Source organism: Bacillus sp. FSL K6-1218 (assembly GCF_038006445.1).
GTDB lineage: Bacteria > Bacillota > Bacilli > Bacillales > Bacillaceae_G > Bacillus_A > Bacillus_A thuringiensis_S.
The window spans coordinates 3,842,688-3,900,358 of sequence record NZ_JBBOVE010000001.1 but is presented as its reverse complement, the minus strand read 5'-3'; the positions used below and the strand labels follow the sequence as shown (position 1 = coordinate 3,900,358).

The window sequence follows — 57,671 nt, the reverse complement described above, 5'->3', positions numbered from 1 at the left end:
CTCGTCTTATTATAACGGCTTCTGGTGGAAGTTTCCGTGATAAAACGAGGGATGAATTGCATCATGTGACCGTAGAAGATGCGCTTCGACATCCAAACTGGTCAATGGGTTCGAAAATTACAATTGATTCTGCTACAATGATGAATAAGGGACTAGAAGTAATTGAAGCACATTGGCTTTTTGGTATCCCTTACGAGCAAATCGATGTTGTTTTACATAAAGAAAGTATTATCCATTCTATGGTTGAATTTGAAGATCGTAGTGTAATGGCGCAGCTTGGTTCACCTGATATGCGAGTACCAATTCAATACGCACTTACATATCCTGATAGATTGCCTCTTTCAGACACAAAACAGTTAAACTTATGGGAAATAGGGACGTTGCATTTTGAGAAAATGGACCAAGAAAGATTCCGTTGTCTACGTTTTGCGTATGAAGCTGGAAAAGCAGGTGGAAGTATGCCAGCTGTAATGAACGCAGCGAATGAAGTAGCTGTTGAAGCCTTTTTACAAAAGAGAATTGGTTTCTTAACAGTAGAAGACCTCATTGAAAAAGCAATGAACCATCACAATGTCATTGCACGTCCGAGCTTAGAGGAAATTCTGGAAATTGATGCAGCCACAAGACGGTTTGTGATGGAACAAATTTAGCAAAGGTGGTTATGGAATTGAATACAGCGATTGCCTTTATATTAATTTTCGGTGCACTCGTATTTTTCCATGAGCTAGGGCATCTATATTTCGCAAAAAGAGCAGGTATTTTATGCCGCGAGTTTGCGATTGGTTTTGGTCCGAAAATATTCTCATTTGAAAAGAATGAAACGGTGTATACGATTCGATTACTGCCCCTTGGTGGCTATGTAAGAATGGCTGGCGAGGATGCGGACACAGTTGAGTTAAAGCCTGGGAAAAAGGTTGGCCTTGTATTAAATGAAAAAGACGAAGTTGTGAAATTAGTTTTTGATGGATATGAAAAGTATCCAAATGTTCGTGTCATTGAAGTCGAACAAGCTGATTTGGAGCACAATCTAACAATTTCGGGCTATGAGGAGTACGAGGAAGAGCTTCAAACGTTCCGAGTGAATGAAAAAGCTCGTATTATTACTGCGGGGGAAGAAATTCAAATTGCTCCGTATAATAGACAATTTGGTTCAAAAAAACTAGGGCAACGCGCTTTAACAATCTTTGCGGGTCCTGCAATGAACTTCATTTTAGCATTTGTTATTTTTGTGATTCTTGGATTTGTACAAGGGGTTCCTATTGACAAACCAATGGTCGGAAAAGTGATGGATAATAGTGCAGCACAGCAAGCTGGATTGAAAGAGAATGATACAATTCAAGCGATTGATGGGAAAAACACAAGTACATGGAAAGATGTTGTTGACATTGTACGTGAAAATCCGAATAAAGAAATTACGTTACAAGTAAAGCGTGATAATGAACAGTTTAATGTGAAAGTAACGCCAACACTCGATAAAGAAGGAAAAGACGAAGTTGGTAGGATTGGTGTTTATTCCCCTGTAGAGAAAACAGTAATGGGTTCTATTAAATCAGGATTTGAACAAACATACCAATGGACGAAACTAATTTTTGAATCTCTTGTGAAATTAGTAACTGGTCAATTTTCTATTAATGAGTTGTCAGGTCCAGTAGGAATTTATAATCTAACAGATCAAGTTGTAGATTATGGATTTACGCGTGTACTAAGTTTAGCGGCAGTTTTAAGTATTAACCTTGGTTTATTCAATTTATTACCAGTTCCTGCTTTAGACGGTGGCCGTTTATTCTTCTTCTTAATTGAAGCGTTACGAGGAAAACCAATTGACCGTCAAAAAGAAGGAATGGTTCACTTTATTGGTTTTGCATTATTAATGTTATTAATGTTAGTTGTAACATGGAATGACATTCGTAAGTTTTTCTTGTAAAATAGAATGAAACTTATAATGAAATAGAGTCCGTAGAATAAAATCCCTCACCTAATTCGAGGTGAGGGGTTTTACTGCGTGTAAGAGTAAAATGAAGAGGTGCAAATAAATGAAACAAAGTATGGTATTCAGTCCTACATTACGTGAAGTTCCAGCTGATGCTGAAATTAAGAGTCATCAATTATTACTTCGCGCAGGTTTTATGCGTCAAAATGCTTCTGGTATTTATAGTTTTCTACCATTTGGGTTAAAAGTATTACACAAAGTAGAACGTATCGTTCGAGAAGAAATGGAGCGCGCAGGAGCTGTGGAATTATTGATGCCAGCTATGCAAGCTGCAGAATTATGGCAAGAATCAGGTCGTTGGTATTCTTACGGATCTGAATTAATGCGTATGAAAGATCGTAACGCTCGTGAGTTTGCTTTAGGAGCGACGCATGAAGAAGTAATTACTGATCTTGTACGTGATGAAATAAAATCATATAAAAAATTACCGTTAACATTATATCAAATTCAAACGAAATTCCGCGATGAACAAAGACCTCGTTTCGGTTTATTACGTGGAAGAGAGTTTCTAATGAAAGATGCATACTCTTTCCATGCTACACAAGAGAGCTTAGATGAAGTATACGATCGCTTATACAAAGCATATTCTAACATTTTTGCTCGTTGTGGTTTGAACTTCCGTGCAGTTATTGCTGATTCTGGAGCAATGGGCGGAAAAGATACACATGAATTCATGGTATTATCTGATGTTGGTGAAGATACAATTGCATACTCTGATACATCTGATTATGCAGCGAACATTGAAATGGCTCCTGTTGTAGCTACGTATACGAAGAGTGACGAAGCGGAAATGGCACTTGAAAAGGTTGCAACGCCAGATCAAAAAGCGATTGAAGAAGTATCTGCATTCTTAAACATTGAAGCTGACAAGTGTATTAAGTCTATGGTATTTAAAGTAGATGAGAAATTAGTAGTTGTACTTGTTCGTGGTGATCACGAAGTAAACGATGTAAAAGTGAAAAATGTATACGGCGCTTCAGTTGTTGAGCTTGCTTCTCATGAGGAAGTAAAAGAATTATTAAATTGTGAAGTTGGTTCATTAGGACCGATTGGTGTAACAGGTGATATCGAAATTATCGCTGACCATGCTGTAGCATCAATTGTTAACGGATGTTCAGGAGCGAACGAAGAAGGATTCCATTATGTAAATGTAAATCCAGAACGTGACTTTAAAGTAAGTCAGTATACAGATTTACGCTTTATTCAAGAAGGAGACCAATCTCCAGACGGAAACGGAACAATTCTTTTTGCACGCGGAATTGAAGTTGGTCATGTATTCAAATTAGGAACTCGTTATAGTGAAGCAATGAACGCAACATTCCTAGATGAAAATGGGAAAACACAACCACTTATTATGGGTTGTTACGGTATCGGTGTATCTCGTACAGTGGCAGCAATTGCAGAGCAGTTTAATGATGAGAACGGCTTAGTTTGGCCGAAAGCTGTAGCACCGTTCCATGTGCATGTAATTCCAGTAAATATGAAATCTGATGCACAACGTGAAATGGGTGAAAATATCTACAACTCATTACAAGAAAAAGGCTATGAAGTGTTATTAGACGATCGTGCAGAACGTGCAGGTGTTAAATTTGCAGATGCAGATTTATTCGGCCTTCCAGTTCGCGTTACAGTTGGTAAAAAAGCAGACGAAGGTATTGTAGAAGTGAAAGTACGTGCTACAGGTGAGTCTGAAGAAGTAAAAGTAGAAGAACTTCAAACATATATTGCAAATATTTTAAAATAAGAAGAGGTACCTCGTAATGGGGTACCTTCTCTTTCTTTGTAAACGTATTTTGTAAAAGAAGAAGTGAGAAATCTTTCTTTGTAGTACGTTTCAATTTATAATAGCAAATGGAAGGAGAGTGCTTATGTCTTTAACAAATGAACAACAAGAGCGATTTCAAATTTTGCTCCAGCAGTTGCAAATACCAGACGACCTTATAAATCAATATTTACAAGGCGGTGGTATTGAAAGGCTCGTTATTGATAAAGCGAATAAAAGTTGGCATTTTGATTTACAAGTGCCACGTATTTTGCCTACAGAATTATATGAATTGCTAGAAACAAAGCTTAAGCAATCATTTTCTCATATTGCAAGAACAACATTTGCATTAGAAACAGAGAATAAACAATTTACAGAAGAAGAAGTGAGGGCGTATTGGCCGCTTTGTACGGAACGAATTACATTTTCACCTATGTTTGCTTACTTAAAGAAACAGCTTCCGCAGGTGAATGGAGTGAAGTTGCTAATAAATGTGAATAATGAGCTGGAGTCTACTGCTTTAAAGAAAAACGTTGCGAAACCAGTAGGGGATCAATACGAAGCTTTTGGATTCCCGCGTTTCCAGTTAGACACACATATACAGCAAAATGCAGAAGAAATGCAAAAGTTTCGTGAGCAAACGCAGCAAGAAGACCGCGAGCGTGTTATACAAGCTATGGAAGAAATGGCGAAGAAGCAAGCTGAAGAAAGTAGCGTTGTGTATGAAGGACCGATTACACTCGGGTATCTTATTAAGCCAGATGAAGAGATTACACCGATGCGAGAAATTCAAGATGAAGAAAGAAGAAAAACGGTTCAAGGATATGTCTTCCATGTAGAGACAAAAGAGCTTCGTAGTGGACGTACGTTATTAACTTTAAAAATAACGGATTATACGGATTCTATTATGATCAAAATGTTCTCGCGTGACAAAGAAGATATTCCAATGCTGCAATCCTTGAAAAAAGGAATGTGGGTGAAAGCCCGTGGTTCAGTCCAAAACGATACATTTGTTCGAGATTTAGTAATGATTGCGAATGATATTAATGAAATAACAGGTCCGTCTCGTAAAGATAAAGCGCCAGAAGGCGAAAAGCGTGTAGAACTTCATCTTCACACTCCCATGAGCCAAATGGATGCTGTTACTCCTGTTTCTAGGCTTGTTGCCCAAGCTGGTAAATGGGGACATGAAGCTATTGCGGTTACAGACCATGCTGTGGCTCAGTCGTTCCCGGAGGCATATTCTGCGGGGAAAAAGGCTGGAGTTAAAGTTATATACGGTGTAGAAGCGAATTTAGTTAATGATGGTGTACCGATAGCGTATAACGAAGCGCATCGTTTACTTGCAGAGGAAACGTATGTTGTTTTCGACGTTGAGACGACAGGTTTATCAGCTGTATACGATACAGTCATTGAGTTGGCTGCCGTAAAAGTAAAGGGTGGCGAAATCATTGATCGCTTTGAATCTTTCGCAAACCCACATCAACCATTATCAGCGACGATTATTGAATTAACAGGTATTACAGATGATATGTTAACTGATGCACCAGAAGTGGACGAAGTGTTTAAAAAGTTTGAGGAATGGATGGGTGACCATACACTTGTTGCCCATAACGCAAGCTTCGATATGGGATTTATTAACGTAGGTTTTAAAAAGGCTGGGTTAGAAAAAACGAATAACCCCGTTATTGATACGTTAGAACTTGCACGATTCTTATTCCCAGAAATGAAAAATCATCGATTAAATACGATGTGTAAAAAACTTGATATTGAATTAACGCAACATCACCGTGCGATTTATGATACAGAAGCGACGGGATATTTACTTGTGAAAATGTTGAAAGACGTAATTGAAAAGGGATTTGAATATCACGATCAATTAAATGATAGCATGGGGCAAGGGGATGCGTATAAGCGTGGCCGTCCAAGCCATCTGACGTTACTTGCCACATCAGATGTTGGATTGAAAAATTTATATAAACTTGTTTCATATTCTCACCTTAATTACTTTTACCGTGTACCACGAGTACCGAGGTCACTATTAAAAAAATATCGTGAAGGAATTTTAGTAGGAACGGCTTGTGATAAAGGTGAAGTGTTTGAGGCAATGATGCAAAAAGCTCCTGAAGAGGTAGAAGAAATTGCACAGTTCTATGATTACATTGAAGTAATGCCTCCAGAGGTGTTGCGTCATTTAGTAGAGCGTGAACTCGTTCGAGATGAGGGACAATTAAAAACAATTATCTCTAACTTAGTAAAACTAGGCGAGACGTTAGATAAACCAGTTGTTGCTACAGGGAACGTGCATTACTTAGATCCAGAAGATGCAATGTATCGTAAAATTTTAGTCAGTTCGCAGGGCGGAGCCAATCCGTTAAATCGACATTCATTACCGCCAGTACATTTCCGTACAACTGATGAAATGCTAGAGTGTTTTTCATTTTTAGGTGAAGACAAAGCGAAAGAAGTTGTTGTGACGAATACACAAAAGGTTGCGTCATTAATTGGTGATGTTCGTCCAGTAAAAGATGATCTATATACACCGAAAATTGAGGGTGCCGATGATGAAACACGTGATATGAGTTATAAAATGGCACGCAGTATATATGGTGAAGAACTACCAGAAATTGTAGAGGCTCGCTTAGAAAAAGAATTGAAAAGTATTATTGGACATGGATTTGCCGTTATCTATTTAATCTCACATAAGCTTGTGAAAAAATCGTTAGTCGACGGATATCTAGTAGGTTCGCGTGGTTCAGTAGGTTCATCGTTCGTTGCAACGATGATGGAAATTACAGAAGTAAACCCATTACCACCACACTATGTCTGTCCAAAGTGCAAGCAATCTGAATTCTTTAATGATGGTTCCGTAGGCTCTGGTTTCGACTTACCAGATAAAGATTGTCCGACATGTAATGTGGCATATGTGAAAGATGGACATGATATTCCATTCGAAACGTTCCTTGGATTTAAAGGAGATAAGGTACCCGATATCGATTTGAACTTCTCCGGGGAATACCAACCACGTGCCCATAACTATACGAAAGTACTGTTCGGTGAAGACTATGTATACCGTGCTGGAACGATTGGTACAGTTGCGGAAAAAACAGCTTATGGATATGTAAAAGGTTATGCAAATGATCACAATTTAACAATTCGAAATGCAGAGATTGATCGCTTAGTAGCGGGATGTACAGGGGTAAAACGTACAACTGGACAGCATCCAGGTGGTATTATCGTTGTGCCAGATTACATGGATATCTTTGATTTTTCACCAATACAGTTTCCTGCTGATTCAATTGGTGCTGAGTGGAGAACAACGCATTTTGACTTCCACTCGATTCATGATAATTTATTGAAACTTGATATACTAGGACACGATGATCCGACCGTTATTCGTATGTTACAAGATCTAAGTGGTATTGATCCGAAAACAATCCCAACGGATGATCCAGAAGTAATGAAAATTTTCTCTGGTCCAGAAACGTTAGGGGTAACGGAAGAACAAATTAACTGTAAAACAGGTACACTTGGTATCCCAGAATTCGGTACGAAGTTCGTAAGACAGATGTTAGAAGAGACAAAACCAACGACATTCTCAGAATTGGTCCAAATTTCTGGGCTGTCACATGGTACTGACGTATGGCTTGGTAATGCAAATGAGTTAATTTATAACGGTACATGTACGCTGAGTGAAGTTATCGGTTGTCGTGATGACATCATGGTATATTTAATCTATCAAGGTTTAGATCCATCATTAGCCTTCAAAATCATGGAGTCGGTTCGTAAAGGTAAAGGTGTACCGGAAGAATGGGAAGATGACATGAAAGGTAATAATGTGCCAGGTTGGTATATTGATTCATGTAAGAAGATTAAATACATGTTCCCTAAAGCCCATGCGGCTGCTTACGTACTTATGGCTGTGCGTATCGCATACTTTAAAGTACATTTTGCACTTTTATTCTATGCGGCATATTTTACAGTCCGTGCAGATGATTTTGATGTAGAGGCGATGGCGAAAGGTTCAGCATCCATACGTGTAAAAATTGATGAAATTGCTCAAAAAGGATTGGATGCAGCGCCGAAAGAGAAGAGTTTATTAACAGTACTAGAAATGACACTGGAAATGTGTGAGCGTGGATATTCATTCCAAAAGGTCGATTTATACCGCTCGCATGCTACTGAGTTTATTATTGATGGGGATACTTTAATTCCTCCATTTAATGCAGTGCCTGGTCTTGGTACGAACGCAGCCTTAAGTATTGTGGAAGCGCGCAAAAATGGAGACTTCTTATCAAAAGAAGACTTACAGCAGCGAAGTAAGGTTTCGAAAACAATTATTGAGTATTTAGATAGCCAAGGTTGTTTAGGAGATTTGCCGGATCAAAACCAATTATCACTGTTCTAATAGGTAGGAAAAGTCTTTGCAAATCAATATTTGCTATGGTATACTATAAACCGAGATAACCATGTCATGTATATTTTGTGAAAAAGAGAGTGGGGAAACCCACTCTTTCGTGTTACTATCTACATTTTATTCATGTAGATAGTAAAGACATTTCTGTCGTATATACATATTTTGTTACAAGTTTTACTTCTTAAATTTGGTAATACTAAGACAGATATTCCCTGCTTAACGGCAGGGGCTTTTGTTAGCTAACGAGAAAGAATAAGATAGACCGTCTTTGTGAACGGGATCTTTTCTTGTAAATGGTACATGGCGGCAGGAAGGAGGCTGTTTATGGATAAGAAAGTCACAGAAGTTGTAGAAGCATTTGCGCAGCCAATCGTTGAAGAGTTAAATCTTGAACTTGTAGATGTAGAGTATGTGAAAGAAGGACAAGACTGGTTCTTACGCGTATTCATCGATTCTGAAAAGGGAGTCGACATTGAAGAATGCGGTGCGGTAAGTGAACGTTTAAGCGAAGCTTTAGATAAAGAGGATCCAATTCCTCACCTTTATTTTTTGGATGTATCATCTCCTGGAGCAGAACGCCCATTAAAGAAAGAGAAAGACTTCCAGCAAGCGGTAGGAAAACAAGTGGCAATTAAAACATATGAGCCGATTGATGGCGAAAAGATGTTTGAAGGAAAGTTACTTTCCTACGACGGTACTACAATTACACTACTATTAACAATTAAAACACGTAAAAAAGAAATCCAAATTCCAATGGATAAAGTTGCAAATGCGCGACTTGCTGTTACGTTTTAGTAAGAAGGGGGATCTTCATGAGCACTGAGTTGTTAGATGCTTTGCTCGTATTAGAGTCAGAAAAAGGTATTAGTAAAGATATTATTATTGATGCGATTGAAGCAGCGTTAATCTCTGCTTATAAACGCAATTTTAACCAAGCACAAAACGTTCGTGTGAGCTTTAACCCAGAAGTGGGAACAATTCAAGTTTTAGCACGTAAGGACGTTGTTGATAATGTGTTTGATCCACGTCTTGAAATCTCTGTAGAAGAGGCAAGACAAATTAATCCAAACTACCAAGATGGCGACGTACTAGAAATTGAAGTAACGCCAAAAGATTTTGGTCGTATTGCAGCGCAAACTGCAAAACAAGTTGTAACACAACGAGTTCGTGAAGCAGAACGTGGTGTTATTTACTCAGAATTTAGTGATCGTGAAGAAGACATTATGGTTGGTATTGTACAACGTCAAGATGCTCGTTTCATCTACGTAAGCTTAGGCAAAGTAGAAGCTTTATTACCCGTAAGTGAGCAAATGCCAAATGAGCAATATAAGCCACATGATCGTATTCGCGTATTTATTACAAAAGTAGAAAAGACAACAAAAGGACCACAAATTTACGTATCACGTACACATCCTGGTCTTTTAAAACGTTTATTCGAAATGGAAGTTCCAGAAATTTATGATGGAACTGTAGAAATTCGCTCTGTAGCGCGCGAAGCAGGAGATCGTTCTAAAATCTCTGTGCATGCAGAAAACATTGATGTTGATCCAGTTGGTTCTTGCGTAGGACCGAAAGGACAACGTGTACAACGTGTTGTTGATGAACTAAAAGGTGAAAAGATTGACATCGTTCGCTGGTCAAATGACCCAGTTGAATATGTTGCAAATGCTTTAAGCCCATCACAAGTTGTTAAAGTACTTGTAGATGAAGATGAAAAAGCAACAACTGTTGTTGTTCCAGACCACCAGCTATCGTTAGCTATCGGTAAGCGTGGACAAAATGCACGTCTTGCAGCTAAATTAACAGGCTGGAAAATTGATATTAAAAGTGAGTCTGATGCGAAACAACTTGGAATTGTGACAGAAGAAGATAGCGTAATCGCATTCGGATTCGATTCAGTTGAAGACGAAATCGAATAGAGGTGATGAGTATGAGCAATCGAAAAGTTCCGTTACGAAAATGTATTGCGACGCAAGAGATGAAATCAAAACGAGAGCTCGTTCGCATTGTTCGTTCCAAAGAGGGCGAAGTGTCTATTGATTTATCTGGAAAAAAATCAGGACGAGGTGCATATTTGTCAAAAGATAAAGAATGCATTATACAAGCCCAAAAGAAAAACATTTTGGAACATCATCTAAAAGCGAAAATCGACAGTTCTCTGTACGAAGAGCTTCTTGAGCTTGTTGAGAAGGAGTCGAAATAAGTGTCCGATTGGAAATCGTTTTTAGGACTAGCAAATCGCGCTCGAAAAATCATTTCGGGTGAAGAACTCGTTTTAAAAGAAGTACGAAGTGGTAAAGCAAAGCTCGTATTGCTTTCTGAAGATGCGTCAGCGAACACTACTAAACGTATCACTGATAAAACGACGTACTACAACGTACCAATGAAAAAAGTCGAAAATCGACAACAATTAGGGCATGCGATTGGGAGAGACGAGCGAGTCGTTGTAGCTGTGTTAGATGAAGGCTTTGCGAAAAAGCTACGTAGCATGCTCGATACAAATTACCGGGGGTGAAGGTATGAGTAAAATTCGAGTACATGAATATGCAAAAAAAAATAATATCTCAAGTAAAGATCTTATGACAAAACTTAAAGAGATGAATATCGAGGTTTCGAATCATATGACAATGTTAGAAGACGAAGTAGTAAATAAATTAGATAATGAATATAACACTGGAGCGGAAAAACCTTCTGTTGCAGATGAGTTTGAAGTAGAAGAGAAAGTTGTTCGCAGTAAAAAGAACAGCAATAAGAAAAAGAAAAAAGGCAAAGGAAATGAAGACAAACGTCAAGATAACTTTGCTGGAAGACAACAAACACAAATAGTAGAAACACCAGATAAAATTACTTTCTCTGGAAGCCTTACAGTAGGTGAACTTGCTAAAAAGTTAAGCAAAGAGCCATCTGAAATTATTAAAAAGCTCTTCATGCTAGGAATTATGGCGACAATTAACCAAGATTTAGATAAAGATACAATTGAGTTAATCGCTACTGATTACGGTATTGAAGTAGAAGAAGAAATAGTGGTAAGTGAAACTGAGTTTGAAACATTCATGGATGAGCAAGATGATGAAGAAAACTTAAAAGAGCGTCCAGCTGTTGTTACGATTATGGGACACGTTGACCATGGTAAAACAACATTACTTGACTCTATTCGTAATTCAAAAGTAACTGCTGGCGAAGCTGGTGGAATTACTCAGCATATTGGTGCATACCAAGTTGAAGTAAATGATAAGAAAATTACATTCTTAGATACGCCTGGTCACGCGGCATTTACAACGATGCGTGCTCGTGGTGCGCAAGTAACTGATATTACAATCCTTGTTGTTGCAGCTGATGACGGTGTTATGCCACAAACAGTTGAAGCGATTAGCCATGCAAAAGCAGCTGGAGTACCAATTATTGTTGCTGTGAATAAAATGGATAAACCAGCGGCGAATCCTGATCGTGTAATGCAAGAATTAACAGAATATGAATTAGTTCCAGAAGCTTGGGGCGGAGACACAATTTTCGTACCAATTTCTGCAATTCAAGGCGAAGGCATTGACAACTTGCTAGAGATGATCCTTCTTGTAAGTGAAGTAGAAGAATATAAAGCAAACCCAAATCGTTATGCAACGGGTACTGTAATTGAAGCACAACTTGATAAAGGTAAAGGAACTATCGCGACATTATTAGTTCAAAACGGTACGCTTCGAGTTGGAGATCCAATTGTTGTTGGAACTTCATTCGGACGTGTTCGTGCAATGGTAAGTGATATTGGTCGTCGTGTAAAAGTTGCTGGTCCATCAACTCCTGTTGAAATTACAGGTTTAAATGAAGTACCACAGGCTGGAGATCGTTTCATGGCATTCGCTGATGAGAAGAAAGCTCGTCAAATCGGTGAATCACGTGCACAAGAAGCGTTAGTTGCACAACGTGGTGAGAAATCTAAATTAAGCCTTGAAGATTTATTCCAACAAATCCAAGAGAGCGATGTAAAAGAAATCAACTTAATCGTAAAAGCAGACGTACAAGGTTCTGTTGAAGCGATGGCAGCATCACTTCGTAAAATTGATGTTGAAGGCGTAAAAGTTAAAATCATTCACACTGGTGTAGGTGCGATTACAGAATCTGATATTATTTTAGCTTCTGCATCTAATGCAATTGTAATTGGATTTAACGTACGTCCGGATGTGAACGCGAAGCGTACAGCTGAATTAGAGAACGTTGATGTTCGCTTACACCGCATTATCTACAAAGTAATCGAAGAAATTGAATTAGCAATGCAAGGTATGCTTGATCCAGAATTCGAAGAAAAAGTAATCGGTCAAGCGGAAGTTCGTCAAACATTCAAGGTAACAAAAGTTGGAACAATTGCAGGTTGTTACGTAATTGACGGTAAAATTACACGCGATAGTGGCGTTCGTATTATCCGCGATGGTATAGTAATTTTTGAAGGACAACTTGATACGTTAAAACGTTTCAAAGACGACGTAAAAGAAGTTGCACAAAACTATGAGTGTGGTATTACAATTGAGAGATATAATGACCTTAAAGAAGGGGACATCATTGAAGCATATGTTATGGAAGAAGTGAAGCGATGATTGTCGCTTCACTCTCATTCGAGTGTATGATTTACGATGTACATTCTTTAAAAGAGAAACGGGCAATTTTGCAACGAGTGCTAACTCGTGTGAAACAGCGCTATAATGTAGCTGTTTCTGAAGTTGGGCATCAAGATGTATGGCAACGTACAGAAATTGCGATTGTTTCCGTATCCTCAAATCGTGTTATCTGTGAAAAAGAAATGAATCGTGTACTGGAGTACATTGATTCATTTCCTGAAATTGAACGTACGATAACACAATTGGAATGGTATTGAATGAGGTGAAGAGTTATGAAATTACGTGCAAACCGTGTAGGCGAGCAAATGAAAAAAGAATTAGGCGACATCATTAGTCGTAAAATTAAAGACCCACGTATTGGATTTGTTACAGTAACAGATGTACAAGTGAGTGGTGATTTACAAATTGCCAAAGTATATATTTCTGTTTTAGGTGACGAAGAACAGAAAGAAAATACGTTAAAAGGTTTAGCGAAGGCAAAAGGCTTTATTCGTTCAGAAATTGGCCAACGTATTCGTCTTCGTAAAACACCGGAAATTACCTTTGAGTTTGATGAGTCTATCGGATATGGTCATCGAATTGATACACTTTTACATGAAATTAATAAAGACGGTAAACGTGAAGAATAATGGATAGACATTTGTCTATCCATTTTTTCAATGCAAAATAAGTTTTGGATATTTACTACGAAAGAATTATGATGAGGTGAACATATATGGAAGGTGTAGTATTATTACATAAGCCAAAAGGCATGACATCACATGATTGTGTATTTAAATTAAGAAAGGTATTGCGAGAAAAGAGAATTGGCCATACGGGAACATTAGACCCAGATGTAACAGGAGTATTACCAATTTGCGTCGGAAGAGCAACAAAAATTGCACAATTTTTAACAAGTGAAACGAAAACATATGAAGGTGAAGTAACATTAGGATTTTCAACGACAACTGAAGATGCTTCTGGTGAGGTTGTTGAAACGAAAAATGTAGATCGTGCTATTACTCGTAAGGAAGTAGAAAAAGTTCTTGCTGAATTAACAGGCACGATTGAACAAATGCCACCAATGTTCTCGGCTGTAAAAGTAAACGGGAAAAAATTATACGAATATGCAAGAGCAGGACAAGAGGTGGAACGTCCAGTTCGTACAATTACGATTCATGAGTTCGTATTACTTGATGATCGTGAAGTTTTTGAAGGAGAAAATATTTCATTCCGTTTCCGTGTAACGTGTAGTAAAGGAACATATGTAAGAACGTTAGCGGTAATGATCGGGGAGAAACTTGGTTTCCCATCACATATGTCTCATCTTATAAGAACGGCATCTGGTGAATTTTTATTAGAAGATTGCATATCATTTGAAGAAATTGAAGAAAACGTGCAAAATGGAACAGTAGAGTCTATCTTCATTTCAATTGATGAAGCATTAAGTAAGTTTCCAAAAATGGTTGTAGATGAAAAGCAAGCAGAGAAAATTAAAAATGGTATGTTCTTAAAGAATGAATTAGAAATAACAGCACCATTTATTACAGTGTTTGATAAAAATGATCGTTGCTTAGCAATTTATGAACATCATCCGAAACATCCTGGCATGTTAAAGCCGATGAAAGTACTTGTGAATAATCAAGAACTAAAGCTATAATGAATTATTGGAAGGATTATTACAGAAAAAGGTGAATTCAAGCGTGAAACTTATTCATTTAACTCATCCACATGAACAAAATAAATTAGAATTACCACCTACTGTAATGGCATTAGGATTTTTTGATGGCATTCATTTAGGGCATCAATGTGTAATTCGAACTGCGAAAAAAATAGCGGACGACCGAGGATATAAAAGTGCAGTTATGACATTTCATCCTCATCCATCTGTTGTTTTAGGGAAAAAGGATGCGCATGTGGAGTATATTACACCAATGCGCGATAAAGAAAAAATAGTCGAAAGCTTGGGAATCGATATATTATATGTGATTAAATTTGATGAATCATTTGCAGGGTTATTACCGCAACAATTTGTAGATGATTATATTATTGGTTTAAATGTAAAGCATGTAGTAGCAGGGTTTGATTATTCATATGGACGTTTAGGAAAAGGAAAGATGGAGACTTTACCATTTCATGCAAGAGGGGAGTTTACACAGACTGTGATTGAAAAAGTTGAATTTCAAGAAGAGAAAGTAAGTTCTACAGCATTACGAAAGTTAATTCGAAATGGCGAAATGGAGCAAATTCCATCTATTTTAGGTAGAGCCTATACTGTAGCGGGAACAGTTATACACGGCGACAAACGTGGGCGTCAAATTGGTTTTCCAACAGCTAATGTAGGTTTAAGTGATGAGTATTTATTGCCACCTGTAGGTGTTTATGCAGTGAGATTAAAAGTTCACGATGAATGGTACGATGGTGTATGTAATATTGGATATAAACCGACTTTTAAAGAAGATGAGCCTCAATTATCAATTGAAGTGCACTTATTTGAATTTAACAAAGATATATACGATCAAAATGTTACAGTAGAGTGGCATATGCGTATAAGAGAAGAGAAAAAATTTAATGGCATTGATGAGTTAGTTGAACAAATCGCAAAAGATAAGAAAACAGCACAAGAATATTTTGCGAGCGAAAAGAATATACTTGCTTTTTCAAATGAAAAGTAGTATTCTATGTTATGTACTTTATGACAACCATTGCTTGGCATTGCGACTCACCGACGCTTGCTAGGTAATTGGGGGTTTAATTAATAGGAGGTGAAATAGGATGGCTTTAACACAAGAGCGTAAAAATGAAATCATTGCACAATTTAGAACTCATGAGACTGATACTGGTTCTCCAGAGGTTCAAATTGCTGTCCTAACGGAGCAAATTAACACTCTAAACGAGCACTTACGTACTCACAAGAAAGATCATCATTCACGTCGTGGTCTATTAAAGATGGTTGGTAAACGTCGTAACTTACTAACTTACCTTCGTAATAGCGATATCACACGTTACCGTGAATTAATCACAAAGCTTGGCTTACGTCGATAGTCAAAGAAGCGGGAATATTCCCGCTTTTTTGTTAGGTAAAAATATATCTTCTACGCTTTATAGCTTACTTAATTTTAGGCAATACTAGAGGTAGAATATTGTGATATACTATCCATTTACATAGAAGAATTGAATACTTTAAATTGAGAGGGGTACTTAAATGAGTCAAGAAAAGCAAGTCTTCTCGATAGATTTAGCTGGTCGCCAGCTAACAGTTGAAACTGGTCAGCTTGCAAAACAAGCGAACGGAGCAGTATTAGTAAGATATGGCGATACAGCGGTTCTATCTACAGCAACTGCATCAAAAGAAGCTAAAAATGTAGATTTTTTCCCACTTACAGTAAACTATGAAGAGCGTTTATATGCAGTCGGAAAAATTCCTGGCGGTTTTATTAAGCGTGAAGGTCGTCCAAGTGAAAAAGCAATTTTGGCAAGTCGTTTAATCGACCGTCCAATTCGTCCGCTATTCGCAGATGGTTTCCGTAACGAAGTACAAGTTGTCAGCATTGTAATGAGTGTTGATCAAGATTGTTCTTCTGAAATGGCAGCTATGCTTGGTTCTTCATTAGCGTTATCGATTTCAGATATTCCATTTGAAGGTCCAATCGCTGGTGCGACAGTTGGTCGTATTAATGGCGAATTCGTTATTAATCCAACAGTAGAACAGCAAGAACAAAGTGATATCCACTTAGTTGTAGCTGGTACGAAAGATGCGATTAACATGGTTGAAGCAGGAGCAGATCAAGTGCCTGAAGAAACAATGTTAGAAGCAATTATGTTTGGTCATGACGAAATTAAACGTTTAATTGCATTCCAAGAAGAGATTGTACAAGCTGTAGGTAAAGAGAAATCAGAAGTGAAACTTTATGAAGTTAACGCTGATCTTAATCAAGCTGTACGTGAAATGGCTGAAGAAGATATGCATTCAGCAATTCAAGTACATGAGAAACATGCACGTGAAGATGCAATTAACGAAGTGAAAAAGCGTGTTATTGAGCATTACGAAGCTGAGGAAGCTGATGCTGACACATTAGGACAAGTAAATGAGATTTTATATAAAATTGTAAAAGAAGAAGTACGTCGTCTTATTACAGTTGAAAAAATTCGACCAGATGGCCGTAAAGGTGACGAAATCCGTCCTTTAGCATCAGAGGTTGGTATTTTATCTCGTACACACGGTTCTGGTTTATTCACACGTGGACAAACACAAGCATTAAGCATTTGTACATTAGGTGCATTAGGCGATGTGCAAATTTTAGATGGTCTTGGTGTAGAAGAATCAAAACGCTTTATGCACCATTACAATTTCCCATCATTTAGTGTTGGTGAAACAAGACCGATGCGTGGACCAGGTCGTCGTGAAATTGGTCACGGTGCACTAGGAGAACGTGCTCTTGAGCCTGTAATTCCATCTGAAAAAGATTTCCCATACACAGTACGTCTTGTATCTGAAGTGTTAGAATCAAATGGTTCTACTTCACAAGCAAGTATTTGTGGTAGTACTTTAGCAATGATGGATGCGGGTGTTCCACTTAAAGCTCCAGTTGCAGGTATTGCAATGGGTCTGGTTAAATCTGGTGAGCATTACACAATTTTATCTGATATTCAAGGTATGGAAGATCATTTAGGTGACATGGACTTTAAAGTAGCGGGTACAGCACAAGGTGTAACTGCACTGCAAATGGACATTAAAATCGATGGTTTATCACGTGAGATTTTAGAAGAGGCATTACAACAAGCGAAAATTGGTCGTGTGCACATTTTAAATCATATGCTATCTGTTATTGCAGAGCCACGTACTGAATTATCAGCTTACGCTCCAAAGATTATTACAATGACAATTAACCCAGATAAAATCCGTGACGTTATTGGACCAAGCGGTAAACAAATCAATAAAATTATTGAAGAAACTGGCGTTAAAATTGACATCGAGCAAGATGGTACAGTATTCATTTCATCAATAAATCAAGAAATGAACGACAAAGCTAAGAAGATTATCGAAGATATCGTTCGCGAAGTACAAGTAGGTGAGATCTACGAAGGAAAAGTGAAACGTGTTGAGAAATTCGGTGCTTTCGTTGAATTATTCAGCGGTAAAGATGGATTAGTTCATATTTCTGAACTTGCACTTGAACGTGTAGGTAAAGTAGAAGACGTTGTGAAAATCGGTGATGTAATTACAGTTAAAGTTATCGAGATTGACAAGCAAGGTCGCGTAAATCTATCTAGAAAAGTATTGCTAAAAGAAGAGCAAGAAAAAGAAGCTGCTAAAGAAGAAGACAAACAAGAGCAGCAATAAGTAAAAGCCAGTTAAACTGGCTTTTTTTGTTATGTAAAAAACATGATGTTCATATATTTTTATGTCGGTATAGGTATAGTTTTCATTATAACGCTCAAATTAACAAAGATAAGAAGAAAATGTTTTTATATAGTTAATTTGGGAGGGTTTATATGAAAGTTCGTATATTGGCATACATATGTATATTTTCTTTATATGTCAGTTTAGGCTCTTATTCTGTTTTTGCACAAGATAACTTGCATGAAGAAATTCAAAAGCATGCAAAACAGTATGAGATTGCACCTCAAAATGCGATGATTGATAAAATATGGAAGGCAACACCTGGATATAATGGAAGACAAGTGGATATTGAAGCATCGTATAATAATATGAAGAAGCTAAAGGAATTTGATCAAAAATATCTTGAATTCAAAGAAGTCTCACCGAGTGTTCATTTGGAAGATTTATCACCAGCTCCAATTTATAGAGGGCATCCAAATAAAAAGATGGTAGGATTAACAATAAATGTGGCATGGGGAAATGAGTATTTGCCACGTATATTAGAGATATTGAAAAAGCATGATGTGAAGGCCACTTTCTTTTTAGAAGGACGTTGGGTGAAAGAAAATTTGCGGTTTGCAAAAATGATTGTCGATGCAAAACAAGAAGTTGGAAATCACTCATACACACACCCTAATATGAAAACGTTATCCTCAGATGAAATACGAGATCAGTTACAAAAAACAAATCGAATGATAGAAGTAGCAACGAATCAAAAAGTAAGATGGTTTGCCCCGCCGAGTGGAAGCTTTCGAGATGAAGTCGTAAAGATTGCAGATGATTTTCAAATGGGAACGATTATGTGGACTGTAGATACGATTGATTGGCAGCGACCTGAGCCAGATGTACTATTGCAGAGAGTAATGAGAAAAATACATCCAGGTGCTATCATATTAATGCATCCTACTTCGTCTACAGCAGAGGCTTTAGATATAATGATTACAAAATTGAAGGAACAAGGATATAAAGTGGGGAATATAACTGAATTACTGGATGAAAAACGTGTGGATTAAATACATTTGCATGACATTCATCCTTAAACTTGTTATCATTAAATAATAGCGTTTTATTTAGAGAAACTGGCAGTAGGAGGAAAGTTTTTGATTAAAAAATATACTTGTAAAAATGGTGTAAGAATAGTTATGGAGAATATACCAACTGTAAGATCGGTTGCAATTGGTATTTGGATCCATGCGGGATCAAGAAATGAAAATGAAAAAAATAATGGGATTTCTCACTTTTTAGAGCATATGTTCTTTAAAGGGACAGAGACACGTAGTGCACGAGAGATTGCAGAATCATTTGATAGCATTGGTGGTCAAGTGAATGCATTTACTTCAAAAGAATATACATGTTACTATGCAAAAGTGCTAGATGAGCATGCTAAATATGCTTTAGATGTATTAGCAGATATGTTCTTTAATTCAACATTTGATGAGGAAGAACTGAAAAAAGAGAAGAATGTCGTATGTGAAGAAATTAAAATGTACGAAGATGCTCCAGATGATATTGTGCATGATATGTTAACGAAAGCAACATATGAAACGCATCCGCTTGGATATCCTATTTTAGGAACAGAAGAAACGCTTGATACGTTTACAGGTGATACGCTACGTCAATATATTAAGGATCATTACACACCTGAAAATGTCGTTGTTTCAGTTGCAGGAAATATTGATGAAGCCTTCTTACAAACGGTAGAGCAATATTTCGGTAGTTATGAAGGAACAACAAACCGTGAACAAGTACATAGCCCAATTTTCCATTTTAATAAGGTAGCACGTAAAAAGGAAACAGAACAAGCTCATTTATGTTTAGGATATAAAGGCTTACAAATGGGACACGAAGATATTTATAACTTAATTGTATTAAATAACGTTTTAGGCGGTAGTATGAGTAGCCGTTTATTCCAAGAAGTACGTGAGCAACGAGGGTTAGCTTACTCAGTATTTTCTTACCACTCTTCTTATGAAGATACAGGCATGTTAACACTGTATGGCGGAACTGGTAGCCAACAATTAGATACACTGTATGACACAATGCAAGAAACATTAGAGACATTGAAAAATACAGGTATTACAGAAAAAGAGCTTATGAATAGTAAAGAGCAATTAAAAGGAAACTTAATGTTAAGTTTAGAAAGTACAAATAGCCGTATGAGCCGTAACGGTAAAAATGAATTGCTTCTTCGTAAGCATCGTTCACTTGATGAGATTATTGAAAGTGTAAACACTGTAACAAAAGAAAATGTGGACGGATTAATTCGCAACATGTTTACTGATGAATTCTCTGCGGCACTTATTAGTCCAGACGGAAAACTTCCAAAAGGAATAAAACTATAATCGATTTTTATAATGCATCTGATAATAACCTTCTCTCTTTTTAAATGAGAGAAGGTTATTTTTTTTATACATATAGAATAGGTACTAATTATAGACAATGCAAATGAAAAATTCAGTAGAGGGAGTGGAGTATGTATGCGATTAAGTGAATTAAGTGGTAAAGAGGTTGTAGATATAGAAAAAGCGGAAAAAATGGGAGTCTTAGGTTATATGGATTTAGAGATTAATGAGAAAGACGGACAAATACAAACACTTATAATACCTGTAGGGAAGTGGGGAGGTTTTAAAAAGGAACCACAAGAAGTAAGGGTGGCATGGAGTCAAATAAAGAAAGTCGGACATGATATGCTTCTTTGTGATAGTATAGATCGTTCAAATTCGGAGTGAAGGATGGCCATTTTGGTCATCTTTTTTTGTATCTACATAGAAACCTGATAAATCATATGTGCATTTGGATTTTCAATCACCATAAACTCGTACATTACATATGATGTGGAGGAAAAAGAAAAAGTAGGCACTTTTCTTATAAATGACGGAAAAAGAAGGTGAATTAGGGAATGTTGACTGAGATGCATATTGCTGTCATAGGAGGAGATGCAAGGCAGCTAGAAGTAATTCGTAAGCTAGTTGAATTGGATGCGAAACTTTCTTTGATAGGGTTTGATCAGTTAGATCATGGTTTCACAGGGGCAGCAAAAGAAAGTATACAAAATTTAGATTTCACTTCTGTAGACGCAATTATTTTGCCGGTTGCAGGTACAAATGCCAAAGGAGAAGTAGATACTATTTTTTCAAATGAAAAAGTTTCAATAACGAAAGAACAAATTGAAAATACACCAGAACACTTTACTATATATTCAGGTATTGGTACACCTTACTTGGAAAATCTCGTATCTACTACGAACCGAAAACTTGTTAAATTATTTGATCGTGATGATGTAGCAATATACAATTCTATTCCAACTGTAGAAGGTACTTTAATGATGGTAATTCAACATACCGACTATACAATTCATGGGTCCAATGTAATGGTTCTAGGATTTGGTAGAACAGGAATGAGTGTTGCGAGAGCATTTCAATCATTAGGAGCCCATGTCAAAGTTGGAGCAAGACGATCTGAACATATTGCACGTATTACAGAAATGATGTTTTCTCCTTTTCATATGCAAGACATAGAGAAAGAAGTAGGAAATATCGATATTGTAATCAATACAATTCCGCACCTCGTTGTAACAGCGAATGTTATTGCAAAAATGCCAGCTCATACGTTAGTGATTGATTTAGCTTCTAAACCAGGCGGTACTGACTTTAGATATGCGGAAAAAAGAGGAGTCAAAGCGTTGCTAGCACCTGGATTACCAGGTATTGTTGCTCCAAAAACGGCTGGGCAAATTTTAGCAAATGTTCTTTCTCAGTTATTAGCAGCAGATGCAATTGCAAAGGAGGAGGAAAAGAAATGAGTTTGAAGGGGAAACGAATTGGTTTCGGATTTACGGGTTCACATTGTACGTATGAGGAAGTTATGCCGCACTTAGAAAAATTAATTGCTGAAGGGGCAGAAGTACGTCCCGTTGTTTCATACACTGTTCAATCAACAAATACTAGATTTGGAGAAGGTGCAGAATGGATTAAGAAGATTGAAGAAATAACAGGTTTTAAAGCAATTAATTCAATTGTTGGAGCAGAGCCACTTGGACCTAAAATTCCATTAGACTGCATGGTAATCGCTCCTTTAACAGGAAATTCTATGAGTAAATTTGCAAATGCAATGACAGACTCTCCAGTACTAATGGCAGCAAAAGCGACGTTAAGAAATGGCAAGCCTGTCGTATTGGCGGTTTCGACGAATGATGCTTTAGGATTAAATGGGGTAAATCTAATTACACCAACAAGGTGACGACAAAGCATAAACGCTTATATGTCGCCATCTTGAGGGAGCTTAGGGTAAAGCACAAGTTCGAAATCATCGAGCCTTTGCCACTTTTCCTTTTTATAAACAGCCTTTTCTAAAACCGACTTTAGGAGGCTGTTTTTCTTTTTGGGATCATCTGTTTTAAAGTACAGATCAAGAACATGCTCCACTTGAGGTATTGTATCTTTCTTGACTTTTTCCTTCTTAATTTCGGTTTTAATTTCTTTCTTTACGTTTTCCATAGTGGAAGTAATTTCAGTTATACGGTCAGAAACTACATTCGAACGTTCTAAAAACATATCGACTGTGTAAACGCCACGTTCTAATAAATCATGTAAATTATTTTTTTGTTTTTGGACATCCACTAATTCTTTTTCAAGCTTGCGTAATGCAGCTTCATTCATTTGAATAACTTGTATTTCTTTTAATTTGTCATCTTGCTTATGTTTTTCAAAATCAGCTTTATAATTGATGTACCATTCTTTCAATGCCTCGAGTAAACGTTTCTCAATTAATTCAGTATAACTTGATTTGTTTTCACAGCCACGGTGTTTACAATCCATCGTTTCTTTTCGATTCTTTGGATAACGTTGTACCATACTGTAACCACATTTAGCGCATTTAATAATACCAGCCAATGGATTCTTTATTCCGCTCGTATTGTAGGGAATGTGATATCTTGAGTTTAATTTTTCTTGTACTTGTTCAAACAAGCTTTCGGGTATGATAGGCTCATGTTTTCCATCAGCGATAATCCAATCTGATTTATCTTGTCTTGCACAGCTACGTTTTATAGCATCAGGCCGTTTTACTTCTTTTCGCTTTTGCCATGTTACTTTTCCGATGTAAACATTGTTTTTTAATATATCCAAGATGCTATAAGGATTCCAATCATTACCTAGCTTACTTTTGTATCCAAGATCATTTAACTTGCTTCGGATTGCGTTAGCGCCCATATCCTCATTTGCATACCAATCAAATATCATCCTTACAACAGAAGCTTCTTCTGAATTAATCGTTAAAGTACGTTCTCGCTTATTTAAACGGTGTATATCATAACCGAATGGTGCATGCGTACCAAGGTAATTCCCAGCCTCTACACTAGCGACACGGCCGCGTTGCATGCGGCGTGTAATAATCTTTAACTCCTTACGTGCCATAAAAGCTTCAAATTCGCTGTATTCTTCGTCCCACTCATCATTAAGGTCATAAGTCTTCCTAGGTGTCATAATCTTCGTATTCGAGCGTTTAAACGTCTCTAAAATGATTCCTTGCTCTTTCATACCACCACGACCTAAACGGTCCATATCCATACAAAGAACAACATCATATTTATTATCTTCAATTTCTTCAAGCAATGCTAACATTTCAGGTCGTTTCACTAAACTCTCACCAGAAACGATTTCCTCACGAACAGCTAAAACATTTAAGTTCATTTCCTTGGCAATTTTCAACAGGGTAGAGCGGTGTTTTGCTAAAGTTTCACCTTCGCCGCGTGCTTCGGCTTCAAGATCGGCACGAGATTTTCTTAGGTAGATTGCGGTTCTCATATAGTTACCTCCTTAATTATTATTAATTATACGAAAAGTAGGTATTAGAAATTATATTAGTTTATGTAAAGTTTATTAAAGCTGGGCTTTTAGTGTGTAATGATGCATGTTTGTGAAAAAACATTCTGCAGATGGCTAGTAAGTAGCTGATTTTCATAATGTATAAAACGTCGTTCCGCAGTGTGAAGTGAAACATTAAAAGTTTTTGCAATGAGCTGAATTGCTTCTTTTCTTGTTTCAGGGAAGTCTAGTGTCCTTAACATAAAAGTTGGAATACAAAATTGCAGCATGAAATTGTTCGCTTTTGCTTCTTGATAGTCTAAAAATAATTTCGGCACGTATAGTTGATTTCCTACATGGAATAGCACATGACAAAGTTCATGACCAAAATCTTCCCATTGCTGATAAATTGTGTTTCGATTATCGATTATAATACTGGGTAAATTATCTCTACAAATAGCACGACTTCCGAATGGAGCAAAATGTACCCATATATTTAGTTTTTGAGCAATTGTCATCATGTCAATCTGTTCTGGAACAAAGATAGAAAATGAATGATACAATTTTTTCATATAGTCTTCGATGTGTGTTGTGTAGTAGGGCTGTGTTTTATGCATGTCGGTTCACTCCATAATATAACTTTGGAACATATGTTCTTTTTGGAAGGAAAAGAAAAGCCTAGAAAAGGCTTTTCTAAAGGCTGTGTTAAGAAACGGATAATTCAGATTCAAAGTCCTCTATTAATTGTCCATCACTCTCGATACGATTGCATAGGTCTATAAAATCATTTGAATTTATATCAAGATGTTTAACTCTCGAATCTTTAACTTGCAGATAATTTATCATATCCCATAGCAAGTCATCAGTATGAAAAGGATTTTTATTATCATAAAAAACATACAGACCTGATTCTTTTTTATATGTTTCAAGTAAGGTGTTAATTTTAGCAAACCAATTATTCAAATGGTCTTTATTTGAAGGAGCAGCTTGTAAAAGGTTAATTACACCATTTTTATAAACGAAGTCAATTGTAAATTGCATATCATGTATATCTTTAATAGGTGTTAATTTTGCATTGTATTTAACTTTAGTACCTACCAAGTTTCTATCATCAAAATATTTTTTTATATATTTTTTAGTGTTAACTTGTAGGTAATCGCTGACAGATAGTAAAAACTCTTTTCCAACATATGTTTCAAGTAAGGTTTTAAATAATCTATCAATGTTACTTGTTTTGGAAAATGTAGGTTCACTAAGTTTAAAACCATTGGGTAAATTACTATTAAGCTCTTCCAAAAAGGCGTTTGTAAAAGCATTAGGGTCCAGCAATGTCCCTTCAGTAGGGAGGGTATGTAAGTAGTAGTCAATAACCTCTTTATGAACCCTGTAGGTTTCTAGTTGAACATCATTTGCTAATAAGCATTTGAGTTTTGTGTTGTTAGAGTCTAAAATTTGATACTTTAGCTCTCCGGATTCAGGATTATGGAGCATTAATCCAACATTTAAAACTTCGCCTCTTATTGTATTAGGCATGTATCGAATTATAGAGTACCAGTTCTTTTGCTTATCCATGATAAGTCACCTCCGGTATGGCTATCAAAAGCACCTAACATAGCCATATGATTAATTAATATGCGAATTAATTCCTTTTGTTGCATAAGGAATCTTGTATATAAAGGAATTTGGTTGGCTTTATCAACAAACCACTCCTCAGGGATATCAGTAAGCCATTCATTGATGAGTGGTGGAGAAATTGTTTCAATTTCATGGACTATATTTTGAAAACAATGTTGATTTGGATTGGAAATGTCAATATATTGCTCTAAAGCTCTAAAGATTTTTCCTAGGCCAGAGAATGGTTGATTTCCAGTAGCACCATGAAGTGTTTGTAATATATTTTGGATATAGGCAGGGTTTTGTGATGCTTGCATCATAAATTCTCTTTTTTGTATGGACCAAGACGGTAGTAAGAATGCATGACCATGATCAATGATATACATTTTACGCTCTGTATTTTCACGAGAAATAAGTATATTACCCGTATTGCCGAAACGATCGAAATTCGCTGTAAGTAAATCCAGCGCAATAATTTTTGGAATGTCGTCTTTATTTGTGATTTTTTTGAAAAAATTGTTCCAAGACGTTTTTACATATGGTTTACCTAAATTTAATAATTGTTGATACCCATCTAATAAATTATTTTCAACATTTTCTAGGACCTTACTTCCAAAGTAAACACCCGGACTATATCGGTGTTTAAAATTTAAGGTAGGAGCGTGGTCAATAAATTCTTTATCCACTGTAATGGCAGCACACTCTGGGATAGGAACTTGCAGGTGTTTAGCTATATTATATACTAAAGTTTCTTGTAAAAACATACAATCCCAAATAACCCATTTCTGTGGGCGTGGATCAAATACATTTTGGTTTTTTAGTATATATTGTTCGCCATCATCCGCGATGACCATAACAGGTTTACTCATGCCCGGCTGATCGTCACCTAATTCTTTTAGGAATAATTCTACTTCCAGTTGTTTCAATATTAATACCCCCTTTTCCTTCTATGAAAATACTGTTTTAAAACATTTATGATGTTGTTCGAGGGGCTTCAAAATAAATTCTTAATAATATTGGCAAAAGGATAGTAGAAAAATCAATTTCGATTATAACTTTCTACCTTGTTGTTATAAAAGCCATATGTATTTTAAATTTAGCGCTTTGAACACCTGAACTTCATTGTTGTGATAAATATATAGATAAAAGAATAGTTTTAATAGAATACAATAATCAAAAAGGCAGTAACTGCCTTTTTGATTATTGTATTCTATTATGTTTTTATAAGCGTAAGGTTAACTATTTAAAAAGGATTCTCATTTAATATAAATTAATATATTCGTATAAATAATGATTTTGAAACCAGAATTCCAAATTAAATTGTAATGTATTAACTTATATTCAATGAATAGTGTCAAAAAATATGCATTTCAAAGTGCATATCTTTTGACACTATTTAATTAACGTTGTTTATCCCCAATTTTACGGTTCTTTTCTTTCTCTTTAAGAAAATCCCAAAATAATTTAAGTTCTTCCTGTTTTTCAGGAGAAGCATCTTTAATATCTTTGAACCATATACCTAGCTCAGGATCTAATAGGGGATTATAGGTATCAATGTCTTTTTGAGTAACATTTCTACCTAAAAGATAGTCAGTTGAAACCTCAAAGAAATCTGCAAACTTATTTAAAGTATCATAATCAGGTTTTCTGTTCCCATTTTCATAACCTGATATTGTCGATTCAGCAAGATTTAATTTGTGACCTAACTCTTTCATAGTTAGGTTATTTTTTTTTCTTAATTTGCGCAAATTCTCTCCAATCATAGGAATCCTCCTATTCATCTTCTAAGTTTAATTATACTTTGCAAAGTGCAAAAATTGAAATGAATTGACAAAAACTTTGCAAAATGCGTTGACACTTTGCGTTTCGAGTAGTATATTTTGGGTAACAACACAAAATGCAAAGTTTTAGGCGGTGATAATGAAATGGATGGTCCAAAAGAAATCCGCATGGAATTAGGGATTAGTATTGAAGAAGCTGCAAGGAATTTAGGTATTTCAGGTGGATACCTATCGCAAATTGAAAATGGACAGCGACAAATTAGTACAGAGAGAGCTGATCAAATAGCCAAGCTATATGGGAAAAGAAAGGAAGATATTTTTTTACCTACTCGCTATTCGATTTGCAAAGTTTTGAAGTGATGAAGATTTAAATATTGGTATGTTAATAAAAAATAAGACCTGATTAATGAAAGTAGGTGAGAAAATGCCATCAACTAACATGGCAGTACCAACAGAACCGTCGCATAAACATATAAAAAGCACTTCAAGAGGTGACACCATGAGCCAACAAGAAGAATATGCGGCGACCTATGAATTTGGAAAAACGAAAGTCCATGTTGTGGCTCCTGAGCCAAAATCACAAAAGGATATTGATAAAATCCGTCAAGCATATTACAAGGCTGGTTGGGCCATCATCAAAGAGATACAAGTAAAAGCAAATGTTGAGGAATAGTTCCTCTCTTTTTATACGAAAAGTAGACAAGTTACATATGTACTAAGTTCATTGTAACCATTTGAAAACTAAATATGGAGGCGAACAGATATGGGAACAAGCATATACTGCAATTCAGCAATAGGAGAATTATTACAGAATGCTAGAGAATGTTGTGACAATGTTCAGCTGAAAACAAAGAAAGGGTTATCTAAGTACCTTGGTATTACGCATGAACGATTAACCCGTATTGAATCTGGACTTTCTAAACCAGAATTTGAACTTGCGATGGATTGGTGCCATGCAACAGGAGCAAAGTTGAATCAACAAGCTATTAAACATATTTATGGTGTTGGATTACCGCCTACAGATCCACGTTTAACTCAAGATGTAAATCTACAATTGATGAACTACATTAAACAAGCTGAAGAGGGAATTGCGGCAGCAAAGGAAATCATGAACTTACAAGTTACAACAAGGTCATGGAAGCATGATGAAAAAAAGAAACATGAATACGCAGTTCATGCAAAAGAAATCTTCGATACAATCCAAGCTACTCAATGTGTAGTACAAGCTCTTGAGCAAGTTCATTTTGGCATTATGGAACAAATACAAAGAAGTTGGTTGCAAAAGGCTATGGCGGAGAACGTTATTATTCAATCGGTGGATAGCTTAATGAATTTAACAAAGGTGCTTTAAGGGAGGAAGGAAAATGACAGTAGATTATAAGAAACCGAGTCTAAGAGAATACAAGGAATTAATTCGATATGATGCAAAACTAACTGGTGAAATTAAAATAGCAGAATTACTTAATGAGGATGTAAAAACAGTTGAGTTAAAGCAAGAGAAGAAATTGTTGGGGATTCGAATCAAAATTATTGAAGCATCATTTATTTTGAAACATAAATGGGTAAATAAAAAAGCTACCGCCTAGACAACAGTAGCTCTGAAAAATATCGTAAAGCAATTATAACATTATATAAATCATTTGGACAAGCCGCTGTGCTTGTCGTTATGACCAGAAAGGGGATTATTCCTCCCTTACCTCTACAATGTTCCTTTCTGGTTGTAACGATGCGTACAGCATCAATTTAAATAGAAAGGAGATGTAATTCATGAACGATAAAAACAATCGTCTTCATGATCTAGTTCTTCCTGGAGATTTTTCATTTGCGAATAAACTTCGTAACTGTATGAGTGAATGTATTCATAACATGTTTAATGCAGAATCAACCGAAGAATCAAATCACTGGGAAGAAGAGCTGGAGCGATGTATAAGAGAATTTAAAATGCTTCGTGATACAAAAGAGGAACATGAGGCATCTATGAGTTATCGTGTAGTGATTAAAGATTTAAGAGCAAGAGGAGTTAACGCTTCGTTAGTAACACGTAGAAAATAAAAAGATCTATCACTTGGCAGAGTGATAGACAAACGGTCTTGCAAAAGATCTTAGGATTAATTATATCAAATTAGCATTCATATAACAACGGAGTGTGCTACATGCTATTAAACAAATCGTTACATAGAGTGTTGCTGAACCCTGAAGTGTTTCAACAAGCAACATCAGAGCAACACCTAATTTACTTAGTAAAACAATATCTCAAAATAGGATACAAGAATTATCGCTTATTACGTGTAGAGGACGGATTCGCGATATGTAAACGGGAGGATGAATAATATGGCAGTTTATAGACCAGTACACGTTTCATTTTGGCAGGATTCATTTGTTTTAGATCTTACACCGGAGGAGAAGTATTTCTACTTATATTTGATGACAAACAGTAAGACGTCTCAATCAGGAATTTATGAGCTTCCACTTCGTATCATTGAAACTGATACAGGATATAACCGTGAAACTGTTATGAAGCTATTAGAACGTTTTGCTGAGTATGGAAAAATTAATTACAACAAAAAAACAAAAGAATTGTTCTTAATCAACTGGTTGAAATTCAATCCAATTAAAAATGTAAACATTGAAAAGTGTGTTTTAAAAGAGATTCAATCTGTGAAGGACCAGGATTTTTTAGTTGATTTCTATGAAACTTGCTTGCAATTAGAACGAGAACAAGATTTTAAAATCCCTCGTATTAAGGAGTATTTATCAGTCCGTTTGGAGGGGCTTATAAGGGGCTTCCAAGACCCTAGCAAGGAAGAAGAAAAAGAAAAAGAAGAAGAAAAAGAACAACAACAAGAAGAACGCGCAAGCGCGGAAGAAGTTGTTGAGGTTAATCCAATTTCTTTTTACGAGCAAAACTTCGGATTCGTTACACCTTTTATCGCAGATGGTATTTATGCTTGGATCGATGATTTAAATGCAGAGCTAGTTATTAAGGCTATGGAGATTGCTTTAGAGAAGAATACGAGAAACATGTCTTACGTAAATACGATTTTAAGAGACTGGCATCTTAAAGGTTTTAAAACAGTAACTGATGTTGAGGCAGCTGATAAAGCATTTCGTGCTCAGCGATTAACGAAAGCTCAGCAACAGACACAAACACCTTATCAACAAAAAGGCTTATCGGAATCTACTAAAAGCGTAATACAGCAGCAACAAGCATGGGAGCAGAACATTCCAACAGAAGAAGAACTCGCAGTACTTAACCAACAGAATGCGTGGTTGGCCAAATGAGTAACGATATGATTCGTAATGTAGAAGCTGAACAAAGTGTTTTAGGTAGCATTATCCAAGAAGGCGATTTAATTAAAGATTGTCAGCTAAAGGTAAAACAGTTTTCTTTACCAACGCACCAAGTGATTTTCAAGGCAATGAGAGAATTAGAGGATGCTGAAGTTCCGATAGATCTTGTTGCTCTCATTGGAAAATTCGATGAAAGCTTTATGCATCAAATTGGCGGAATTGAATTCTTTGTAAACTTAACAGAAGTTGTTACGACTACTAAAAATTTCTCGTATCACGAAGGCTTAGTTATCGAAGCTTGGAAAATGCGACATGCTCAGGAGGTTGCTGGTAACTTATATAACCGCCTTCAGCAAGATAGGGACATGAGTGCTATTAGTACATCAATTGATGAATTAAGCGCCATTGAAGAAACGGGTTACTCAGATGATTTTAACTTGAAAGATACGCTGGTTGATTTGTATAAGAACATGCAAATTGATGTAGGAGATTTAACCGGTATACCAACTGGTTATGACGACCTGAACAGAATGACAGCAGGGTTACAAGAAGGCGATTTAATTATTATTGGGGCCCGACCTTCAATGGGGAAAACAGCATTTGTGTTAAACGTTGCTTTTCATGCGGCAAGTGCTCATACAGCAACAGGAATCTTCTCGCTCGAGATGGGGGAGGAGCAGCTACTAAAGAGAATGATCTCAAGTACTGGAAATATAGATGCTACGAAATTAAAAAATCCTAAGAAGCTATGTAATTTAAAGGATTGGGAAAAGATTAGTCAAGCGATGGGATTGATTAATGATTTGCCATTAGAAATTTACGATAAAGCAAATGTAACGATGCAAGAGATTTATGCAAAGGCTAGGAAATTAAAGCGTAAGTACCCTGATAAAAAGGTTTTAATTGCAATTGATTACTTACAGCTTATTGTAGGGGGATCCAAAGCATAGAGGGAACCGCATGCAAGAAATCGGTGAGATTAGTCGTAAGTTAAAACTGATGGCAAGAGAGCTAAATGTATGTGTAGTTGCATTATCACAGTTAAGTCGTGCTGTGGAAAGCAGGCAAGATAAGAGACCGTTGCTATCAGATTTACGTGAGAATGGTCAAATCGAGCAAGATGCGGATTTAATTGCATTCTTATACCGTGAAGATTACTATGACCGCGAGACAGAAAATAAAAACATAACAGAAATTATTTTAGCGAAACAGAGAAATGGTCCAGTTGGTGTTGTTGAACTAGCATTTATTAAAGAATTTAGTAAGTTTGTAAATTTAGAGCGGAAGTTCAATCACCAACAGGAGGCCTAGTCATGTTGTTACGTCAGGAAGTAGAACGTAGAAAACTAGTAATTATTCGCAAACTATTAGGTCTGGGATTATCGGAAATTAATGGACAAACATTAGATCAACTAACGTTAACGCAGCTTGAAGGAATCTTAATTGCAAGCTTGCAGGTATTGGAGGGGAAAAACAATGCCAAAACAATTAACAATTTTTGACGTGGAACCAGTTGTATCATTTGATCCTAAGAAAGCTCATATTCACCGTTTGAGTTCAAAATTAAGGTATACAGATGTAGTTGTGCAAATACCACGTCAAGCCAAGGCGATTGATGAATTAAAACCAACGATAGCACCTGATGAGCGGTATGAGTTGTTTGAAGATTACGTAATAGGGATCTGGCGTTACAAACGAGCGGAGGATAAGCAATTTGTATGGGAAGAAGCAGAAGAAATGTGTAAGCGAGCACGGGATGAGAAAAAGCCGATTCCAATTCGGCTCCATTTGTCACTCGAACAATCATTTGTTCCAGAAAACGTTGTGCGATATTTGTAGACAAATAAAAAAAGCTGAGATCACTCTCAACTTACTTCGACAAAGTAATTATAACATATGGGAGTGATCTTGGTGGGAATTAGAAAAGAAAATCTTATTAAAATGACAGCTGAAATAGATTTGAAAATAAACGGAATATATATCGTTAAAAATGGTCAGGTCCAACTAATAGAACCGCCTCAAAGTGGATTTGGTGAACAATCATTTGTATATCAAAGTGGAAAAGTAATTCGTATGGAAGAACGAAAAACACAGTTATTATAATCAAATTTGAATTTTGTAGAAAAACGAGGTGAAAGTAATATGCCACCAAAGAAAGGGATTATCTGAGATGAGTTTCAGCTAATCCCGAACCAATCATAGAGAGGAGAATGTATATGCAAGCGAAGACAATGCCTAAAATTATTAAACTAATAAAAGCAAATGTTTTGGCTGTACCTTTCGGAGCCAAAATAGCTAAAACAATTGAGATAGGTATCAAAATTAAAACAGGACCGACAAAATACAGATTGAAAAATAAGAATGCAGTTAAAAACATTGAAATGAAACCAAAGTATTCTCTCATTGCGTTATCCCTTCTCGAAAAGTAAATAATACAGATTATACCATATAGAAAATGAATCAAAATGATTTTTCAATAAAAACGCTATTTTGTTAGAAAGCGAGGTGGATTAATTGAGAGTTGATAAAACTTTATCAGAATTGTGGCACCTTAGAGGTAATACAGATAAAGAAGTGAGTCGCCAGGAATATGAAGAAGAGGTTAAAGAAACAGCGTATATGGCTATAAACACCATACAAAAATTGCAGAGAAGAATAAGTGAGCTTGAATTAGAAAACGATCAATTGAAAGGTATAAATAAGCTTTCTTAATAAAAATTTCATTTTGTAGAAAAAAAGAACAGTCAGCTTTTAATAGCTGCTCTGTTCTAAGTCTGTCGGTTGCTGATTGGTTTGACGATTCATTTGTGCACTTAATTTTACAAGTAAATCACGATCTACAAGTAAAACATCATTAGCATCAGCTAATTTACGTGCTGGTGCTGTGAAATAATTATTAGTTACAACCCATGCATGGTTAGCATTATAGTATTTTTTTGCTGCAACGATTTCTTGAACAGCTTGGAGACTAACTTTATTACTATAACGTTTTGCTTGCACAATGATTGTTTCATTATTATCTTTTAGGATTAAATCAGCTCCAAAGTCACCAGATCCTTTTGTAACTTCTGTTTGGTATCCGAAGAATTCGTATAAGTAACTCAAGTATTCTTCAAATTGTCGTCCATTCATACGATCAATCTCATAAATACTTGATTGGCGAAGTTCTTCTATATAAATTTTTTTAAGTTTCTCCTTTTTTATATAATCGAATATTAAATAAAAGATTAAAAATATAAAATAAATAAAAATTATTATGTATAAGAATTTTAACAATTACTACATCTCCTTATAGTTGTTAATTACATTATATAGAATTTCTTTATTTAAAGGGAATTAAATTTGAACAAAATAATCCTTTTCTAATAAAAGGTTACTAAAATATGAGAAAATGATATAATAATCCAAATTAAACATTTAGTCCTACTGGAAGAACCAGCGGACATCGAACTATAAGAGCATTAGTGATATTGCTCTGTAGTTTGGTGTCCGCTATTTTGTTTTTATTAACAAAATATATAAGGGGTGTTTTTATATATGGCGCAATTAACTTTTTTACCTAAAATTGATCGCAAAGCAACGCAGACTCGTTTAGAAGAGATTCTTGAAAATGTTCGTATTTATAGACAACTTGGGATGATTAGACATGAGATGAAGGTTACAGCATCTAGCGAGGTAAGATATCACGGTCCAACAAATATAGTAGGGAAGCCAGCTGAAGATATTGCTTTAGCAAATGTTGCTATGAGTGAAAGAGAAGTGAAATTACAACGTTTATCTTTTCAAATTGATAAAGCATTAAGTCGTTTTAGTAAAAACCAAAGGGATATTATTGTAAAACGATATTTAGAAGATGAAGAAGTCTTTGATTACATGGTTTATAACGAAATTGGTATGAGTGAGCGTACGTATAGACGAAATAAATCTAATGCTTTTTATAAATTAGCTTTTGCTCTTAGATTAGAAGTTTATGAAACTGAAGAAACTGGAGGGAATGAATAATGAATTTTGTTCAGCCAATACGTGATCCAGAGCAAATACAGCAGTTAAAAGAGTACTTTAGGGAAAAGAGCTTACGTAATTACATTCTCTTCATTATGGGTATTAATACAGGTCTCAGAATCTCAGATATTTTGAAATTGAAAGTAGGGGATGTTAAAGGCAGTCACATATCTATGCGGGAAAAGAAAACAGGGAAACAGAAACGAATACAAATTACTGCAGCACTGAAAAGAGAACTTAAATGGTTTATTGTAGAAAGAGAAGACAATGAGTATTTATTGCAAAGCAGACAAGGTAGAAATCGTCCAATCGGTCGTAGCATGGCATATAAGATATTAAGTGGAGCAGCGGCAGAGTTTGGATTAGATGAAATCGGAACGCATACCCTAAGAAAGACGTACGGGTACCATATGTACATGCAAACAAAAAACATAGCATTACTCATGGAGATATTCAATCACTCGTCAGAGAAGGTCACGTTACGTTATATAGGTGTTAACCAAGATGCAATGGATAAAGCAATGACTAGGTTTAAAATCTAATTATTGCTTATTTCTTTTTCATTAAAAGTTAAGCACCCCAAATCCCCTTAAAAAAGTTGTATTCGGAATATTGTAACAAAATAAAAAAAGACTCTACAAGAGAGTCTTTTATCAGCTAATATTAAGCTTTTTGAACATTAGTAGCTTGTAGGCCACGTTGTCCTTGTTCTACTTCAAACGTTACACTTTGTCCTTCGTCTAAAGATTTGTAACCGTCGATTTGGATAGCTGAGAAATGTACGAATACGTCTTCTCCACCTTCACGCTCGATGAATCCAAAACCTTTTTCTGCATTAAACCATTTTACTTTACCTTGTTCCATAATTGTTGCCTCCTAGTGTGGATACCCACACATATGTTACTACCCTTGCTCAAATACCTTAGACGAAAAACAAAATTTATTCTTAATCTCAAGCCAAACAAAAATAGGTCTTTCTTAAATTAACACACTTTCTAAAAAATAGCAAATTTCAAAAATAAGTCCTTATGGTAATTAGCTACTAATAGTTGTTGCTGAAGAAAAAGTCACTATGATAGTCATCACAGCAAGAAATTGCCAAAGGATCTCAACAATATCATTGGTTTGATTTTTTTTAGACATTCAACAACTGATAAAATTAGCTATTTTCGAACTGAATTTTACTTCTGGTAACGATAATTATGTAAATAAGCTGTCCATATGGGCAGCTTATTTTATTTTTTTGCTTAGCGTAGGTTATTTTGCAAAATGCTGGTGGTATCTCTATACAGTTACTCATAATTTTCGTACTGTGTAACTCAAAAGACAAAGTTAAATGAAATCAATGATACTAAGGGATTTCACGATAGGGTCAGTTACACACAATATAAGATATGGGTAACTGAATATAAATGATAGAATGTTAAATAAAGAAAGGAGGGGAGACAATGCGAGAAAGAAATAAAGAAGATGAACGTAATAGAATAAAAGAAAGGTTACAAGAAGAAGTAAGAAAGGGGACACAAGATAAGGCCCAGATTATCAAAAGTATACAAGATATACAACAAAGTGCTATGGAGGTTATAAGAGCAATACAGCAACCTATTATAGACATACAAGATAGTTTTGTAGAAAATATGTACGTTTTTTCAGAGGTAAACCATCATATTACAAGTCTAATGGATATCATTGATTGGGACTCAATTAGTGATGCAGCAGCAGAGAGAATAAAAGAAATTGATATGTTATTGAAAGAACATGAGAAGAATTTTTGGTGCTTAGATTTTGAAATTTTTGATGCAGTTGAAGAGGGTGAGATGACTCAAGAACATATATCAGAATATGTTAGTAAAAATCTTAGTTCATATATAGAAGAGATTGTTAAAGATCCTATGTACGAACTTCATGTAACACTAATACAAGAGACTTATGAAGCATTTAAAGCAGGATATTATAAATTATGTGCTATGCCATTGTTTGCTGCATTTGAACATGTTCTTGCAACCTGGGGTGACGGTAATATAAATGTAGATATGGTATCAGTTAGACAAAAACCAATAATATTTAGGATTACTAAAGCAATTAATCCTGAAAAATATAGCGAGGTAGAAGAAGAACAATTTACTAAAGTTTTTTCACTCTCGGTAATTCGGATGTTACACAAAATATTTGTTGGCGTTCCAAATGAATTATGTCAAGAACTTAATCGTAATTCAATAGCACATGGTTTTCATGATTATGATGCAATTACTAAGACAGATATATTAAAACTGTTTCAATTGCTCAAATCTACATTAGTAATAAGGTACTTTGATACGAGGCTTGTTAGAAATTAAAGTAGTGGCAGAGTCGTGACCGCTTTTTGGCAGGAAATGTGCCGGTTGTTTTGGAAGCAACGTGATATATTTGTATTATGAGAAGTGGCGGAAAACACAACTCATAAAAATTCCTTTATAAACTATATGTTGTCTAAACGGTTTCATAATGACGGCACATAAAATCCGAAACCAGCAGATGGTAATGGTTGAATGATACCGTTATTAAGGAGAGCTTTTGCTCTTCTTCCAGTCACTTAATAATGTTGAGATAGCTGAATGTAGTAGTATTAGGTAATTGGAAGAAGGATAAAATTTCACATATCGTAATTAAAAGACAAATAAATAATTGATAGAAAAGCATCCATTCGGGTGCATTTATTTTGGATTACATATATAGAACTTAACATTTACTTAAGGTAAGTTATCATTATACAAACTATTTAAAAAATGGATTATATTAATAATATAATAAAATAAGAGAAGGAATTCAGATTTTATAATTGTTATTGTCGGTTATCGTCGAATGATTTCGCTAGAAAACTGTCATAATCTGTCTGATAATATAAATAGGGGGTGTCAGCATGGATTTAAAAACTTGTTCTTCATGCGGAAAAGAGTATTATCTTTTTCATAAAAGAAATCCATACAATGATGAAGGGTATGTTTTCCATTGTGATTGTGGACATGAGATTTTTAGCTATGGTAAAGGAACTGATGATTATACACTAATTGCTGTTGATGTGTATAAAGAAAGATTACAAAGAATAAAAGAAGAGGAAGAAAAATATCCAATTTGTGATTGTGGAATAAAAATGGTGCCTCAAACGGGCCCATATGGAAAGTTTTTTGGATGTGCTAAATTTCCAAATGGCTGTAATAAAACTGTTAAAAGATAATTTATATTAAAAGTGCAACTGATGAATGGTTGCTCTTCTGCTTTGTGTCGTAACTTAGCGAACTATAGGTATTGTTGATAGATTAAAGTAATCCGATAATTGAAAGATAGAGGGGGGCTATTTGATAGTGAACGAACAACAAGATATTGACTTGTTAGAAAAGGAATTTAAAGACTTAAAAGGAAGAATAAAAAAAACTAGACAATCAAGAATTGAAGCATCAAAAAGATTAAGAAAAAAGCATAATTATTATGAAAAGGTAACTCATTTTTATTCATTAGTGGTTTTAATACTTTCAGTGTGGTTTCTTAACCAACAAGGGGAATCGGGTACAACAGCAACTAAAATTCTTCTTGTGCTTTCATTATCTTTAACTTATTTCACAATGTTTTTAAGTTTGAGAAATTATAAGGAAAGAGCGGGGGATTTTGAAGCCAATTATCAACAATTGGACGTGCTTACAAATAAAATTGATAGGTGTAAAGCAAGTGGTGAAAAGTTAGATATTGTAATACTAAAGGGTTACCAGAGAGAGTATGAAAAATTAATTATCGGTAAGGAAAACCACCAGAATATTGATTTTTACATATCGACTCAGGATAACCGAACAAAATTCAAATCAGAAATATTGTATTATAATATAAAAGATAAAACAATGAACATACTAATAGCTATATATCCTATTTTATTAGTGTTAGTAATATATTTATTTACTAAAATTATAAAGTGGTTTTAAATCAATTGGTTTTAGCACTCAAGAGTGAGTGCTTTTTATTTTCCAAAAAAAATATATAAGTCGTGTGAAAGTTTAAAAATAGTATATTATCTTTTCCAATGAACATATTAAGTAAAGTGTAAAATATCATACGTAAAAGGTGGAGGAATATGAGTAGAAATAAGAAAAATAAAGAATTGAATAAGGTGAAGAAGTATTATTTTAATGAGGATAATCAGCCAGTAGCTGGTATAGAGTTAACTTTGCCACCTGATATAGGAAGCATGTTAGGCACGAAATCAGATGATGATGAAAGTAATAGTGAATAAGTTTAATCTAAGCATCCATTTGGGTGCTTTTTATTTTGGAGGAAGAAAAAGAACAAACAGCTATTATAGGTAACTTAATAAATAATGCTATTGGTTTGGGGTTAGTAGAGGAACATATTGATCCATAGAAATTAGAAAAGGCTGTAGTTTTGTGCAATGAAATTAGTGATGATATGACACTGAAACAAACAAGAAAATCACTTATTAATGTATTGGATAAAACGATTATTGAATTCTTATTGAGTAAGGAGTGAGGATAGATGCTGTGGTTATTAGGTTATCTAATTGTAGGTATGATATACGTTTCCTCTGGTATGCAATCAGGTTTACGTAAGATGTTGAAAGATGATGAGGGCGATACTAAACAGGAAGCAATTACTATCATAGTAATGTTCTTAGTTATGTGTATCTTCACGCCTGTGTGGCCAGCATTAATCACAATGAAGATTGCTAGTAAGTTTCATAAGAAAGAGATTGAGAAGTAGGTATGAAAGAATATAAAACCAAACAACAGAAGCGTAAGTTTTATGACAGTGTTGAGTGGAAGAGTATACGAAAACAAGTAAAGAAGCGCGACAACTATGAGTGCCAAGAGTGTAAGCGCAATGGTCGAGTTCAAACAGATACCAATGAATATAGTGAGAGCGCAAAGCGCAAGAAGATTCAACTCGTTGTCCATCATATAAAAGAACTTGAACATCATCCAGAACTTGCATTAGAAAAAGATAATCTAGAAACAGTCTGTGTGGATTGCCATAATAAAGAACATGGAAGATCCTTTGAAAAGAAACCGAACAAATGGGAAAACGATGAAAAGTGGTAAAAATGATTCAGTAATACTCCCCCCCCTTAAAATATTTCAGCAAAATTTGCTCTAAGGGGCACCGGAGGAGGGGGTCGTTTTTCCAGATTTTTAAGTTGTCTCGTATAGGACCCCTACCCAGTATGAAAATATGATTGAATCGAGGTGATATTATGGCGGATATTGATGAGCGTGAGGTGCTAGTTAACAAAGAAAAAAATCGTTTGAAAAGATTATTTAAAGACATCCCACCTAGTAAGTTAAAAGTGGTTGAAGGATTAATTATTCAGGCAGCAAGATTACGAGTTTTATTAAATGAGATGTGGATGGATATATCTGAGAATGGTGACTATGAAATGTTCTCACAATCTGATAAAACAGAGCCGTATGAAAGAGAACGACCTGTTGCCCGGTTATATAATACTCGTGATCAATCATATCAAAGGGTCATTAAACAACTAACGGATTTGTTGCCAGAAGGAAATAATAAAAAAGAAATTAAGAAATATTCGGCAAGTGATTTAATATGATTGTTCATAAGTATGTAAGTGAATATATAGAACTATATGAAATAGGAACAGTGGTATTAAATAAAGAACGTATCATGCTTATAAATTATTTAAAGCAAGATATATTAACTCGTAATGATTTACATTTTGATGTGGATTTAATTCATAAATGTGTAACTTTCATAGAAAAGTGGCATTTCAAATTAAATTCCTTTCAGAAATTTTTAATAGCATTTGTGTTTTTGTTTGATGAATATGAGGATGTTTATTTTGATCAACACTTCTGGATGATGGCAAGGGGTGCTGGTAAAAACGGATTGATTAGTGCATTGACACACTTCTTTATTAGCGAATTGCACGGTATTGAGCATTACAACGTATCGGTAGTTGCTAATACAGAAAGACAAGCTAAAACTTCTTTTATAGATGTTTATGAAAAGAATAAAAAACATGAAATATTAGACGAGTTATTTGTATCAACAAAACAATTGATAACAAATAAAGCTACTCGTTCGACTTTTGAATTTCATACGTCTAATGCAGGGAGTAAAGACTCGTTAAGGGACGGGTGTGTTATTTACGATGAGATACATAGATATGAAAATAGCGATGTTGTAGAAGTGTTCTCTAGCGGTTTAGGTAAAGTTCCTAACTCTAGGGAATTTTTTATTACCACAGATGGATTTGTTCGTGAGGGTTATCTTGACAAAATGAAAGAGCGAGCTATGAATATCCTGAAAGGGAAAGAAAAAGAAGATAGATTGTTTCCTTTTATTTGTAAGCTTGATAACGCTGAAGAAGTAGATAATCCTGATATGTGGGAAAAAGCAAATCCAATGTTTAGTAAGCCAATGGGTCAATACGCTAGAGGGTTGTTTAAGAAAGTTATGCGTCAGTATAAAAATCTAGAAAACGATCCGTCTAATAGAGAAAATTTCATGACTAAGAGGATGAATATACCGGAAGTAGATTTAACAAAGTCTGTAGCTTCATGGGAAGAAATCATGCGTACTGGTTTTGAAGAAGATGGAGAAACACTGAGAGAAGTTCCAGATTTAAAGCACAAAGTAGCAGTAGGCGGTCTCGACTTCGCCAGCATCAAAGACTTCGCAGCAGTCGGCTTGCTATTTAAACATGGTGAAGATTATATATGGAAAGGTCATTCATTTGTACGTAAAGGATTCTTGGACAAGGTGAAATTAAAAGCGCCTATTTATGAATGGGCTGAAAATGGCTTACTAACTATTGTGGATGAGCCGGTTATTAATATCTCTCATATTGTGGATTGGTTTGTAAAAATGCGTGAGATATACGGATTTAACACAATAGTAGCTGATACATTCCGTCTTGATCTTGTTAAAACAGCACTTGAAGCTGAAGGTTTCATATTGTTATACATCCGTAACCCAAAAGCTATTCATTCTTTATTAGCGCCAAGGGTAGAAACGTTATTTGCAAACAATCGTATTATTTTTGGTGATAATCCATTAATGCGTTGGTACACCAATAACGTCTACGTCCACATCAAAAAAGACGGCAACAAAGAATATTTGAAGAAAGATGAATTTAAGAGAAAAACAGATGGATTCCAAGCCTTTATCCATGCATTATGGCAAGCGGATAACATTCTTGTGGATGAATTCGACTTTATGTTAGACAGTATTAAATTCTAATAAAGGGGGTGATAATCATTGGATGGTTGGACGCAGTATTTAAAAGAAATAGTGAAGTAGGATTTATGTTTGATGTGGAAATGTTTATCGAAAAGGCAAATAGAGTCCATATGAAGCGATTAGCGATTGATACATGTATTTCTTTTTTAGGAAGAACAATAAGTCAGTCGGAATTCAGAGTGAAAAACGGTGAAGAATTTGAAAAGGATGAGCTTTATTACCGATTAAATGTTAGACCAAATAAGAATATGACAGCAAGTACCTTTTGGGAGAGTTTCATTTACAAACTTATTTATGATAATGAAGCTTTGATTATCCAAGCGGATGATGGTGATCTACTTATTGCTGATGACTTTGAACATAACGAATATGCTGTGTTTGAAGATACTTTTACAAATGTCACTGTAAAAGATTATCAGTTTAAAAGAAGTTTTAAACAAAGTGAAGTCATTCATTTAAGATACAGGAATGATAAGTTATCACCTCTTATCGATGGTTTGTTTACTGATTATGGTGATTTATTCGGTAGAATATTAAGTTCTCAAAAACGTAAGAATCAAATTCGCGGAACAGTTGATATGGACATGCTCGCTGCAAAGAGCAAAGAACACCAATCAAAACTGCAAGAGTTCATTGATAACATGTACAAAGCGATTGGAGAAAAAGATGTCGCTATCATTCCACAACAACCAGGTTTTAAGTATGCTGAAACGTCAGGTGGAGCAAATTCTGGGCAGAGTGTGGAGGAAATTAATAAAGTAACAAATGGCTTCTTAAATCAAGTAGCAATGGCTTTTGGTATTCCAACTGCTTTGATATATGGTGAAATGGCTGATGTAGAGAAGCAAACAAAGAATTACATGCTTTTCACAGCAAAACCTTTGTTAAAAAAGATTTCAGATGAAGCAAACGTTAAATTTTTTGAAAAAGAAGAGTATCTTTCAGGTCAAAAAATTGAAATTAAAGCTGTTTCTTATCAAAGTATATTTGATCTTGCGACAAGCATCGATAAACTCATTTCTTCAAGTGCATTTACAGGAAATGAAATTCGATTAGAAGTAGGATATGAAGTTTCTGATGATCCTAACTTAAATACACATCATATTACGAAAAACTATACGAAACTAACTGATTCTGAAGGAGGTGAGAATACAAATGACGGTGAAAATTGACGTTAAAGGACCAATAATTTCAAATGATGAAGCTTGGATTTATGATTGGTTTGAAATGGATGCTGCAAGCCCAGGTAAAATTTCAAAAGAACTAACTAATGCCAATGGTGATGATTTAATTGTATCGATTAACAGTCCTGGTGGTTATGTACACGAAGGATCAGAAATTTATACAGCATTAAAAAATTATCCTGGTAATGTGGAAGTTCAAATTGTTGGTTTGGCTGCAAGTGCGGCTTCTGTTATTGCGATGGCTGGTGATAAAGTCCGAATTTCACCTACAGCACAAATTATGATTCATAATGCTTCAATGTGGAATGGTGGAGATCATCGTGACATGGAAAAGGCAGCTGAAATGTTGAAAACAACAGATAGAGCAATTGTAAATGCTTATGTCATTAAAAGCGGTAAATCAGAAAAGGAACTACTTAATATGATGGCTGAAGAGACTTGGATGGGTCCGCAACAAGCATTAGAAAATGATTTTGTGGATGAAATTATGTTTATGGATAATCAGGTTAAAATGACAGCTTCAACTGCTATTGCCACCATGCTTCCCCAGAAAGTAATCGATGGCTTTAGAAATGGAACAATGAACAAAGGCCAAGGGATTACAAAAGAAGATTTAAATGCAGCATTATCAGGATTAAAAAATGAAATCCTGAATGATTTACAAAACAATATAGAAGAACCAAAGGAGCCGAATCCTAAACCTGTAAAAAACAGTGGGATTAAAGGGCTCCTTTTAAAATTATAAAAATTGGGGGAAACACATAATGACGATTAAATTTAATAAATCTGAAGCATTTAATAAAGCAAAAGCAAAATTGACGGACACTTTAACTAACGCGGAAAGTACAGAACAAGAACAAACGTCAGCGTTTGAAGGTTTCTTTGATGCACTACAAACAGATGTAGCAAATACTGTTCGTGAACAAGTAAATAACGATATGCTTGATCGTTCAATTTTACAGCAACGTGGTCAAAATGTTTTAACTTCAGCAGAAACAAAATTCTTCAATGCAGTTGTTAAAGAAGGTGGATTTACAGATGGCTCAATCCTTCCTGTAACGACTCAAGAGCGTGTGTTTGAAGATTTAGTTACGGAACATCCCTTATTAGCTGAAATTGGTTTGCAAGATTTAGGAGCAGTTACGAAGTTTATTTATTCTGATGCAACGAAGGCGTATGTATGGGGCGAGTTATTCGGTGAAATCCGTGGGCAAATTGATGCCATCTTCAAACAAGAAAAAATTGGTCAACTTAAATTAACTGCATTTGCAGCAATTCCAAATGATATGAAGGAACTTGGCCCGGAATGGATTGAACGTTATGTTCGAACTGTTTTAGTAGAAACATATTCTGTCGGTCTAGAATTTGGCTTTATTAATGGTGGCGGATCTGTAGCGCATCAACCAGTTGGTTTAATGAAAGATGTAAATCCAGAAACAGGCGCTGTTACTGATAAAAAATCTTCTGGTAAACTAACATTTGCTCCGTCTGATAAAGGGGTAATTGTAGCAGGCGAACTTTATGAAGTAGTAAAAGCTTTATCTGTTGATGCAAAAGGGAAATCCAGAAAAGTATTAAATAAAATTGTAATGGTAGTTAACCCGATTGATGCGATTGGCGTACAAGCACGTAATACAATCCAGACCGCAACAGGTCAATGGGTAATGGCATTGCCTTATAACATTAAACCTGTCGAGTGTGAGGAAGTTCCTGTTGGTAAAGCATTATTCTTTGTAAAAGGACAATATATTGCTGCAATCGCAGGTGGATACAAGCTAAAAGAATTTGATCAAACATTAGCTTTCGAAGATGCTACTCTTTATACAATTAAACAATTTGCTAATGGGAAACCAAAAGATAATAAAGCGGCTCTTGTTTACGATTTAGCAATTTCATTTACACCACCTGCAGAAACAAAATCTAAATAAAGGGTGAAATGAATGAGAAACGCAACGATTTCAGATGAAATATTGCAAGAGTTCAAAGAAAGGATGCACTTAGGAGATGAGGAAGACGATAACCTAAAGCGTATCCTTTCTATGTCCAATAAGGCTTTATTAAGAGTTTGTGGCGATTATGGTTTAAATAATAACGAGGAGTTCAAGGAATTAGTCTTTGAACGCTCTCGTTATGCCTATAACGATGCCTTAGAGTATTTTGACAAGAATTTTTTAAGTCAGATTAATAGTTTAGGTGTTGATAAAGCGTTAGAAGAAATTAAATTGGACGGTGATTAATATGCGTCCTTTTCAGTATAAGAAACCATTGAATACGGGAGATTTTCGCAATCGAATTCGTATCGAACAACCTGTAGTAATAAAAGATGAATTAAACCAAGTAATCGAAACATCTTGGCCAGAATTTAAAAAAGCCTGGGCGATGATAAAAACAGTGAAAGGATCTGAGTACATTGAAGCTTCCGCTTCACAAGCTACACGAGTTTATCGATTCGTAATTCCATACACTTCTGGTATTACGGAAGAAATGCGAATTAATATGAAAGGTCGTATCTTTGATATCATCGAACCGCCAATGAATGATGATGAAATGAATCAAACATTGACTATAATCGCAAAGGAGTATGTTTAATATGAATGATTTTGCGGGAGAGCTTGCTAGAGAATTACAAAGATATGCAAATGTTGTAGAAGAAGAATTGATAAATGCACAAGAAGATGTAGCTGATATCGCTGTAGGTAAGTTAAGACAGAATAGTCCTAAGAAAACAGGTGGTTATCGTAAAGGTTGGCGAAAGAAAAAAGTTGATAAAGCCGTTGTTATCCATAATACAAAGGGACAATTAACGCATCTTTTAGAAAATGGCCATGCGAAAACTGGTGGTGGCCGCGTACTGGAAAAAGTGCATATTCGTCCTGTTGAAGAGTATGTAATTGATGAATTGCCGAAACGTATTGAAAGGGCAATTGAATCATGACATTAACATTAGGAGAATTTATAAAAATCCTTGAAGCTACAGGTTATCCTGTGGCTTATTCGCATTTCACAGCAACACCAGGGAATCCAGTTCCAGCGCCACCGTATATCTGTTTTCTTGTGGATGGGTCAGCAAATTTAATGGCTGATAACAAGGTGTATCACAAGATAAATGATGTAAATATAGAGCTTTATACAACTAAGAAAGATTTAGTTGCGGAAGCCAAGCTAGAACAAGTCCTAGATGATCACGAGATTCCTTATGACTCGTATGGGACTTTTATTGAATCTGAAAATATGTATCAAAAATTTTATGAAACGAGGTTGATATAAATGAATGAAAATAAAGTAGCATTTGGTTTAAAGAATGTCCACTATGCGCTTTTCGATATTAAAGATGGTGTAGTTACATTTAATACACCAATTCCATTACCTGGTGCGGTTGAATTAACGTTTGATCCACGAGGGGATTTAATTGAATTCTACGCTGATGACATGCTTTATTACGCTGCAAGTAATAACCAAGGGTATGATGGAACGCTTTCCATTGCGACTATTCCGGAACAATTTGCAATTGATGCACTAGGAGAGGAATTAGACGAAGAAGATGGTGTGTTAAATGAGTTAGCCGATGCGAAAGGAAAATCATTTGCATTATTATTTGAATTTGATGGTGATGTACGAGCAACTCGACACGTTATGTTTAACTGTTCTGCAAGTCGTCCAACACTTGCATCTAAAACGAAAACAAATTCAGCAGAGCCAAATACAAATGAACTTAAATTTGTATCCAGTCCTATTGATATTAATGGAAAACGTATGGTTAAAACGAAAACTACTACTAAATCAAAAGCAGATATTTATAATAATTGGTACAAAAAAGTGTATACAAAAGTACCTGCATTACCAAAAGGAGCGTAAGTAAATGGAAAAGACAATTACAATAGACGGAAAACAGGTCAAATTAAAAGCTAATGCAGCATCAGCCAAGCGATATAAGGCGCAATTTAGACGGGATTTATTTGCCGACATGTTTAAATTAGGAGCTATAGGTACATTCGCTTCGCAAGATGCAACAGAAGGTACTATTGATTTTTCTAACTTAGATTTCGACAAGGTAGATTTTGAAGTTTGTTACGATTTAGTTTGGTTATACGCTAAAACAGCTGATCCTGAAATTCCAGACCCGATGACTTGGTTAGAAGGATTTGATGAGTTTCCTATTTACGATATAATGCCGGAAATTAATGAGATGGTTCAAAAAACAATGGGAGCAAAAAAAAAGTAAAGAAAATTAATGGGGAGCAAGGGACTTTCAGTGATGAAGAATTAAGCACTGAATTGTTCCTTGCTCTTTGTTATGAAGCAAAGCTCACATATTGGGATTTAGAAGTGATGACGATTGGTGATTGCTTTGATTATATAGCTGAGTATGCTGAAATGAAAAATCCAGGACAAGAAAAAGTTCGAAAAGCAACTCAAGAAGACTTTAATGCTTTCTAAGAAAAAGGGGTGAGATAATGGCAGGAGGAAAAATTAAAGGAATTACGATTGAAATTGGAGGGAATACGCAACCGTTACAAAACGCCTTAAAAGACGTGAATAAGCAAAGTGATTCTTTGACTAAAGAGTTAAAAGATGTTGAACGTTTATTAAAGTTTAATCCTGGTAACGTTGAGGCACTTGCTCAAAAACAACAGTTGCTTACACAACAAATTGAAAAAACTACACAAAAGCTCGATAAATTAAAAGAAGCGGAGCAACAGGTTCAAGAGCAATTTCAAAATGGGAAAATTTCAGAAGAGCAGTACCGCGCATTTAGGCGTGAAATTGAATTTACACAAGGGTCACTTGATGGTTTGAAAAACAAACTCGGTAATATGAAAGCCGAACAAGAAAATGTAGCAAGTTCAACACGACAATTAGAAACTTTATTTAGTGCTACAGGAAAAAGTGTTGATGATTTTGCGAGCGCATTAGGTAATCGTCTTGTAAATGCAATTAAAAGTGGATCGGCTACAAGTCGACAGTTAGAGCAAGCAATTGGTCTTATTGGTCGTGAAGCTTTAGGAACTGAAGCTGATATTGAAAAATTACAACGTGCCCTCCGGTCTGTGGATGCTGGGAACTCTATACAACAAGTACAAAATGAGTTAAGGGACTTACAACAAGAAGCTGGCAGAACCGAGAAGAAGTTTGAAGGTCTAAAAGTAGGATTAGAGAATGTTATCGGTGGATTAGCAGCTGGTGGTGGAATTGCAACAGCTGTTGAAAAAGCACTTGATATGTCAAAATTGAAAACCAAAATTGATATATCTTTTGATGTCCCTGAATCCTCGAAAAAATCAGTAGAAGAAGCAATAAGAGGCGTAACAGCTTATGGAGTGGATGCTGAAGAATCACTTGCTGGTGTACGTAGGCAATGGGCTTTAAATAAAGATATTAGTGATGAAGCGAATGCATCTATCGTTAAAGGTGCAGCAACAATCGCGCAATCCTATGAAGGTATAGATTTTACAGAGTTGATTCAAGAAACCTATGAAATAGGAAATGAATTAGGAATAACGCAAGATAGTGCTCTTGGTATGGTTGATGCTTTGTTAAAAATGGGATTTCCGCCAGAACAGTTAGACATCATTGCTGAATATGGTAGCCAGCTAACCCGTGCAGGCTTTAAAGCTGAGGAAGTTCAAGCCATTATGGAAGCAGGCGTTGAAACAGGTAGTTGGAATTAGATTATAGTTCCCTTGTATGGTGACGTACAATGAAAAACTCCTTTAATTCAGTGAAACTCTCAAATGAGACAATACTGAGCGAAGCCTTTTAATTAAGGAACGTGCAACGACTAGTCGAAAGACGTAGGGTGTAAGTAAATGACACTCGAAACGGGGAGCAACTCAAGTAGTTGAAGATATAGTCTAATCTATACGGTGACGTATAGCAGTTCATAAGAGAACGGGCGTGACGTTGCGAATCACGTTGAATATAAATGATTGATAATCTCTTAGACGGACTGAAAGAAGGTAGGGTCCAATTAACTGAATTCGCACAAGGAGCTGATAAGGCCTTAAAAGAAGCGCTTGACGGTTCTGGTATTGCAACTGAACAAATAGAAAAATGGGGAGCATCTGTCGCTAAAGGCGGAAGAGATGGCGCGGCAGCGATGGTAGAAGTAGCTAAAGCTATTGACGGAATAGAAGACCCAGTTAAGAAAAATCAGGTTGGGGTTAAAGTTCTAGCCACTATGTTTGAAGATCAAGGTCAAAATTTAACAAACACTTTAATTGAAGCTTCTAAGAAAACAAAAGATCTTCAACAAAACCAAGACAACTTAAATGAATCTGTTAAAAAATTAGATGCAAATCCAGCTGTAAAGTTCCAAAAAGCGATGGGCGATTTACAAATGGCTCTTGAACCTATACTAGGAGTAATTGCTGATGTTGTTGCTAGTATTGCTGATTGGATTTCTAATAATCCAGAATTAGCAGCGACATTAGCAGCAGTTGCAACGGCTATTGGAGTAATTTCAGGGGCACTTATGGCTATTGCACCAATTGTTGTATCGGTCATGGGGGTATTTGAAATTGGGGCCGCCGCGGCACTAGGTATAGTTGCTATTGTTCCTATTATCATAGCCGCTATAGTTGCTCTAGGAGTGGCTATTTATAAAAACTGGGATGATATTAAAAATTGGACAATAGAAGCATGGGATTCTATTAAAGAGTACTTAGTAGAGCTTTGGGACGGGATATCCCAATCCTGTAGTGAAGCATGGTCTTCATTTTTAGAAGCAATGCACGAATTTTTTGATCCGGTAGGTCAATTTTTTAGTGATTTATGGGAGGGTGTAAAGCAGGCGTGTAGCGATGCATGGAATTCTACTGTTGAATTCTTTTCTGAAGCATGGTCTTCTTTCGTAGAAATGATGCATAGTTTCTTTGATCCGATAGGTGAATTCTTTAGTAGTTTATGGTCTGGCATTGTTGAAACTGCTTCCTCCTGGTGGTCCTCTTTAGTTGAAACAGCATCTGAATTGTGGGGAACATTAACGCAAGCATGGCAAGAAACATGGGATACAATTCTTACTGTTTTAGATCCAATTATTTCGGCAGTTTCTACCGTTTTAGAAGCTGGTTGGTTGTTAATACAGGCAGGTGCACAAATTGCATGGGCGGCAATCTGTCAATATATTATTCAACCGATTCAGGAAGCTTACGACTGGGTAAGTACACAAATCGGTGAAATGGTCACTTGGCTTGGTACACAATGGGAAATTGCAAAAGCTATGGCACAAATTGCTTGGGGACTATTTAAGCAATATATTATTCAACCTGTTCTAGAAACTTGGAACTTAGTAAAAGAAAAGTTCAGTGATTTAGTTTCTTGGTTAAATTCACAATGGGAGACAGTTAAATCATATACATCAGCAGCATGGGGGTTATTTAAACAATATATTATAAAACCTGTACAAGATACTTGGAATTTAGTAAAAGAAAAGTTTAGTGATTTATCCAATTGGATGTTAGGAATTTGGGCGAAAATAAAAGGCTATACACTTGAAGCGTGGAAGATGGTTTACACATACATCGTTGAACCAGTTATTTCAGCTTATAATTCTGCAAAAGAGAAATTCAATGATATGTACAATACAGCACGGGAAAAATTTGATTCTGTTAAGAATGCAGCTCAAGAAAAATTTGAAGCGGCAAAACATTTCATTATAGATCCAATTAAAGATGCAGTTGACAGTATAGAAAAATTTATTGGAAAGATTAAAGGATTCTTTAGTGACTTGAAGTTGAAAATTCCAAAACCAGAAATGCCACCTCTTCCACACTTCAGCTTACAAACTAGCACGAAAAATGTTTTAGGTAAAGATATTACATTTCCGTCAGGAATTAATATTGATTGGCGTGCAAAAGGCGGTATCTTTACTAAACCAACTATCTTTGGAGTGAATGGCGGAAACTTGCAAGGTGCAGGAGAAGCGGGGCGAGAAGCAGTGCTTCCTCTAAATAAAAAGACACTTGGAGATATTGGTGCAGGAATTGTGGCGGCCATGCCACGACAACAATTTGCTATGCCGAGAGAAATAAATCAACTAATGGGTGACATTAGCCGTATAATGGCTAGTTCTGTGAGTCAATTATCAGGATTAAAGAGTGTCATGAGTGGTGTGTATGGAAGCATGTCAAATAGTAGACAAGCTATGGCAAACAGCGTATCAAATCAAGTGATTAATTACGGATCTGGTTCATCTTCTAGTGGTGAAGTTATTCCAATGCTTGGTGGAGATTTAGTTATTGAAGTGCCTGTTAATTTAGAAGGAAGAGACGTGGCACGCGGTACTTATCGCTATACAACCGAGTATCAAGAAAGAGAAGCAAAAAGAAACTCAGCCTTTTAGGTTTGGGTTTCTTTTATTTTATAAAGAAATGAGGTGTTGGCATGAGTTCTTTTACTTTTAACAACCAACGAAAGGGGTACATTCAAATAGAAAAGGGATGGAGTCCACCAACATGGGCACCTCTAAAACGTAATTTCTTAAAAACACCTGGATATCCAGGTGCAAGATTATTAGGAACGGATACAGACCCTCGTCCACTTCCTGTCCCTGTAGGAATTATCGTTCCAGATGGAACAGATTTAGAAACGTTAAAAGAAGAAATAGCAGCATGGTTAATTACAGAAGAAGCAGTTGAGCTAGTATTTGATGCAACTCCTGATCGAACATATTTAGCTATAATTGATGAAGATTTTAATCTTGATGATTTCGTTACGTTAGGTAAAGGTACTTTGAAGTTTATTTGTCCGATGCCTTATAAATTAGGACCCACCCGAACAGTAGAATTTCAAACAGGTGCACTGGGGTTAATGGCAAACGTTCAAAATAAAGGAACTGTTCATTCTAATCCTATTATTGAGATCGACATTACGAAACCAAACACTTTTTTAGATGTATGGTTTGAAGATGAATATTCAAAGGAACCGGATTATTTCCGTATTGGAGTGCCATTAAAAATGGAACAATTGCCTGTAGAAAGAAATCAACGTCTTATATGGGATGAAATGTCCACAACTGTAGGGTGGAGTAAGGTTAGTTCTATGGAAGATGGTAATCCAGTTGGTGAAATGAAAACAGATAGTTACCAATTCTATTGTTCGGACTATGGCTCGGGTAATGGATGGCATGGCGCAGCTGTTAAGAAGAGTATCCCTGGTGGGCCAGTACAAGATTTTATTATGCAAGCCCACGTTACATGTAAAAGTAAAAAGATCAATGAAATGGGACGAGTTGAGATAGCAATACTCGATGAAAACAGCAAAGTTCTTTCAAAAATTGCCATGAATGACCTCTATTGGCAAGCTGAACAAAATTTTGGAACGATGGTAATTGGATATGATAATAAGCCTGGAAAAACAGGTTTAATCTATGAGAGTGGTGATTATCCGAATACATGGAATCAGTATTATGGTAGGTTGTGGATTGCTAGAACCGGTAATGATTGGGAAGCTTATATTTCAAAATTTCTTCCTGGAACAGAAAAAGATGATTCAGAACGCTTTGCAAGATGGACCGATAAAGACAATAAACATATGGAAAAAGCAGCTCAAATACAGATTAGTATCATGCAGTGGCAAGATGTTCCGCCAGTAGAAGCGATGACAGTTTCGGATTTGAAATTTTGGAAAGTGAATTTAAATAATCAAAATACACCGCCTTATATAGTCGATGTTGGTGACAAAGTCGTAATTGATACAGAAAATAGTCATGTAATGATTGAAGGGAAGGATGCGATTAATATTAAGGACATTTTCAGTAATTTTCCTATCATTAATAAAGGTATTAATACACTAGAAATCATGCCTTCTGATATCGGAACAGCAAAGGTTAAATATAGGGAGCGGTTTAGATGAGAACACCAAGTGGAGTCTTACATATTATTGATTTTAAAACCAGTCAAATCGTTTCAGCTATACAACCAAAAGATTATTGGGATGATAAACGTCATTGGGAAATCAAGAATAATATCGATACTTTAGAGTTTAAAGTATTTGATAACACGAAATATGCAGCAACACTTATGCAACAAAACTTAGTATTAAAAGAAGTAAGGGATGGGCGTATTGTTCCGTATGTAATCACTGAAGTAGAAAAAGACCCTGACGATAGATCAGTAATTACTTATGCATCAGGTGCATGGATTAATCTTGCTAAAGATGACTATATTCGTCCGCAGAAAATTGAAGGTAAGACAGTAAATGAATTTATGGATATTGCTCTTGTAGGTACAAAATGGAAGCGTGGTAAAACGGAGTATGCTGGATTTCATTCTATGACTATTGATGAATTTATAGATCCATTGAGTTTCTTAAAAAAGATTGCTTCCCTATTTGAACTAGAAATTATATACCGTGTTGAAGTGGTTGGTTCTCGAATTGCAGGTTGGTATGTAGACATGGTGAAAAAAAGAGGAAGAGAAACAGGAAAGGAAGTCACTTTAGGTAAAGATTTAGTTGGAATTAAACGTATTGAAAACTCACAAAACATTTGTACAGCTTTAATTGGCTTTATCAAAAAAGAAGGTGGAGAAGTTCTCACTATCTCAGATATAAATAAAGGTATTCCATATATTGTGGATAACGATGCATTTCAACGTTGGAATGAAAAAGGTAAACACAAATTTGGATTTTATACTCCAGAAACAGAAGAAGATATAACACCAGAACGCTTATTGACTCTTATGAAAATAGAGTTAGCAAAACGTGTGAATACCGCTGTCTCTTATGATGTTCAAGCACAAAGTATAGGGCGTGTATTTGGACTGGCTCACGAGTTAATCAATGAAGGAGATACAATCCGAATTAAAGATGTTGGATTCACACCTAAGCTTTATTTAGAAGCAAGGGCAATCACTGGTGATGAATCACATACTGATCCTTCGCAAGATAAATACGCATTTGGTGATTACCGTGAGATTACAGATCCAAATGAAGAACTACGAAAGATTTACAATCGTATCCTTAGTTCACTAGGTAGTAAGCAAGAACTGATAAATCAGTTAGATAAATTAGTGAAAGATGCAAATGAAACAGCTAATAATGCTAAGAGAGAATCAGAAGTAGCAAAAACACTGGCTGAAAAAGTTCAAGAGAATCTTAAAAATAATACGGTAAATATAATTGAAGCTAAAAATCCACCGACCGATAACCTTATAATAGGCAAGACGCTATGGCGAGATATTAGCGACGGTAAACCAGGTATTTTAAAAGTGTGGAACGGTAAAGGGTGGGAGCTTCTTATTCCTGATGTGGAAACTATCAAGAAAGAAACAATAGAGCAGGTTAATAAGGATATTAAACTTACAAAAGAAGAATTAAATAAAAAAGTGGAAGAAGCGCAAAAAGAAGCTTCGGGACAATTCAAGGAAGTTAAAAATAGTCTCCAAGAAGTTTCGCAAACTATTAAAAATGTACAAAACTCTCAAGGTGAAATTAATAAAACTGTCTCTGAAATGAAACAAACCAACGAAGGTTTTACTAAATCTATTGAGTTATTAACAAAAAAAGATGGTGAAATCACTGGAAAATTAAATACAGTAGAAGAGACTTTTGAAGGTACAAAAAAGACAATCTCTGAGGTGCAGCAAACAACAAATGCTTTAAAGAAAACCACAACTGAAATTACTGAAAAGGCTGGTCAGATTAGTGAGAAGTTGGAGAGTGTAGAAAAGAAAGTTAATAACGATAAAGCTGGAGGACGTAATCTGTTATTAGATTCAAATGCTAAATACGAAAAAACAGATTATCTAATCAATCCATATTCTTTAACCGAAAATTTCTCTACAGGTGAAGAATATACATTTGTAATTAAAGGTAGCGTTCCGAAGGGGCAGAAGTTCGGGATTTGGCAAAATGGTGGTTCGAATAATGTTGGATATGCAACAAGTGTTTATGCGAATGGAATTACCTATGTAACTTTTAAAGCTGTAGCAGCAACGAGTGGAAATGAAAGAAAGTTGAGTCTGTATAACTTTCCAAGTAACACTACAAAAGCCATTGTAGAATGGGTTGCTTTATATAAAGGTAATAAGCCACAGGATTGGACACCAGCTCCAGAAAATCAAGTAACGAGTGATGAATTCACTAAGAAAACAACCGAGATTGAAAAAAGTGTGGATGGTATTAAAGAAAATATTAAAGTGGCAGAAAAAACACAAACCTCTTTTAATGAACGTGTTAACACTGTAGAAAAGAATGCAGAAGGAACAACTGCAAGCGTTAAAAAATTACAGGAAACACAAACTGAGCAAGGGAAAACATTAACTCAGGCTGCCACAACGATACAGCAACACTCTGAAGCATTGAAATTAACATTGAAAAAGAAAGATGTTGAGGATTATGTAGGCGGTTTAGGTACTGTCAACGAGTTGCGTGATGCTGATTTTAAGTTAGGACAGAAATATTGGTTTTGGAATAGTGGTAATGGGGCTACTGGTTCTGTTGATACGAATTTAAAATACAAAGGTATGAATACATTTGCAATTACCGTTACTGGCCAGACTCAAGATCGTTGGTGGGGACTTATAAGTCAATTCATTGAGTGTCAGGTTAACGAAGAATTTGTTGTATCAGGTTATTTCAATACTGATGGGAAAACACCTATTGATAGTGGCGGTGCATTTATAGAAATTGAATGGTGGACTGCTGACAAAAAAACTCGCATTAAAACAGCTAGAACGAATATCAAGGTTGTAAATCATACATGGGTTCGTGCTGTATGTTCAGATAAAGCACCTGCTAATGCAGCGTTTGTGAGATGGCGTTATTACGTTACAAGAAATGGGCGTTTATGGTGTGCTGCACCTATGTTACAACGTGGCACTATAGCTACAGAATTTTGGTTGCATCCGAAAGATCAAACTGATGTTGATAAAATGCTAGAAGATATAGCTAATAGAGTAGCTACTGAGAAATACAATCAGAAAGTTACAGAGTTAGAAAGAAGTATTGGCGCAAATGAAAAAGGTATTACAATCGTTTCTGGGAAACAAGAAACGTTTATAAATGAGACTTATAAGGGCTATGTAAGGAAAACGGAATCTAGGTTAGAAGTGTTAGATGAAGGGATTCTAGCGCAGATTTTAAAGGACGGTATTGTCACTGCCATCAATATGTCCCCTGGGAAAATTACAATTAATGCTGCAAAATTGGATATTAATGCAGATACAATGGTCAAATGGCTAACAGCGAAAGGCATTGATACGAATCTTATTAGAATTAACGGTGACAAGATAACCATTGATAAAGATGGTGTAACTGTTAAAATGCTAGACTTCCTATTCCAAGATGAATGGGGAACAAAAACAACTGCGGTATCAAGGCGAAACCTAATAGCGGATCCCGACTTTTCGAGTGTTACAAAGAAAAACATTGGACATAACGATTATTATGGGTTTGAAGGTGGATATGGTCTTACTTGGAGGTCATGGGGAAATGTCGTAATAGAAAAGAATACACATATATTCGATTACGAGCAAATGGTGAATGCTACAAGGGTAGACATGTATAACTATCCAGAAGCAATCGTGAATAATGGCATACATCCGGGAAATGAATACACAGTATCTGCTCACTTTAGAGCAACTATGATAAATGGTGTACGTAAAACAGGGAAACCACGCTTACATGTATGTTGTGTTAAATTCCGAGACAATGTAAGTTACGATATATGGAATGAACAAAAAATGGACTTTCCTGAGCCGTCTACATTTTATGGAGAAATCAGAAGATATTCATTTACCTTCAAAGTGCCGAAAAACTATATTCCGCAACAACACGCATTGATTATTAAAGTTTGTTCTGGAAGTGCTGACATGAGACAAGGGACAGCGATTTGTGTAAGTGGTGTAACGCTATACAGTGGTAAATATGCATCTATGTATAATTGGGATCGTGCAGCAGCAGAAAGAGCGGATGGCATTCAGCCGTTTAACGCACTTGCTATAGGTGGTGTGAATAATAATATAACTCCAGCACCAGACGGCCAAACGTTTGATATAAGTACAGAAAAGGATGTAAAAGTTTTTTCTAATATAAGGGCGATGCAAGGAATTAATTTAGGTGGCGGTGGATTCCAACAGTGGGGACATATTCGTTTTGTAGAAGGAAACCGAGGGTTAGGATTCTATGTCTGTAACTCAAATGGATGGCACTTTAATAGTTTGGGATAAAGAAGAAAGGAGTAATAGTATATGAATCAGAATTCAGCTGTTACACCTCCACAACGTGGGGATGTAACACCGTTTATGGGATATTTAGTAGAGTTGGAAAGATCTGAAGCTGGAATTTTTGTAAACATCCCCATCAATGTATTAAATAATGCAGGACTTTTAAATGGCATGAATAAAGTCGAGGTATGGAGGGAACTTGATGGAACTATAAGCTTTAGAATCGCAACAAGATGCGAAATCTGTAAACGTGGAGCACGTCTATATGAACTAGATATGGGATTTGCGAAGAAGCACATTTGCATGGACTGTTATACATCGCTTACTGGTTCTTATCCACCACAAGGACCACCAACATCAACTAATGAAAATAATACGCAAACAGAGCAGGAGCAGCATTAGCTGGTCTTTTTTTATTGCCTAAAAAGGAGATGAGAACAGTGGAAGATG

Annotated in this window: 62 protein-coding genes and 4 pseudogenes (2 of these 66 cut by a window edge); 59 read left to right on the top strand and 7 right to left on the bottom strand. The window is 35.8% G+C overall.

Annotation, left to right across the window (positions count from 1 at the left end; translation table 11 throughout):
- From dxr to dpaB, 20 genes and pseudogenes are all read left to right on the top strand, one after another.
- Positions 1-650, top strand: the 3' portion of a protein-coding gene (gene dxr / locus MHI26_RS19725) for a 1-deoxy-D-xylulose-5-phosphate reductoisomerase (protein WP_000790358.1). Its footprint begins 493 nt before the window's first position; the window shows 650 of its 1,143 coding nt (coding positions 494-1,143); its start codon lies beyond the left edge, outside the window; its stop codon occupies positions 648-650.
- Between the two features lie 17 nt (positions 651-667).
- Positions 668-1,924 (top strand): RIP metalloprotease RseP, encoded by a 1,257-nt coding sequence (rseP, locus tag MHI26_RS19720; RefSeq protein WP_001090242.1) that lies wholly within the window; start codon positions 668-670, stop codon positions 1,922-1,924.
- A gap of 109 nt (positions 1,925-2,033) precedes the next feature.
- Positions 2,034-3,734, top strand: coding sequence for a proline--tRNA ligase (locus MHI26_RS19715; protein WP_000814295.1), 1,701 nt, complete (start codon positions 2,034-2,036; stop codon positions 3,732-3,734).
- 124 nt (positions 3,735-3,858) lie between these two features.
- A complete protein-coding gene (locus MHI26_RS19710) occupies positions 3,859-8,160 on the top strand; it encodes a PolC-type DNA polymerase III (protein ID WP_000059996.1) in 4,302 nt (1,433 codons plus the stop codon).
- Between the two features lie 333 nt (positions 8,161-8,493).
- Positions 8,494-8,964 (top strand): ribosome maturation factor RimP, encoded by a 471-nt coding sequence (gene rimP / locus MHI26_RS19705; protein ID WP_000359095.1) that lies wholly within the window; start codon positions 8,494-8,496, stop codon positions 8,962-8,964.
- A gap of 17 nt (positions 8,965-8,981) precedes the next feature.
- Positions 8,982-10,088: a transcription termination factor NusA gene (gene nusA / locus MHI26_RS19700; RefSeq protein WP_000102598.1), complete on the top strand. Its 1,107-nt coding sequence runs from the start codon at positions 8,982-8,984 to the stop codon at positions 10,086-10,088.
- 11 nt (positions 10,089-10,099) lie between these two features.
- Positions 10,100-10,372, top strand: a complete 273-nt coding sequence (rnpM, locus tag MHI26_RS19695; RefSeq protein WP_000071123.1) for an RNase P modulator RnpM — start codon at positions 10,100-10,102, stop codon at positions 10,370-10,372.
- Positions 10,373-10,684 (top strand): YlxQ family RNA-binding protein, encoded by a 312-nt coding sequence (locus tag MHI26_RS19690; RefSeq protein WP_001286522.1) that lies wholly within the window; start codon positions 10,373-10,375, stop codon positions 10,682-10,684. It abuts the gene before it with no gap.
- Positions 10,685-10,688: 4 nt separating this feature from the next.
- Entirely contained in the window at positions 10,689-12,755 is a 2,067-nt protein-coding gene (infB, locus tag MHI26_RS19685) for a translation initiation factor IF-2 (protein WP_000036346.1), read from the top strand.
- Positions 12,752-13,033, top strand: coding sequence for a DUF503 domain-containing protein (locus tag MHI26_RS19680; RefSeq protein ID WP_000634349.1), 282 nt, complete (start codon positions 12,752-12,754; stop codon positions 13,031-13,033). Before infB ends, MHI26_RS19680 begins: the two co-directional genes overlap by 4 nt.
- Positions 13,034-13,048: 15 nt before the next feature.
- Positions 13,049-13,405, top strand: a complete 357-nt coding sequence (gene rbfA, locus MHI26_RS19675; protein ID WP_000776437.1) for a 30S ribosome-binding factor RbfA — start codon at positions 13,049-13,051, stop codon at positions 13,403-13,405.
- Positions 13,406-13,491: 86 nt separating this feature from the next.
- Positions 13,492-14,415, top strand: a complete 924-nt coding sequence (gene truB, locus MHI26_RS19670) for a tRNA pseudouridine(55) synthase TruB (protein WP_000399366.1) — start codon at positions 13,492-13,494, stop codon at positions 14,413-14,415.
- Positions 14,416-14,458: 43 nt separating this feature from the next.
- Positions 14,459-15,430: a bifunctional riboflavin kinase/FAD synthetase gene (gene ribF, locus MHI26_RS19665; RefSeq protein ID WP_061666371.1), complete on the top strand. Its 972-nt coding sequence runs from the start codon at positions 14,459-14,461 to the stop codon at positions 15,428-15,430.
- Positions 15,431-15,530: 100 nt separating this feature from the next.
- The gene (rpsO, locus tag MHI26_RS19660) at positions 15,531-15,800 is read left to right on the top strand and encodes a 30S ribosomal protein S15 (RefSeq protein ID WP_001229392.1); all 270 of its coding nucleotides are present in this window, start codon (positions 15,531-15,533) and stop codon (positions 15,798-15,800) included.
- 160 nt (positions 15,801-15,960) lie between these two features.
- Positions 15,961-18,099, top strand: a complete 2,139-nt coding sequence (gene pnp, locus MHI26_RS19655) for a polyribonucleotide nucleotidyltransferase (protein WP_000076753.1) — start codon at positions 15,961-15,963, stop codon at positions 18,097-18,099.
- Between the two features lie 152 nt (positions 18,100-18,251).
- Complete coding sequence (locus MHI26_RS19650) at positions 18,252-19,151, top strand: polysaccharide deacetylase family protein (protein WP_000868223.1); 900 nt, start codon at positions 18,252-18,254, stop codon at positions 19,149-19,151.
- An 87-nt stretch (positions 19,152-19,238) separates the two neighbouring features.
- On the top strand, positions 19,239-20,480 hold the full coding sequence (locus MHI26_RS19645) for a M16 family metallopeptidase (protein WP_000592988.1): 1,242 nt from the start codon (positions 19,239-19,241) through the stop codon (positions 20,478-20,480).
- Between the two features lie 135 nt (positions 20,481-20,615).
- Positions 20,616-20,867: a YlmC/YmxH family sporulation protein gene (locus MHI26_RS19640; RefSeq protein ID WP_001239759.1), complete on the top strand. Its 252-nt coding sequence runs from the start codon at positions 20,616-20,618 to the stop codon at positions 20,865-20,867.
- A 170-nt stretch (positions 20,868-21,037) separates the two neighbouring features.
- Positions 21,038-21,940, top strand: coding sequence for a dipicolinic acid synthetase subunit A (gene dpaA / locus MHI26_RS19635; RefSeq protein ID WP_000954735.1), 903 nt, complete (start codon positions 21,038-21,040; stop codon positions 21,938-21,940).
- Positions 21,937-22,362 (top strand): annotated as a pseudogene (gene dpaB / locus MHI26_RS19630) (dipicolinate synthase subunit B); the annotation flags it as partial. The gene dpaA and the pseudogene dpaB, both read left to right, overlap by 4 nt.
- 32 nt (positions 22,363-22,394) lie before the next feature.
- On the opposite strand, the gene MHI26_RS19625 reads toward dpaB, so the two are convergent.
- The 5 genes from MHI26_RS19625 to MHI26_RS19605 form a co-directional block, all read right to left on the bottom strand.
- Entirely contained in the window at positions 22,395-23,942 is a 1,548-nt protein-coding gene (locus MHI26_RS19625) for a recombinase family protein (protein WP_061666372.1), read from the bottom strand.
- An 89-nt stretch (positions 23,943-24,031) separates the two neighbouring features.
- The gene (locus MHI26_RS19620) at positions 24,032-24,559 is read right to left on the bottom strand and encodes an ImmA/IrrE family metallo-endopeptidase (RefSeq protein WP_061666373.1); all 528 of its coding nucleotides are present in this window, start codon (positions 24,557-24,559) and stop codon (positions 24,032-24,034) included.
- An 88-nt stretch (positions 24,560-24,647) separates the two neighbouring features.
- On the bottom strand, positions 24,648-25,514 hold the full coding sequence (locus MHI26_RS19615; protein ID WP_061666374.1) for a DUF3037 domain-containing protein: 867 nt from the start codon (positions 25,512-25,514) through the stop codon (positions 24,648-24,650).
- Positions 25,484-26,482: a HipA family kinase gene (locus MHI26_RS19610; RefSeq protein WP_061666375.1), complete on the bottom strand. Its 999-nt coding sequence runs from the start codon at positions 26,480-26,482 to the stop codon at positions 25,484-25,486. Before MHI26_RS19610 ends, MHI26_RS19615 begins: the two co-directional genes overlap by 31 nt.
- Positions 26,483-26,956: 474 nt before the next feature.
- Entirely contained in the window at positions 26,957-27,319 is a 363-nt protein-coding gene (locus MHI26_RS19605; RefSeq protein WP_061666376.1) for a helix-turn-helix domain-containing protein, read from the bottom strand.
- 162 nt (positions 27,320-27,481) lie between these two features.
- Here MHI26_RS19605 and MHI26_RS19600 point away from each other — a divergent pair, with 162 nt between their 5' ends.
- From MHI26_RS19600 to MHI26_RS19545, 12 genes and pseudogenes are all read left to right on the top strand, one after another.
- Positions 27,482-27,697: a helix-turn-helix domain-containing protein gene (locus tag MHI26_RS19600; RefSeq protein WP_061666377.1), complete on the top strand. Its 216-nt coding sequence runs from the start codon at positions 27,482-27,484 to the stop codon at positions 27,695-27,697.
- Positions 27,698-27,761: 64 nt separating this feature from the next.
- Entirely contained in the window at positions 27,762-28,010 is a 249-nt protein-coding gene (locus tag MHI26_RS19595; protein ID WP_001141266.1) for a hypothetical protein, read from the top strand.
- A 90-nt stretch (positions 28,011-28,100) separates the two neighbouring features.
- Positions 28,101-28,688, top strand: a complete 588-nt coding sequence (locus tag MHI26_RS19590) for a hypothetical protein (RefSeq protein WP_000537277.1) — start codon at positions 28,101-28,103, stop codon at positions 28,686-28,688.
- Positions 28,689-28,701: 13 nt separating this feature from the next.
- Complete coding sequence (locus tag MHI26_RS19585) at positions 28,702-28,923, top strand: hypothetical protein (protein ID WP_000215318.1); 222 nt, start codon at positions 28,702-28,704, stop codon at positions 28,921-28,923.
- A gap of 181 nt (positions 28,924-29,104) precedes the next feature.
- The gene (locus tag MHI26_RS19580) at positions 29,105-29,389 is read left to right on the top strand and encodes a hypothetical protein (RefSeq protein WP_000998370.1); all 285 of its coding nucleotides are present in this window, start codon (positions 29,105-29,107) and stop codon (positions 29,387-29,389) included.
- 279 nt (positions 29,390-29,668) lie between these two features.
- Positions 29,669-30,619: a DnaD domain-containing protein gene (locus MHI26_RS19575; protein WP_061666378.1), complete on the top strand. Its 951-nt coding sequence runs from the start codon at positions 29,669-29,671 to the stop codon at positions 30,617-30,619.
- Positions 30,616-31,939 (top strand): annotated as a pseudogene (dnaB, locus tag MHI26_RS19570) (replicative DNA helicase). Before MHI26_RS19575 ends, dnaB begins: the two are co-directional and overlap by 4 nt.
- 2 nt (positions 31,940-31,941) lie before the next feature.
- Positions 31,942-32,130 (top strand): hypothetical protein, encoded by a 189-nt coding sequence (locus MHI26_RS19565; protein WP_061666379.1) that lies wholly within the window; start codon positions 31,942-31,944, stop codon positions 32,128-32,130.
- Positions 32,105-32,467, top strand: a complete 363-nt coding sequence (locus tag MHI26_RS19560) for a hypothetical protein (RefSeq protein WP_061666380.1) — start codon at positions 32,105-32,107, stop codon at positions 32,465-32,467. Before MHI26_RS19565 ends, MHI26_RS19560 begins: the two co-directional genes overlap by 26 nt.
- 72 nt (positions 32,468-32,539) lie before the next feature.
- Positions 32,540-32,731 carry a DUF3954 domain-containing protein gene (locus tag MHI26_RS19555; protein WP_000512845.1) on the top strand — a complete coding sequence of 64 codons (192 nt, stop codon included), beginning with the start codon at positions 32,540-32,542 and terminating at the stop codon, positions 32,729-32,731.
- Between the two features lie 113 nt (positions 32,732-32,844).
- Positions 32,845-33,057 (top strand): hypothetical protein, encoded by a 213-nt coding sequence (locus tag MHI26_RS19550; RefSeq protein WP_061666381.1) that lies wholly within the window; start codon positions 32,845-32,847, stop codon positions 33,055-33,057.
- 85 nt (positions 33,058-33,142) lie between these two features.
- Positions 33,143-33,340: a hypothetical protein gene (locus MHI26_RS19545; protein ID WP_061666382.1), complete on the top strand. Its 198-nt coding sequence runs from the start codon at positions 33,143-33,145 to the stop codon at positions 33,338-33,340.
- 39 nt (positions 33,341-33,379) lie between these two features.
- Here MHI26_RS19545 and MHI26_RS19540 read toward each other — a convergent pair whose 3' ends face one another.
- Positions 33,380-33,760 (bottom strand): restriction endonuclease, encoded by a 381-nt coding sequence (locus MHI26_RS19540; protein WP_225988047.1) that lies wholly within the window; start codon positions 33,758-33,760, stop codon positions 33,380-33,382.
- A gap of 405 nt (positions 33,761-34,165) precedes the next feature.
- Between MHI26_RS19540 and MHI26_RS19535 the strand changes: the two genes are divergently transcribed.
- A complete protein-coding gene (locus MHI26_RS19535; protein ID WP_000068015.1) occupies positions 34,166-34,630 on the top strand; it encodes an ArpU family phage packaging/lysis transcriptional regulator in 465 nt (154 codons plus the stop codon).
- A complete protein-coding gene (locus tag MHI26_RS19530) occupies positions 34,630-35,172 on the top strand; it encodes a site-specific integrase (RefSeq protein ID WP_061666383.1) in 543 nt (180 codons plus the stop codon). Before MHI26_RS19535 ends, MHI26_RS19530 begins: the two co-directional genes overlap by 1 nt.
- 121 nt (positions 35,173-35,293) lie before the next feature.
- Here MHI26_RS19530 and MHI26_RS19525 read toward each other — a convergent pair whose 3' ends face one another.
- Entirely contained in the window at positions 35,294-35,494 is a 201-nt protein-coding gene (locus tag MHI26_RS19525) for a cold-shock protein (RefSeq protein WP_000434821.1), read from the bottom strand.
- Positions 35,495-36,078: 584 nt separating this feature from the next.
- Between MHI26_RS19525 and MHI26_RS19520 the strand changes: the two genes are divergently transcribed.
- The 25 genes and pseudogenes from MHI26_RS19520 to MHI26_RS19400 form a co-directional block, all read left to right on the top strand.
- Positions 36,079-36,966 carry a hypothetical protein gene (locus MHI26_RS19520; protein ID WP_061666384.1) on the top strand — a complete coding sequence of 296 codons (888 nt, stop codon included), beginning with the start codon at positions 36,079-36,081 and terminating at the stop codon, positions 36,964-36,966.
- A 563-nt stretch (positions 36,967-37,529) separates the two neighbouring features.
- Complete coding sequence (locus MHI26_RS19515; RefSeq protein ID WP_061666385.1) at positions 37,530-37,844, top strand: hypothetical protein; 315 nt, start codon at positions 37,530-37,532, stop codon at positions 37,842-37,844.
- 127 nt (positions 37,845-37,971) lie between these two features.
- A complete protein-coding gene (locus MHI26_RS19510; RefSeq protein ID WP_225988048.1) occupies positions 37,972-38,580 on the top strand; it encodes an SLATT domain-containing protein in 609 nt (202 codons plus the stop codon).
- Positions 38,581-38,729: 149 nt separating this feature from the next.
- On the top strand, positions 38,730-38,888 hold the full coding sequence (locus MHI26_RS19505) for a hypothetical protein (protein WP_098446989.1): 159 nt from the start codon (positions 38,730-38,732) through the stop codon (positions 38,886-38,888).
- Positions 38,889-38,920: 32 nt separating this feature from the next.
- A pseudogene (locus MHI26_RS19500) lies at positions 38,921-39,142 on the top strand (hypothetical protein).
- Positions 39,143-39,148: 6 nt separating this feature from the next.
- The gene (locus tag MHI26_RS19495) at positions 39,149-39,373 is read left to right on the top strand and encodes a hypothetical protein (protein WP_061666387.1); all 225 of its coding nucleotides are present in this window, start codon (positions 39,149-39,151) and stop codon (positions 39,371-39,373) included.
- A gap of 2 nt (positions 39,374-39,375) precedes the next feature.
- A complete protein-coding gene (locus tag MHI26_RS19490; protein WP_061666388.1) occupies positions 39,376-39,711 on the top strand; it encodes an HNH endonuclease in 336 nt (111 codons plus the stop codon).
- A gap of 152 nt (positions 39,712-39,863) precedes the next feature.
- Positions 39,864-40,220: a hypothetical protein gene (locus tag MHI26_RS19485; protein ID WP_000763336.1), complete on the top strand. Its 357-nt coding sequence runs from the start codon at positions 39,864-39,866 to the stop codon at positions 40,218-40,220.
- Positions 40,217-41,872, top strand: coding sequence for a terminase TerL endonuclease subunit (locus MHI26_RS19480; protein WP_061666389.1), 1,656 nt, complete (start codon positions 40,217-40,219; stop codon positions 41,870-41,872). The genes MHI26_RS19485 and MHI26_RS19480 overlap by 4 nt, the downstream gene beginning before the upstream one ends.
- 8 nt (positions 41,873-41,880) lie before the next feature.
- Positions 41,881-43,044: a phage portal protein gene (locus tag MHI26_RS19475; RefSeq protein ID WP_416808912.1), complete on the top strand. Its 1,164-nt coding sequence runs from the start codon at positions 41,881-41,883 to the stop codon at positions 43,042-43,044.
- Positions 43,028-43,801 carry a head maturation protease, ClpP-related gene (locus tag MHI26_RS19470; RefSeq protein ID WP_061666390.1) on the top strand — a complete coding sequence of 258 codons (774 nt, stop codon included), beginning with the start codon at positions 43,028-43,030 and terminating at the stop codon, positions 43,799-43,801. The genes MHI26_RS19475 and MHI26_RS19470 overlap by 17 nt, the downstream gene beginning before the upstream one ends.
- 19 nt (positions 43,802-43,820) lie before the next feature.
- Positions 43,821-44,984, top strand: coding sequence for a phage major capsid protein (locus MHI26_RS19465; RefSeq protein WP_000152777.1), 1,164 nt, complete (start codon positions 43,821-43,823; stop codon positions 44,982-44,984).
- A gap of 12 nt (positions 44,985-44,996) precedes the next feature.
- The gene (locus MHI26_RS19460) at positions 44,997-45,293 is read left to right on the top strand and encodes a hypothetical protein (RefSeq protein WP_061666391.1); all 297 of its coding nucleotides are present in this window, start codon (positions 44,997-44,999) and stop codon (positions 45,291-45,293) included.
- A gap of 1 nt (position 45,294) precedes the next feature.
- A complete protein-coding gene (locus MHI26_RS19455) occupies positions 45,295-45,645 on the top strand; it encodes a phage head closure protein (RefSeq protein WP_061666392.1) in 351 nt (116 codons plus the stop codon).
- 1 nt (position 45,646) lies between these two features.
- Entirely contained in the window at positions 45,647-45,991 is a 345-nt protein-coding gene (locus MHI26_RS19450; protein ID WP_061666393.1) for an HK97 gp10 family phage protein, read from the top strand.
- Positions 45,988-46,323 carry a hypothetical protein gene (locus MHI26_RS19445; protein WP_061666394.1) on the top strand — a complete coding sequence of 112 codons (336 nt, stop codon included), beginning with the start codon at positions 45,988-45,990 and terminating at the stop codon, positions 46,321-46,323. The genes MHI26_RS19450 and MHI26_RS19445 overlap by 4 nt, the downstream gene beginning before the upstream one ends.
- Entirely contained in the window at positions 46,324-46,911 is a 588-nt protein-coding gene (locus MHI26_RS19440) for a major tail protein (protein ID WP_001004906.1), read from the top strand.
- A 4-nt stretch (positions 46,912-46,915) separates the two neighbouring features.
- Positions 46,916-47,278 (top strand): hypothetical protein, encoded by a 363-nt coding sequence (locus MHI26_RS19435; protein ID WP_000415912.1) that lies wholly within the window; start codon positions 46,916-46,918, stop codon positions 47,276-47,278.
- A gap of 53 nt (positions 47,279-47,331) precedes the next feature.
- Entirely contained in the window at positions 47,332-47,493 is a 162-nt protein-coding gene (locus tag MHI26_RS19430) for a hypothetical protein (protein WP_000477704.1), read from the top strand.
- Positions 47,494-47,510: 17 nt separating this feature from the next.
- Positions 47,511-48,719: pseudogene (locus MHI26_RS19425) on the top strand (hypothetical protein); the annotation flags it as partial.
- 263 nt (positions 48,720-48,982) lie between these two features.
- Positions 48,983-51,397 carry a phage tail tape measure protein gene (locus tag MHI26_RS19420; protein ID WP_338153088.1) on the top strand — a complete coding sequence of 805 codons (2,415 nt, stop codon included), beginning with the start codon at positions 48,983-48,985 and terminating at the stop codon, positions 51,395-51,397.
- Between the two features lie 41 nt (positions 51,398-51,438).
- Positions 51,439-52,908: a distal tail protein Dit gene (locus MHI26_RS19415; protein WP_061666396.1), complete on the top strand. Its 1,470-nt coding sequence runs from the start codon at positions 51,439-51,441 to the stop codon at positions 52,906-52,908.
- Complete coding sequence (locus tag MHI26_RS19410) at positions 52,905-57,224, top strand: phage tail spike protein (protein ID WP_061666397.1); 4,320 nt, start codon at positions 52,905-52,907, stop codon at positions 57,222-57,224. Before MHI26_RS19415 ends, MHI26_RS19410 begins: the two co-directional genes overlap by 4 nt.
- Before the next feature lie 21 nt (positions 57,225-57,245).
- The gene (locus MHI26_RS19405; protein ID WP_061666398.1) at positions 57,246-57,623 is read left to right on the top strand and encodes a hypothetical protein; all 378 of its coding nucleotides are present in this window, start codon (positions 57,246-57,248) and stop codon (positions 57,621-57,623) included.
- 29 nt (positions 57,624-57,652) lie between these two features.
- Positions 57,653-57,671, top strand: partial view of a BhlA/UviB family holin-like peptide gene (locus MHI26_RS19400; protein WP_001261076.1) — the beginning only. 218 nt of this gene lie beyond the right edge of the window; only the first 19 of its 237 coding nucleotides appear in the window; its start codon is at positions 57,653-57,655; its stop codon lies off the right edge, out of view.

What these genes read in the sequence shown, in the direction of transcription:
- MHI26_RS19715 (WP_000814295.1), top strand. Translation starts at nt 2,034, where the DNA reads ATGAAACAAAGTATGGTATTCAGTCCTACATTACGTGAAGTTCCAGCT.
- MHI26_RS19710 (WP_000059996.1), top strand. Translation starts at nt 3,859, where the DNA reads ATGTCTTTAACAAATGAACAACAAGAGCGATTTCAAATTTTGCTCCAG.
- rimP (WP_000359095.1), top strand. Translation starts at nt 8,494, where the DNA reads ATGGATAAGAAAGTCACAGAAGTTGTAGAAGCATTTGCGCAGCCAATC.
- nusA (WP_000102598.1), top strand. Translation starts at nt 8,982, where the DNA reads ATGAGCACTGAGTTGTTAGATGCTTTGCTCGTATTAGAGTCAGAAAAA.
- rnpM (WP_000071123.1), top strand. Translation starts at nt 10,100, where the DNA reads ATGAGCAATCGAAAAGTTCCGTTACGAAAATGTATTGCGACGCAAGAG.
- infB (WP_000036346.1), top strand. Translation starts at nt 10,689, where the DNA reads ATGAGTAAAATTCGAGTACATGAATATGCAAAAAAAAATAATATCTCA.
- MHI26_RS19680 (WP_000634349.1), top strand. Translation starts at nt 12,752, where the DNA reads ATGATTGTCGCTTCACTCTCATTCGAGTGTATGATTTACGATGTACAT.
- rbfA (WP_000776437.1), top strand. Translation starts at nt 13,049, where the DNA reads ATGAAATTACGTGCAAACCGTGTAGGCGAGCAAATGAAAAAAGAATTA.
- truB (WP_000399366.1), top strand. Translation starts at nt 13,492, where the DNA reads ATGGAAGGTGTAGTATTATTACATAAGCCAAAAGGCATGACATCACAT.
- rpsO (WP_001229392.1), top strand. Translation starts at nt 15,531, where the DNA reads ATGGCTTTAACACAAGAGCGTAAAAATGAAATCATTGCACAATTTAGA.
- pnp (WP_000076753.1), top strand. Translation starts at nt 15,961, where the DNA reads ATGAGTCAAGAAAAGCAAGTCTTCTCGATAGATTTAGCTGGTCGCCAG.
- MHI26_RS19650 (WP_000868223.1), top strand. Translation starts at nt 18,252, where the DNA reads ATGAAAGTTCGTATATTGGCATACATATGTATATTTTCTTTATATGTC.
- MHI26_RS19640 (WP_001239759.1), top strand. Translation starts at nt 20,616, where the DNA reads ATGCGATTAAGTGAATTAAGTGGTAAAGAGGTTGTAGATATAGAAAAA.
- dpaA (WP_000954735.1), top strand. Translation starts at nt 21,038, where the DNA reads ATGTTGACTGAGATGCATATTGCTGTCATAGGAGGAGATGCAAGGCAG.
- MHI26_RS19625 (WP_061666372.1), bottom strand. Translation starts at nt 23,942, where the DNA reads ATGAGAACCGCAATCTACCTAAGAAAATCTCGTGCCGATCTTGAAGCC.
- MHI26_RS19620 (WP_061666373.1), bottom strand. Translation starts at nt 24,559, where the DNA reads ATGCATAAAACACAGCCCTACTACACAACACACATCGAAGACTATATG.
- MHI26_RS19615 (WP_061666374.1), bottom strand. Translation starts at nt 25,514, where the DNA reads ATGGATAAGCAAAAGAACTGGTACTCTATAATTCGATACATGCCTAAT.
- MHI26_RS19605 (WP_061666376.1), bottom strand. Translation starts at nt 27,319, where the DNA reads ATGATTGGAGAGAATTTGCGCAAATTAAGAAAAAAAAATAACCTAACT.
- MHI26_RS19600 (WP_061666377.1), top strand. Translation starts at nt 27,482, where the DNA reads ATGGATGGTCCAAAAGAAATCCGCATGGAATTAGGGATTAGTATTGAA.
- MHI26_RS19595 (WP_001141266.1), top strand. Translation starts at nt 27,762, where the DNA reads ATGCCATCAACTAACATGGCAGTACCAACAGAACCGTCGCATAAACAT.
- MHI26_RS19590 (WP_000537277.1), top strand. Translation starts at nt 28,101, where the DNA reads ATGGGAACAAGCATATACTGCAATTCAGCAATAGGAGAATTATTACAG.
- MHI26_RS19585 (WP_000215318.1), top strand. Translation starts at nt 28,702, where the DNA reads ATGACAGTAGATTATAAGAAACCGAGTCTAAGAGAATACAAGGAATTA.
- MHI26_RS19580 (WP_000998370.1), top strand. Translation starts at nt 29,105, where the DNA reads ATGAACGATAAAAACAATCGTCTTCATGATCTAGTTCTTCCTGGAGAT.
- MHI26_RS19575 (WP_061666378.1), top strand. Translation starts at nt 29,669, where the DNA reads ATGGCAGTTTATAGACCAGTACACGTTTCATTTTGGCAGGATTCATTT.
- MHI26_RS19565 (WP_061666379.1), top strand. Translation starts at nt 31,942, where the DNA reads ATGTTGTTACGTCAGGAAGTAGAACGTAGAAAACTAGTAATTATTCGC.
- MHI26_RS19560 (WP_061666380.1), top strand. Translation starts at nt 32,105, where the DNA reads ATGCCAAAACAATTAACAATTTTTGACGTGGAACCAGTTGTATCATTT.
- MHI26_RS19550 (WP_061666381.1), top strand. Translation starts at nt 32,845, where the DNA reads ATGCAAGCGAAGACAATGCCTAAAATTATTAAACTAATAAAAGCAAAT.
- MHI26_RS19540 (WP_225988047.1), bottom strand. Translation starts at nt 33,760, where the DNA reads ATGAATGGACGACAATTTGAAGAATACTTGAGTTACTTATACGAATTC.
- MHI26_RS19535 (WP_000068015.1), top strand. Translation starts at nt 34,166, where the DNA reads ATGGCGCAATTAACTTTTTTACCTAAAATTGATCGCAAAGCAACGCAG.
- MHI26_RS19530 (WP_061666383.1), top strand. Translation starts at nt 34,630, where the DNA reads ATGAATTTTGTTCAGCCAATACGTGATCCAGAGCAAATACAGCAGTTA.
- MHI26_RS19525 (WP_000434821.1), bottom strand. Translation starts at nt 35,494, where the DNA reads ATGGAACAAGGTAAAGTAAAATGGTTTAATGCAGAAAAAGGTTTTGGA.
- MHI26_RS19520 (WP_061666384.1), top strand. Translation starts at nt 36,079, where the DNA reads ATGCGAGAAAGAAATAAAGAAGATGAACGTAATAGAATAAAAGAAAGG.
- MHI26_RS19515 (WP_061666385.1), top strand. Translation starts at nt 37,530, where the DNA reads ATGGATTTAAAAACTTGTTCTTCATGCGGAAAAGAGTATTATCTTTTT.
- MHI26_RS19505 (WP_098446989.1), top strand. Translation starts at nt 38,730, where the DNA reads ATGAGTAGAAATAAGAAAAATAAAGAATTGAATAAGGTGAAGAAGTAT.
- MHI26_RS19495 (WP_061666387.1), top strand. Translation starts at nt 39,149, where the DNA reads ATGCTGTGGTTATTAGGTTATCTAATTGTAGGTATGATATACGTTTCC.
- MHI26_RS19490 (WP_061666388.1), top strand. Translation starts at nt 39,376, where the DNA reads ATGAAAGAATATAAAACCAAACAACAGAAGCGTAAGTTTTATGACAGT.
- MHI26_RS19485 (WP_000763336.1), top strand. Translation starts at nt 39,864, where the DNA reads ATGGCGGATATTGATGAGCGTGAGGTGCTAGTTAACAAAGAAAAAAAT.
- MHI26_RS19480 (WP_061666389.1), top strand. Translation starts at nt 40,217, where the DNA reads ATGATTGTTCATAAGTATGTAAGTGAATATATAGAACTATATGAAATA.
- MHI26_RS19470 (WP_061666390.1), top strand. Translation starts at nt 43,028, where the DNA reads ATGACGGTGAAAATTGACGTTAAAGGACCAATAATTTCAAATGATGAA.
- MHI26_RS19465 (WP_000152777.1), top strand. Translation starts at nt 43,821, where the DNA reads ATGACGATTAAATTTAATAAATCTGAAGCATTTAATAAAGCAAAAGCA.
- MHI26_RS19460 (WP_061666391.1), top strand. Translation starts at nt 44,997, where the DNA reads ATGAGAAACGCAACGATTTCAGATGAAATATTGCAAGAGTTCAAAGAA.
- MHI26_RS19455 (WP_061666392.1), top strand. Translation starts at nt 45,295, where the DNA reads ATGCGTCCTTTTCAGTATAAGAAACCATTGAATACGGGAGATTTTCGC.
- MHI26_RS19450 (WP_061666393.1), top strand. Translation starts at nt 45,647, where the DNA reads ATGAATGATTTTGCGGGAGAGCTTGCTAGAGAATTACAAAGATATGCA.
- MHI26_RS19445 (WP_061666394.1), top strand. Translation starts at nt 45,988, where the DNA reads ATGACATTAACATTAGGAGAATTTATAAAAATCCTTGAAGCTACAGGT.
- MHI26_RS19440 (WP_001004906.1), top strand. Translation starts at nt 46,324, where the DNA reads ATGAATGAAAATAAAGTAGCATTTGGTTTAAAGAATGTCCACTATGCG.
- MHI26_RS19435 (WP_000415912.1), top strand. Translation starts at nt 46,916, where the DNA reads ATGGAAAAGACAATTACAATAGACGGAAAACAGGTCAAATTAAAAGCT.
- MHI26_RS19415 (WP_061666396.1), top strand. Translation starts at nt 51,439, where the DNA reads ATGAGTTCTTTTACTTTTAACAACCAACGAAAGGGGTACATTCAAATA.
- MHI26_RS19410 (WP_061666397.1), top strand. Translation starts at nt 52,905, where the DNA reads ATGAGAACACCAAGTGGAGTCTTACATATTATTGATTTTAAAACCAGT.
- MHI26_RS19405 (WP_061666398.1), top strand. Translation starts at nt 57,246, where the DNA reads ATGAATCAGAATTCAGCTGTTACACCTCCACAACGTGGGGATGTAACA.